36 protein-coding genes, 1 tRNA gene and 1 CRISPR repeat array (1 of these 38 running past the window's edge) are annotated in these 57,671 nt (G+C 51.5%); of the genes, 17 read left to right on the forward strand and 20 right to left on the reverse strand.

The window, feature by feature from the left end:
- The first annotated feature begins 23 nt into the window (after positions 1-23).
- Positions 24-1,211: direct repeats of the CRISPR family, unit length 32 nt; unit sequence ATCGCACCCCTCGCGGGTGCGTGAATTGAAAC.
- 288 nt (positions 1,212-1,499) lie between these two features.
- Together Q0W37_RS01295 and rhuM are read left to right on the forward strand one after the other, a co-directional pair.
- Positions 1,500-2,120 (forward strand): DUF6088 family protein, encoded by a 621-nt coding sequence (locus Q0W37_RS01295; RefSeq protein ID WP_297698012.1) that lies wholly within the window; start codon positions 1,500-1,502, stop codon positions 2,118-2,120.
- Positions 2,107-3,084 carry a RhuM family protein gene (rhuM, locus tag Q0W37_RS01300; protein WP_297698014.1) on the forward strand — a complete coding sequence of 326 codons (978 nt, stop codon included), beginning with the start codon at positions 2,107-2,109 and terminating at the stop codon, positions 3,082-3,084. The genes Q0W37_RS01295 and rhuM overlap by 14 nt, the downstream gene beginning before the upstream one ends.
- Before the next feature lie 35 nt (positions 3,085-3,119).
- Here the strand turns inward: rhuM and Q0W37_RS01305 are convergent, their stop codons facing one another.
- The 5 genes from Q0W37_RS01305 to Q0W37_RS01325 form a co-directional block, all read right to left on the reverse strand.
- The gene (locus Q0W37_RS01305; protein ID WP_297698015.1) at positions 3,120-4,013 is read right to left on the reverse strand and encodes a flavodoxin; all 894 of its coding nucleotides are present in this window, start codon (positions 4,011-4,013) and stop codon (positions 3,120-3,122) included.
- A 154-nt stretch (positions 4,014-4,167) separates the two neighbouring features.
- Positions 4,168-5,094 carry a cysteine synthase A gene (cysK, locus tag Q0W37_RS01310; protein WP_297698017.1) on the reverse strand — a complete coding sequence of 309 codons (927 nt, stop codon included), beginning with the start codon at positions 5,092-5,094 and terminating at the stop codon, positions 4,168-4,170.
- A 469-nt stretch (positions 5,095-5,563) separates the two neighbouring features.
- Positions 5,564-7,762, reverse strand: a complete 2,199-nt coding sequence (locus Q0W37_RS01315) for an HD-GYP domain-containing protein (protein WP_297698019.1) — start codon at positions 7,760-7,762, stop codon at positions 5,564-5,566.
- Positions 7,763-7,782: 20 nt separating this feature from the next.
- The gene (locus tag Q0W37_RS01320) at positions 7,783-8,004 is read right to left on the reverse strand and encodes a DUF167 domain-containing protein (RefSeq protein WP_297698020.1); all 222 of its coding nucleotides are present in this window, start codon (positions 8,002-8,004) and stop codon (positions 7,783-7,785) included.
- 16 nt (positions 8,005-8,020) lie between these two features.
- Positions 8,021-8,533 (reverse strand): DivIVA domain-containing protein, encoded by a 513-nt coding sequence (locus tag Q0W37_RS01325; protein WP_297698022.1) that lies wholly within the window; start codon positions 8,531-8,533, stop codon positions 8,021-8,023.
- Between the two features lie 158 nt (positions 8,534-8,691).
- Between Q0W37_RS01325 and Q0W37_RS01330 the strand changes: the two genes are divergently transcribed.
- From Q0W37_RS01330 to Q0W37_RS01345, 4 genes are all read left to right on the forward strand, one after another.
- Positions 8,692-9,780 (forward strand): GGDEF domain-containing protein, encoded by a 1,089-nt coding sequence (locus Q0W37_RS01330; RefSeq protein WP_297698023.1) that lies wholly within the window; start codon positions 8,692-8,694, stop codon positions 9,778-9,780.
- Between the two features lie 79 nt (positions 9,781-9,859).
- Positions 9,860-10,861 carry a dihydroorotase gene (gene pyrC / locus Q0W37_RS01335; RefSeq protein ID WP_297698025.1) on the forward strand — a complete coding sequence of 334 codons (1,002 nt, stop codon included), beginning with the start codon at positions 9,860-9,862 and terminating at the stop codon, positions 10,859-10,861.
- A gap of 71 nt (positions 10,862-10,932) precedes the next feature.
- Complete coding sequence (locus tag Q0W37_RS01340) at positions 10,933-13,386, forward strand: SpoIIE family protein phosphatase (RefSeq protein ID WP_297698027.1); 2,454 nt, start codon at positions 10,933-10,935, stop codon at positions 13,384-13,386.
- Positions 13,387-13,417: 31 nt separating this feature from the next.
- Entirely contained in the window at positions 13,418-13,714 is a 297-nt protein-coding gene (locus Q0W37_RS01345) for an STAS domain-containing protein (RefSeq protein WP_297698029.1), read from the forward strand.
- A 64-nt stretch (positions 13,715-13,778) separates the two neighbouring features.
- Here Q0W37_RS01345 and Q0W37_RS01350 read toward each other — a convergent pair whose 3' ends face one another.
- The 4 genes from Q0W37_RS01350 to Q0W37_RS01365 form a co-directional block, all read right to left on the reverse strand.
- Positions 13,779-15,074 carry a TolC family protein gene (locus tag Q0W37_RS01350; protein ID WP_297698031.1) on the reverse strand — a complete coding sequence of 432 codons (1,296 nt, stop codon included), beginning with the start codon at positions 15,072-15,074 and terminating at the stop codon, positions 13,779-13,781.
- 77 nt (positions 15,075-15,151) lie between these two features.
- Positions 15,152-15,226: transfer RNA gene (locus Q0W37_RS01355), tRNA-Val, on the reverse strand.
- A gap of 55 nt (positions 15,227-15,281) precedes the next feature.
- Positions 15,282-15,746 carry a PTS sugar transporter subunit IIA gene (locus Q0W37_RS01360; RefSeq protein WP_297698033.1) on the reverse strand — a complete coding sequence of 155 codons (465 nt, stop codon included), beginning with the start codon at positions 15,744-15,746 and terminating at the stop codon, positions 15,282-15,284.
- A 99-nt stretch (positions 15,747-15,845) separates the two neighbouring features.
- On the reverse strand, positions 15,846-16,610 hold the full coding sequence (locus Q0W37_RS01365) for a type I 3-dehydroquinate dehydratase (protein WP_297698035.1): 765 nt from the start codon (positions 16,608-16,610) through the stop codon (positions 15,846-15,848).
- Positions 16,611-16,670: 60 nt separating this feature from the next.
- Between Q0W37_RS01365 and bioB the strand changes: the two genes are divergently transcribed.
- From bioB to Q0W37_RS01415, 10 genes are all read left to right on the forward strand, one after another.
- Positions 16,671-17,642, forward strand: coding sequence for a biotin synthase BioB (gene bioB / locus Q0W37_RS01370; RefSeq protein WP_297698037.1), 972 nt, complete (start codon positions 16,671-16,673; stop codon positions 17,640-17,642).
- 261 nt (positions 17,643-17,903) lie between these two features.
- Positions 17,904-18,485: an ATP-dependent Clp protease proteolytic subunit gene (locus tag Q0W37_RS01375; protein ID WP_297698038.1), complete on the forward strand. Its 582-nt coding sequence runs from the start codon at positions 17,904-17,906 to the stop codon at positions 18,483-18,485.
- A 40-nt stretch (positions 18,486-18,525) separates the two neighbouring features.
- Positions 18,526-19,449 (forward strand): signal recognition particle-docking protein FtsY, encoded by a 924-nt coding sequence (gene ftsY, locus Q0W37_RS01380; RefSeq protein ID WP_297698040.1) that lies wholly within the window; start codon positions 18,526-18,528, stop codon positions 19,447-19,449.
- Between the two features lie 96 nt (positions 19,450-19,545).
- Positions 19,546-19,956 (forward strand): hypothetical protein, encoded by a 411-nt coding sequence (locus Q0W37_RS01385; protein ID WP_297698042.1) that lies wholly within the window; start codon positions 19,546-19,548, stop codon positions 19,954-19,956.
- Positions 19,956-20,462 carry a DUF255 domain-containing protein gene (locus tag Q0W37_RS01390; RefSeq protein ID WP_297698045.1) on the forward strand — a complete coding sequence of 169 codons (507 nt, stop codon included), beginning with the start codon at positions 19,956-19,958 and terminating at the stop codon, positions 20,460-20,462. Before Q0W37_RS01385 ends, Q0W37_RS01390 begins: the two co-directional genes overlap by 1 nt.
- Positions 20,459-21,610: a glycosyltransferase family 2 protein gene (locus Q0W37_RS01395; RefSeq protein ID WP_297698047.1), complete on the forward strand. Its 1,152-nt coding sequence runs from the start codon at positions 20,459-20,461 to the stop codon at positions 21,608-21,610. Before Q0W37_RS01390 ends, Q0W37_RS01395 begins: the two co-directional genes overlap by 4 nt.
- Positions 21,611-21,741: 131 nt before the next feature.
- The gene (locus Q0W37_RS01400; protein ID WP_297698049.1) at positions 21,742-22,200 is read left to right on the forward strand and encodes a hypothetical protein; all 459 of its coding nucleotides are present in this window, start codon (positions 21,742-21,744) and stop codon (positions 22,198-22,200) included.
- Positions 22,201-22,324: 124 nt separating this feature from the next.
- Positions 22,325-23,050, forward strand: a complete 726-nt coding sequence (locus tag Q0W37_RS01405; protein ID WP_297698051.1) for a 1-acyl-sn-glycerol-3-phosphate acyltransferase — start codon at positions 22,325-22,327, stop codon at positions 23,048-23,050.
- 1 nt (position 23,051) lies between these two features.
- Positions 23,052-25,436: an RNB domain-containing ribonuclease gene (locus Q0W37_RS01410; RefSeq protein WP_297698053.1), complete on the forward strand. Its 2,385-nt coding sequence runs from the start codon at positions 23,052-23,054 to the stop codon at positions 25,434-25,436.
- 9 nt (positions 25,437-25,445) lie between these two features.
- Positions 25,446-26,375 (forward strand): hypothetical protein, encoded by a 930-nt coding sequence (locus Q0W37_RS01415; RefSeq protein ID WP_297698055.1) that lies wholly within the window; start codon positions 25,446-25,448, stop codon positions 26,373-26,375.
- Positions 26,376-26,381: 6 nt separating this feature from the next.
- Here the strand turns inward: Q0W37_RS01415 and Q0W37_RS01420 are convergent, their stop codons facing one another.
- Both Q0W37_RS01420 and Q0W37_RS01425 read right to left on the reverse strand, forming a co-directional pair.
- Complete coding sequence (locus tag Q0W37_RS01420) at positions 26,382-27,455, reverse strand: glycoside hydrolase family 3 N-terminal domain-containing protein (protein WP_297698057.1); 1,074 nt, start codon at positions 27,453-27,455, stop codon at positions 26,382-26,384.
- Between the two features lie 120 nt (positions 27,456-27,575).
- On the reverse strand, positions 27,576-49,247 hold the full coding sequence (locus Q0W37_RS01425) for a T9SS type A sorting domain-containing protein (protein WP_297698059.1): 21,672 nt from the start codon (positions 49,245-49,247) through the stop codon (positions 27,576-27,578).
- 206 nt (positions 49,248-49,453) lie between these two features.
- On the opposite strand from Q0W37_RS01425, the gene Q0W37_RS01430 reads away from it, so the two are divergent.
- Entirely contained in the window at positions 49,454-50,989 is a 1,536-nt protein-coding gene (locus tag Q0W37_RS01430; protein ID WP_297698061.1) for an LTA synthase family protein, read from the forward strand.
- A gap of 195 nt (positions 50,990-51,184) precedes the next feature.
- On the opposite strand, the gene Q0W37_RS01435 is transcribed toward Q0W37_RS01430, so the two are convergent.
- The 9 genes from Q0W37_RS01435 to Q0W37_RS01475 form a co-directional block, all read right to left on the reverse strand.
- Positions 51,185-53,071, reverse strand: a complete 1,887-nt coding sequence (locus Q0W37_RS01435; protein WP_297698063.1) for a YidC/Oxa1 family insertase periplasmic-domain containing protein — start codon at positions 53,069-53,071, stop codon at positions 51,185-51,187.
- Positions 53,068-53,334 (reverse strand): membrane protein insertion efficiency factor YidD, encoded by a 267-nt coding sequence (gene yidD / locus Q0W37_RS01440; RefSeq protein ID WP_297698065.1) that lies wholly within the window; start codon positions 53,332-53,334, stop codon positions 53,068-53,070. The genes Q0W37_RS01435 and yidD overlap by 4 nt, the downstream gene beginning before the upstream one ends.
- Positions 53,327-53,689 (reverse strand): ribonuclease P protein component, encoded by a 363-nt coding sequence (locus Q0W37_RS01445; RefSeq protein ID WP_297698067.1) that lies wholly within the window; start codon positions 53,687-53,689, stop codon positions 53,327-53,329. Before Q0W37_RS01445 ends, yidD begins: the two co-directional genes overlap by 8 nt.
- An 18-nt stretch (positions 53,690-53,707) precedes the next feature.
- A complete protein-coding gene (gene rpmH / locus Q0W37_RS01450; RefSeq protein WP_072979488.1) occupies positions 53,708-53,863 on the reverse strand; it encodes a 50S ribosomal protein L34 in 156 nt (51 codons plus the stop codon).
- 227 nt (positions 53,864-54,090) lie between these two features.
- On the reverse strand, positions 54,091-54,906 hold the full coding sequence (locus Q0W37_RS01455) for an ABC transporter ATP-binding protein (protein ID WP_297698069.1): 816 nt from the start codon (positions 54,904-54,906) through the stop codon (positions 54,091-54,093).
- A complete protein-coding gene (locus Q0W37_RS01460) occupies positions 54,906-55,784 on the reverse strand; it encodes an ABC transporter permease (RefSeq protein WP_297698071.1) in 879 nt (292 codons plus the stop codon). The genes Q0W37_RS01455 and Q0W37_RS01460 overlap by 1 nt, the downstream gene beginning before the upstream one ends.
- A complete protein-coding gene (yihA, locus tag Q0W37_RS01465; protein WP_297698073.1) occupies positions 55,765-56,412 on the reverse strand; it encodes a ribosome biogenesis GTP-binding protein YihA/YsxC in 648 nt (215 codons plus the stop codon). Before yihA ends, Q0W37_RS01460 begins: the two co-directional genes overlap by 20 nt.
- Complete coding sequence (gene recR / locus Q0W37_RS01470) at positions 56,409-57,005, reverse strand: recombination mediator RecR (protein WP_297698075.1); 597 nt, start codon at positions 57,003-57,005, stop codon at positions 56,409-56,411. Before recR ends, yihA begins: the two co-directional genes overlap by 4 nt.
- Positions 56,995-57,671: the 3' portion of an EAL domain-containing protein gene (locus Q0W37_RS01475; RefSeq protein WP_297698077.1), read on the reverse strand. 559 nt of this gene lie beyond the right edge of the window; only the last 677 of its 1,236 coding nucleotides appear in the window; its start codon lies off the right edge, out of view — the gene reads right to left on this strand; the stop codon is at positions 56,995-56,997. Before Q0W37_RS01475 ends, recR begins: the two co-directional genes overlap by 11 nt.

The following is a 57,671-nucleotide window of genomic DNA, read 5'->3' on the forward strand; positions in this document are numbered from 1 at the left end:
TTTTGCTCCTCTTTTCGCCAAAAATCGCACCCCTCGCGGGTGCGTGAATTGAAACAGTCATTTTTTTTGCTCCTCTTTTCGCCAAAAATCGCACCCCTCGCGGGTGCGTGAATTGAAACTCGGTGCCGTGAATCTTGCGGTACATGTAGCTATCGCACCCCTCGCGGGTGCGTGAATTGAAACTGATGTGGGGTCTTTCGTGATAGCCGAAACTCATCGCACCCCTCGCGGGTGCGTGAATTGAAACAACGCATACTAATAGATAAAAGGACACACAACATCGCACCCCTCGCGGGTGCGTGAATTGAAACTGTCGGTAAAAAGAAAATGAGCGAATTAAAGGGATCGCACCCCTCGCGGGTGCGTGAATTGAAACCGACCAGGGCTATGAACTCGCCGCAAACGAGGATCGCACCCCTCGCGGGTGCGTGAATTGAAACAAAAATGGGGCGAACCTTGACGGCCTTTACAAATCGCACCCCTCGCGGGTGCGTGAATTGAAACAAGATCGAGCTTGACGAAGGCCGAGACCTCTAATCGCACCCCTCGCGGGTGCGTGAATTGAAACTTGTATGTCCACAAATCACGTTTCTGGAGCAGATCGCACCCCTCGCGGGTGCGTGAATTGAAACACGTCGATAGCCTTGAGGAATGCTGCCTTGAGATCGCACCCCTCGCGGGTGCGTGAATTGAAACCAGTTGTAGGCACGGCGTGCGGCAGCACAGGAATCGCACCCCTCGCGGGTGCGTGAATTGAAACAGCATAAACGGAAATAACCTTTTCAAAATTGGGATCGCACCCCTCGCGGGTGCGTGAATTGAAACTCAACGATTGGCAAAGTGGTGACGAAGTGACCATCGCACCCCTCGCGGGTGCGTGAATTGAAACAGGCATAACGACAGACAGGATCATCATAAACATATCGCACCCCTCGCGGGTGCGTGAATTGAAACTCCCACATCGACGCGGAATCGGCGTGGTAAAGATCGCACCCCTCGCGGGTGCGTGAATTGAAACTCTTTGCTGCTGACAAAGATGACGAACAAACTAATCGCACCCCTCGCGGGTGCGTGAATTGAAACACCCGTGCAATGCTGATCTCGATGATAATCAAATCGCACCCCTCGCGGGTGCGTGAATTGAAACGGTGTTACGCCTGAAGGATACGTCCACCTGTTATCGCACCCCTCGCGGGTGCGTGAATTATTTTCATGCGCCACTAAAGAAAGATAATGATGGACGGCTTTGCCGTCCGTGGCTGCATTCGGTCATATTTGCATACTATCACTTCGCAAATTTTATCCTGGACCATTTCCAGAACTCGCAATGAAACGCGAGGCGAGAGCAGTAGAAGCATTTGCAGGCTCTTTTGCCAAGCCGACGCAATCATTCACTCTGCGCAATGACATACGAAAAGGGGATTCTGACACACAAACATCTCCCTATTGACAAACAAATTTTAATTATATATATTAAATTCCGTTAATACGGAGTCAACATGCTTTTAGAGTTCTTGAAATCAAAATTTGGACCGGGAAAGCCCATTTTTACGGAAGATGCCGAACTACTCGGACTTTCGGCAGGGAATCTACGTCAACAATTCAAGAAACTTGTTGATTCCGGTGAACTTTTCCGTTATGAACCTGGAGTCTATTTTCTGCCGGACCACAAACACGAATATTACCCGATTTCGTCAAATATGGTTGCTGAATACAAGTACATTACCAATGGCGATGAAATCTACGGCTATTATTCGGGCTACACCTTCGCAAATCAACTTGGATTGTGCCTGCAGGTGCCGTATAAAGCCGAAATTGTCACAAATAATACAACAGCCATCGCACGCGAAGTTAAAGTAGGAAACATTCCGTTTTACATACGCCGTGCCAAGGTCGCCGTCACCAAAGAAAACCGCAACGTTCTTCAACTCCTAGATTTGCTAAAGGATGTAGAAGAATACACCGACTACTGCTGTGAAGAGGAAGCTCCCGACATCATTCGCAGGCATATTCTGCGTAACAAAATTCTCCGCGCCGACGTAGATAAATACATCGAAAGCTTTCCCCTAAAAACATACAAGTCTATCTACGATTTGAAGCTTTACGATGTACTTGCATAAAAAAACAACAGAAATGACAAACCCAGACTTGCTCGAAAGCGACAACAAGGGCGAGATCGTGCTTTATCAACCGGAAGGAGAAGTTCGATTGGAAGTGCGTGTTGAAAACGACACCGTGTGGCTTTCGGCAAATCAAATGGCGCGCCTTTTCGACAGAGATGAAAAAACACTTAGAAAGCATATCAACAATGTATTTTTAGAGGAAGTTGAAAAAGAAAACAACACGCATTTTTTGCGTGTTGATGGAGTTAAACAACCTGTAGCTTTTTACAGCCTAGATGTTATCATTTCCGTTGGTTATCGAGTTAAATCTGCAAATGGCATAAAATTCCGTCGCTGGGCAAACCAAGTTCTAAAGGACTACATGCTCAAGGGTTACGTAGTGAACCAGCGAATAATTGAAACAGGGATGCAGATTGCTAATCAGTTTCAAGAACAGCGGCAATTAATCGAAAATCAGGGTGCAGAAATTGTAGAATTAAAAAAATCGACAGAAAAGCGACTTTCGACCATTGAAAAACACATTGATTTCTTCGTTAGGGCCGCCCAAACTCCCACAGGAGGCATCCTTGCGACGGGAACCCGTTTTGACGGACTTGTATTGATCGCTGATTTAGTGAAATCTGCAAAGCGCTCAGTGGTGTTTATTGATCCGTTTGCGACTATCGAAATTTTGAAGTTTGCAGCAATTCGAGCAAAAGGAGTAAACGCAGTTATCTATTCCGCCCATATTACTCCTGAATTTAAAGCAGCCGTCACCTTGCATAATAAGCAATATCCAGGCTTAGATTTAAAAACGATGCGCACTATTCACGATCGATTCTTGCTTGTAGACGATACCGTTTACCACTTTGGGGCGTCATTCAAAGATATGGGCAATGAAATGACGGCGTTCAGCGTATTGAACTTTGTTACGCCCAAAGAAGTTATCGTCAAAATTCAGGAGAGTATGAAGGGAAGGTAAGCCAAGGCTTAACATTCTTTTCTGCAAGTAGCTTTCTACTTTTCCACAACAATCAGTTCCGCGGCACCTTGGCCCGGAAGCGGCTTGAAGATTTTCACGTTCGTCTGGGTGGCAGGGCCACCGAAGGCCTTCATTTCACACACGAACAGGTAATTCGTGCCAGCCACCACCTGCGTCGCGACACTCAGCGGCTTGAGTCCCAGGTAAGCGTAGTCCTTGGTCGCTTCGGCAAACACGGCGGAATCTTCTGCGGCAAGCGGGCGCTGTTCCGAGAACGCCCCCGTAAGAGCTTCTTCGGTCTTGCCGGTTGCAAGGTCCGCAAAGAATCCTTCGACTTCCTTCGTGGCAACCTCGGCGCCATTTTCAGCCGTAATTCGCTTGTTCGAAATTCCATAGGCGAGCGTCACGTTCGCGTTCGGTTCGAGCGTCTTGAGTTCTTCGGCAGACACCTTGCGGCCACCGCTGCCGTAGGTGCAGAACGGCACCACCACCTTTCCGCCCAGGTCGTTGGAATCGAGGAAGGTGTAGATCGGCGGGGCGAATGTTCCGAACATAATCGGGTAGCCCAGATAAACCGTATCGTACTTGGCAAGTTCCGGTTTCGCATTTTCAAGGGCAGGCCACTGCTTGCTTTCGCGCTGAGCCATTACCGCGGCAATCGTACTGTCGTAGGTAGAAGGGTAAGCCGTCACCAGCTTGAGTTCCACGGCATCGGCGTTCTTCGCCTTCGCAAAAATTTCCGCGAGTTTCTTGGTCGCACCGTTCTGCGAATAGTACACCACCACCGACTTGGGTGCCGGAGCAGCCACTTCGGCGGTTTCGGTTTTAGGTGCGGGCTTAGATTCCTGCTCGTTGCAAGCCGTAAGCATTGCAGACAAGCCAAACGCCGACACTGCGGCCAAAGTCAATTTGAAATTGCGAAACATCATCACCTCCATTCTGATAAGTTTATTCCTAATTTAGCAACAACGCCACCTCTTCGCAAGTACGCTCCTACAAACATTTCCCCTACAAAAAACACCTACCGAGCCCTTCGGCTCAGTAGGTTTCATGAGGCGAAAAATATTTGCCGTTCAGCGAAAATTATTCCGCAAAGAGGGCGGTCGAAAGATAACGGTCGCCGGTATCCGGGAGGAGTGCGACAATCGTCTTGCCCTTGTTTTCCGGACGCTTGGCGAGTTCCTTGGCGGCCCAGAGAGCAGCACCAGAAGAAATACCCACGAGCACGCCTTCCTTCTTGCCGATTTCGCGGCCAGCTTCGAAAGCGGCTTCGTTTTCGACAGCGATGACTTCGTCGTAAACCTTGGTGTTCAGGGTTTCAGGAACGAAGCCTGCGCCGATGCCCTGGATCTTGTGGGCGCCCGCAGTACCCTTGGTAAGCACCGGAGAGCTAGCCGGTTCAACAGCGATAACCTTCACGTTCGGATTCTTGGACTTGAGGTATTCACCCACGCCTGTCACCGTACCACCGGTACCGACACCGGCCACAAAAATATCAACTTTACCATCGGTGTCTTCCCAGATTTCAGGACCGGTGGTGGCCTTGTGGGCTGCCGGGTTTGCCGGGTTCACGAACTGACCCGGAATAAAGCTGTTCGGGATTTCCTTGGCGAGTTCATCGGCCTTTTCGATAGCGCCCTTCATGCCCTTGGCGCCTTCGGTCAGCACAAGTTCTGCGCCGTAAGCCTTCATAATCTGGCGGCGTTCCACGCTCATGGTTTCGGGCATCACGATGATGATGCGGTAGCCACGTGCTGCAGCGACAGATGCAAGACCGATACCGGTGTTGCCCGAAGTCGGTTCGATAATCACGGCACCCTTCTTGAGCTTACCGCTCTTTTCTGCTTCGTCAATCATCGCCTTTGCAATACGGTCCTTCACGGAACCGGCGGGGTTGAAGTATTCGAGCTTTCCAAGAATCTTGGCTCCGAGGCCTTCTTCGATATGGGTGAGTTCGAGAAGCGGGGTGTGACCGATAAGCTGGTCGGCAGAGGAATAAATCTTTGACATTTTGAAGTCCTTTTTGTTTTATGGAAAATTAGCTAAATCGTGCGTCAGATAACTTTCCCGTTTTTGTTTGACTCCAAATTAGAAGTTTATCCATACAAAAACAATAGGAAATACAGAAAACCACCCTAATTTTGCTTACATTTTACTTACTAATAGTTTTAAACTATAACTAGATGACGCAGAAAAGCTATAGAAAAGAAAGAAGGCCCTTCGACAAGCTCAGGGACCTTGGTGAAATCCGCTCTGGATCCCGTCGCTGCGCTCCAGGATGACTTTAGTAGTTGCGTCATCCTCGACCAAAGGGAGGTCGGACAGCACTTGGCAAGTGGACGCCTTTGGCGTCCGCAATTTCGGCTCAACCATGCCAGAATGTAAACATTCTGTCGCGGCGTTCGCCTTATATGCTTTTGTTGCCTTAGTGCGCATGGTCCTCGAAGGGGAGAATCCAGGGTGACTTTCTTAATTCACATCACGACTTCTGGGCGTTCGAATCGAGATGGATGCTCGCCTCGGAGCCCGACTGGTCGAGTCTGGTACGTTCGCTGTAAAGCTTTTCGGAAATATGCGTGAACGTCTCGACGATATCCGGGTCGAAATGCTTGCCCGCGCCTTCGGTAATGATCGCCATCGCCTTCTCGTAGGTAAACGGTTTCTTGTACACACGCTCGGCCACCAACGCATCGAACACGTCGGCCACGGCCATGATACGCGCCGAAAGCGGAATTTCTTCGCCCTTGATTCCCGTCGGGTAACCGGAACCGTCCCACTTTTCGTGGTGGTAGTGCGCCATATCAATCGATTCGTTCAGGTAGTTCGCATCGATCGTATTGCCAGCATCTTCCACCATCTTCGTAAGGATCTTCCACCCTTCGGTCGTATGGCTCTTCATAATGGAAAATTCTTCGTCGGTAAGCTTGCCCGGCTTGTTCAGAATCAAGTCGGAAACAGCGATCTTACCAATATCGTGGAGAGGTGCCGCACGCTTTAACTTGTGAACAAATTCATCGGTGAGCACGTCGGCGAACTTGCCTTCTTTCTTGAGCTGTTCGGCAAGCGCTTCCACATAGGCCGCCGTTTTCTTAATGTGATTACCGGTGCTCTTGTCGCGAGCTTCAACGACTTCAGCGAATTCCATAATAATCACTTCCTGCATCTTGCTGATTCGTTCCGCCTGCGCCTGCACTCGAGCAATAAAGTTGTACGTATCAGAGGCCATGGACGAAAGTGAATCGTAAAGGTTTCCGATTTCGTCGAACGAGCGTATCCCAAGGCCCACCACGCGGTCCGCAGCATTACGAATCTTGTCCAGGTTCACCTTTTCGGTATCCATGGTACTTGCAATCATCGTCGTCCCGGAGAACTTCATCGCAGCAAGCGCCATACGGTTCACCGGAATCACGATTCCGCGATTCACCAGTTCAATGACAATACTCATGATGATAATCGAAAGGCCAAAGAAGAGCGAGAGCATCTTGATAAAGAACATCGCTTCGTCCGACTTGATTTCATCCATCGAGATATCGGCCGCCGCATAGGCCACCGTCTTTCCGCTTGCATTCTTCAGCGGCGTATAGACGGTCAGCAACCAGCCAAACTTGTCATCCGAAACTATCGGTTCGATTTCGCCACCGGTAAGCAATGTCGGAAGGTACGGTTCGAACGACGGATCAAACGCTACCACGCTCCCCGGTTCGCTCCCGGGTTCGCCATCGGTATCCAAGTCAAACACCACATGGCAACCGTCCCGTTCAATCTTGTACACATAGAGGTATTTCGTCTGCGGGAAACTCGACCGGATTCCGTACAGCGCTTCTTCGATATCCTTGTACCCTTCGGCACTGTCCCCCACCGTCAGGAACTCATCGATACGGTCCGCATCGACCACGTGCGCCGCCGAATTGGTCACGCCCTTCGCAATAGCGACAAACCTCTTGATGGAGTTGTCACGATACAGGAAAAAGCCGATCGAACTTGCCAGGGCACCCAGCAGCACCTCAGCCACGATCACCATCACCACGACCTTGCGGAGCAGCGAATGTTTCACGTTCTTGTTCGCATCCCTATTGCTAGAATCGCGCAGGAACACCTGATTCAGATGGTTCTTGAGCCGCCTAGAAACAAAGCGGAAAATGAACATAGCAAGCACCACGACAGCGCCCTTGTCGAGCATGTCGATAATGATGTCCGCCAACAGCTGAGACGTAAACTTGCTATAGCCAAACACGTCGTTGAACGCGTGTGCGAACGGGGCCGTAATGCCCTGCCCAAAATTAAGCCCGTACAGGAAATAGGTAAACAGCGAACCGACTCCGCCACCAATCAGGGCGAACGTGAAAATGACGACAAACAGACGCGGAATATTCGTGAAGAAACGCTGATGATAAAAGAAGGTCGCCGCCACGGCAATCATAATGCTAATGACGCCGTAATACATTGTCTCGGGTTCAGAGATGCCGTTGATCGCATTGGAGCAGAATCCGACTATGACCGCCGGAAGGTTTCCGCCGAGCATTGCCGTAATGATCGTACCCGTACAGTCCAGGTAAAGCGGGATACCGAACATGATAGCAAGGCGCGAAGGAATAAGGTTCAACGCCAGACCTACCAGAATGAGAAGCACCGACGAAACCAGCGTCGGATGATTCCTTAGATCAATAAACTTCGTCATAGCACACCCACTTCACGGACTTACTTTACAATTTCCACGACCTTTTTATTGTTGGTGGCCCCCGTCACCACTGATACATCTCTCTTGTGCACTCCAAAATGCTTGGCCAGCAATTCACAGATGGCCTCGTTCGCCGCCCCGTCCACAGGGGGAGCCTTGACTTCCACCTTGTAGCTGCCGTCCGGCAGCTCCACCACGCTTTCGCGCTTGCTCCTCGCATGGACCTTGATATTTACTTTCATAGGGCATTCACCCGATTTAGGCCAGCACGTTCCCCACGGCCGGTTGTGCCGGTTGACGGAGGTCTTCGCGCATACGCTGGTCGTTTTCCATTGCCGAAAGAAGGTCTTCCTGCCCCTTGATAAGAGCACGGCAGCGGATGAAGTAGTTCGTACGGAGCTGCTTCAGCTGTTCGATTTCCATGCGGAGTTCTTCGGCTTCTTTCTTAGTCGTTTCCACCTCGCGGACCGCACGGGCCTTCGCTTCGGCAATAATAATTTCGGCTTCCTTTTCGGCTGTCGCCTTGACCTCGTCAACCGTCCGCTGCATGGTCACCACGGCGTCCTGGATTGTCTTTTCGATCTGGCGGTAGTAATTTACGCGCTCTTCGGCAACCTTAAGCCTTTCGGTCAGGTCGGTCTTGTCCCTGGACATCTGCTCGAAGGCACCAGCGGCCGTTTCTAAGAAGGCCTTGACCTCTTCGGGGTCGATTCCACCAAAATTTTTCTTGTGAAAAGTCTGATTGCGGATATCCAAAGGTGTAAGTTCCATACTAGACCTGCGAAAAAAATGAATTTGAGCGGTTCTTCCTACGAAAAATATAACAACTTCAAATCTTTGCGCACCTCAACACCAAAAAATAAGAATTAAAAAGTGCTAAAAGACATTTACATAATGTCACATTCTACTATATTTCATTTTACAATCGTATGTATAGGGCAGCAAAGTCATTTTGGAAAAAACAAGATACGCTGGAACGCAAGATGTTCTGGTCTTTCTTGCTCGTGGTTACCGTAACCGCGGCTTCTTCTGCAGCCTTTACCGTATTCGAAGGTCTCGGGATCGAAGCATCCCTCTGCAGTATCGGAACGGCTCTCATCTGCGCCATCGTCGCCATTATCGCCGTAAAGACATCGCTCTACAACCAGTGCTACCTAGTGATGTGCTGTATTTTGAGCTGTTTCTTGACCCCGATACTCTTCCTGTTCTGCGGCGGCATCACATGCGGTATGACCCTTTACTGCCTGGCATCCATCATCTTGATATCGTTTGCCTCGCGCGGAAGGCTCAAGACTCTCGCCTTCATCATTTCCATGATCGTCCAGATCGCAACGATCGCGGCTACATGGATTTACCCCGACATGGTGATTGTCACTCTGGACAGGGATGCCTCGTACATCGACTTTCTGTCGTCGCACATCATGGTGGGTCTTGCCATTTTCTCTATCGGTTCGCTTTCTGTCAGGGCCTATTCCCAGGAACGCGAAAAGACGGCGAAGCTCCTTGCCAAGCTGGATTTTCTCTCGATGCACGATTCGTTGACGGAGCTGTACAACCGGCGTTACCTGCTGAACTACCTTGAAAATTTCGTGTGGATGCGTAGAGGCGCCTTCTACCTTGCCATGCTCGACATCGACAATTTTAAACAAATTAACCTCAACTACGGACACGATTTCGGTGACGAAGTCATTTGCACCGTGGGCAAGGCGCTGCAGAAGTACGAAGACGAAATCGCAGGCGAATGCACCGCACGCTATGGCTGCGAAAAGTTCATTTACGTCATCAGCGCGGGTTCCGAAGTAGAGGCTTTCGCCAAGGTCGAGAACTTCCGCAAGACTGTCCGGCAGATTACCTTCGAAAAGCACCCGCAGGTATCCCTTACCATTAGCGGCGGGTTCGTTTCCTGCAACAGCCGTTTCTTTAACGACGTAAAGCAGATGCTTGCAAAAGTAGACGAGCTTCTCACTCACGCAAAGCAACAAGGGAAAAACCAAATCCGCAACATGGCGGATAACTAGTAGACAGTTCGTAGAGTTCAGTAGGCCCTTCGACAAGCTCAGGGACCTTAGAGTCTGTTCTAAATACTATATTTCAGCCATGTTCCTACCTTTACCAGACGACTTTCATGCGCACTTGCGCCAGGGCGACTTGATGCCCGGCTACGTGCGCGACCTCGTGCAACAATTCGGCCGTGCTATCATCATGCCGAACACCATTCCAGCCATGACTTCGGCCAAGGCAATCGCCGAATACAAGGCGCAAATCCTTGACGCGGCAAAGAGCGTACGTTCGGACTTCGTTCCGCTCATGACGTTCAAGCTGAACCCGAACTACACGGAGCAGGACCTCAAGGACATGATGGCCGTAGGAGTCGTCGCGGGCAAGTACTACCCCGCAGGCGTCACCACCAACAGCGCCGACGGCATCAGCGACTTCGAGGCGGTTTTTCCCGTAGTCGCGATGATGGAAAAGCTAGGGCTTACGCTGTGCGTTCACGGCGAAGAACCGGGGCAGTTCTGCCTGGACCGCGAACCGGCATTCATCAAGCGAGTCGAAACGCTCGCCGAAAAGTTTCCGAAACTGAAAATCGTATTCGAGCACCTGAGTTCCGCAAAATCGGTCGAGGCTGTCAAGCGACTCCCGGCGAACGTAGCGGCGACCATCACGGTGCATCACCTGATGATGACGCTCGATGACATCGTCGGGGACGCCCTCAGGCCGCACCATTTCTGCAAGCCGCTCCCGAAGCGGCCTGAAGACCGTGCCGCCATCCGCGAAGCCGCCTTCAGCGGCTCCCCCAAGTTCTTTCTCGGCACGGACTCCGCTCCGCACCAGCTGAGTAAAAAGGAATGTCCGTGCGGAGCGGCGGGCGTCTACAGCGCACCGGTGGCCCTACCGCTTCTGCTTCAGGAATTCGAACGCGCGGGCCATCTCGACAAACTCAGCGACTTTATCGCAGGCTTCGGCGCCGACTTCTACGGACTTCCGCGCACCACGCAGCAGATCGAGGTCGTCAAGGAACCGTGGACCGTTCCAAGCATCGTCAACGGAGTCGTTCCGCTCGCCGCAGGCCAGACACTCGACTGGAAAATCAAGTAAAAACATTTCCCGTCGCCGTTCGTCTCTATATTTTTACATATATTTACTCATAAACAGTAAGAAGGTGTTTTATGGGTTTCAATTTTAGGGGACTCGCATTCAAGCAGTCCATGATGATTCTAGTGGCGTTCACCGTCGTGTTCGGCCTTATTTTCGGCATCATGAGCTACCAGACCCAAAATATGCTCAACAAGATGACGATCGAAAACGGTGAAGAATCCAGCCGCGCGAACGTGAACTACATCGACAAGCTCTTCAATGCAGGCAAGCTCGTCGGTGACGATGTCGCAGCCACCCTCGGCAAGCGCAAGATGACAAAAGCGGAACTGGACGAATTCCTGTTTCAGTCTCTCACGAACGCCCGCAACCTCGTTCCCCAAATCGTGGCAGTCGTACTCGCCTACGAACCCGGCATGGGCCCAGAAACACCCAAGGGCGAATTCATGCGACTCGCCCGCTTTACCGACAACGAAATCAAGCTGATTACTGGCGCCAACTATCAGGACAAGGAATGGTACTATTCTACCAGGGACGGCAAGACCAGTCGCTGGCAGGAACCTTTCATTGGCGAATTCGTTCCCGAACCGATAGCCGTCTACACAGTCCCCATTTTCCGCACAAACGAAAAGGGCGAAGAAGTCCTTGCAGGTGTCCTTGCCGTAGACATGTCCATCGACTTCCTTAAAGAAACCATTACCGAAATTCCCATTTCAAACTCGGGATACGCCATCATCACCTCGGCTAAGAATGTGGCCGTCGCCTACCCCAAGAGCATCGCCCAGGGAAAGCGCAACCGAGAAATCACCGTCAAGGAAATTCGCGGAAAAAGTACCATCGACTTTGATAGACAGAACCGCGACAGCAGCGGACTTTTCCTAGGCACCATCGCCGGTGGCGAAGAATCTGCCGTTTATTATACCACCATCAAGGCCAACAACTGGACCTTCATGGTCGCGTGGCCCATCCAGAAATATCTGGAAGACCAGAGAGGCATGCGCAAGCTTTTCCTGGTGCTCGCGTTCGCCGGCTACGGTGGTATGCTCGTCATCATCTTGCTGATTTCTTTCCGAGTCGCAAAGCCACTCAAGGAGCTTGCCAAGGCAGCACGTAAACTGGGACTCGGAAACTTCAACGTTACCATTCCGCAAATCACCGGACACGACGAGGTTTCCGAATTTGCAGCCGCCTTCTCGAATATGCTGACCGAACTCAAGGACCATATCGAGAAACAGAAGGACATGAAGCGCATCGAGCGCGAACTCGATCTCGCCCGCAACATTCAACATTCCATGCTCCCCAGCAGCGAACACGAAGAAAATTCCGACGACGACCGTCACGAACTTTCACCGTTCCTGCTTCCGGCCAAGGAAGTCGGTGGTGACTTCTACGACTTCTTCAAGATCGACAACGACCATCTTTGCGTCGTGATCGGCGATGTGTCCGGAAAGGGCGTCGCCGCGGCACTTTTCATGATGGTAGCCCGAATCATTCTGCGCACCACGACCAAGAACCTGAAGTCCATTGTCGATGCGTTCAACAAGACGAACTTCGCCCTTGCAAAGCGCAACAAACTGAGCATGTTCGTCACCATCTGGGCGGGCATCATCGACTTGCGCACAGGACACATCGAATTCGCCTCGGCAGGCCATAACCCGCCCGCCGTTCGCCACAAGGACGGCACCGTCGAATTCATACCGAGCAAGTCGGGCATTGTCATGGCCGCCATGGAAGATACCATCTACAAGTTGCAGACCTTCGACCTCAAGACAGGCGACACCCTGTTCCTTTACACCGACGGCGTCACCGAAGCGACCAACCGCAACAACGTCCTGTTCGGCGACAACAGACTTCTCGAAATTCTTAGACAGGGCGGCGAAAAGACCCCTGCCGAAACATGCACCCTTGTCAAAAAAGAAATCGACAACTTTGTACAGGACGTTCCGCAATTCGACGACATCACTATGCTCACCGTCAAGTTCAACGGAAGCGATGAACCCGTCTGGGAGCGTTACGAAAAGACGATCGATGTCAGCGGCAATAACAAGGGTGAGCTGAAGACTTTTGTACAAGACATTCTTACACCAATGGATGGAGCAAAGAAAATGCAAATGCAAGACGCCTGGGACCGCTACGAAAAAATCGTAGACGTCATCCCGGAAAACCAGGATATTCTAACCGCATTCGTCGAGGGAATCCTTGCCCCCATGGAAGGTTCCATGAAGTCGCAGATGCAAATCAACATCGCCATCGATGAAATCTACAGCAACATCGTCAAGTTCTCGGGAGCGACCAAGGTAACCCTGATTGTAGAAATCCGCAAAGCAACGCTTACCGCAAGGCTCACCTTTATCGACGACGGCAAGCCCTACGACCCGATCATGCAGGCAGACCCCGACGTGACGCTCCCCGCCGAAGACCGCGAAATCGGAGGACTCGGAATCTTTATCGTGAAGAAAACGATGGATAGCGTCTGCTACCGTCGAAATGGCGACAAAAACGAACTCGCAATCACCAAGACCCTTTAAAATTTTTAAATTTAGGATAGAGGAAAAAAATATGCAGATTAACAAAATCACAGAAAACGACAAGTTGACGGTTGCCCTCGAAGGCCGCCTGGATACCCTGACTGCCCCGCAACTTGACGCCGAGATTCAAGGCAAGCTCGACGGAGTCAAGTCGCTCGTGTTCGACTTCAAGAAGCTCGAATACATTTCTTCTGCAGGCCTCCGCATTTTGCTCATGGCCCAGAAGGTGATGAACAAGCAGGGCACCATGGTCGTGAAGAACGCCAGCTCCGAGATCAAGGAAATCTTCGAAGTCACCGGATTCTGCGACATCCTGACGGTCGAATAATCTTCACCTATAAAAAAGCTTGGCCCGGCCTTACGACCGGGCTTTTTTCATATACTGTCGAAACTTAGTCTAGCTTTCCCTGATAAAGTTCCAGGAGCTTTCGCGAAAGGAGGCTGGTGTACTTTGCATTAGTTAGCGTGATACGCGCCTTTTCCAGATTGTTTTTCTGAGTCAGAAAATCCGTATAGGTGAGCGCGCCGGCATTCCTTTGTTCCTCGGCGACGGCAAGTGCCTCGCTTTCGGCCTCCACCTGAAGAAGCGCAGCCTTCCACTGCATATCGGCACTGACGGCGTTCAGATAAAGTTTCTCGACACTGTTTTCCAAGGTCTTCAAGTCTTCCCTAAGGCTCACCTGCGACTCGGTCTCGCTGACCTGCGCCTGCAGCACCTTGTTTTCCGTGGCACCGCCGTCAATAATCGGAATGTTGATTCCAAGCGAAATGGAATTCTGCCAGCCGTACTTGAGCTGATCCTTGTAGCCACCCGATTCCCACGCCTGCAACCCGGTGCTGGAATTGGCACCGAGCGTCACGGTAATGGAACTCCCCTTACCCGCCACCTGCGTATTCTTCTGGGCGGCACGCACCGAAATGCTGTCGGACTTGAGTCCGGGATGCGCCTTCTGCACGTCGGACTTAAGTTGTTCGTAAGACGGGAGTGCCTCGAGCGAGTCAGGGCTTTCGATACTCGATTCAGGAGCCGAGATCTGGAAATCGGCATCGCCATCCAGTTCCAGTAGCTGACGAAGGGTCGTCTTCGCCGTACTCACCGAAAGCTGCGCAGAAAGCTGCGACGTCTGCTTCTGCAGCACGTTGGACTGCGACTGCGTAAGGTCCTTCTTGGTAATGCTCCCCGCTTCGAAAAGCTTGCCGTAGTGTTCGAACTCCGCCTGCGCAAGTTCGACCGAGGCATCGGCGGTACGCAGGTTCTCGTTTGCCGCGAGGAGACTCATATAGGCGTTCAGAACACTTTCCTGAACAGAGCGTTCCGTCTGCTGGGTCGCATAGGCGGTCGCTTCTTTCGTAAGCGTCTTGGATTCCACGTTCAGGCTTGTCGCCCCACCATCCCACAGCGTATAGGAACCGGAGATTCCGAGGTTTAGGCGGTAATGGTCTTCGTTATCGACAAAAGGATGGTCAAAGAGCGTATTCTGGATGCTTGCACTCACGGTAGGGCCGCCGCTCGACTTCGCCTGCTTCACGGAAATTTCGGCAGACTGTTCACGGAGCTTCGCGGATTCCAGCTTGAGGCTTGCCTTCTTGGCTTGCTTAAGGCAATCTTCGAGGGTCCAGGAGTCCGCAGCGTAGGCCGCTACGGAACAGGCGAGGAGTCCAAGGAAAATAGCTTGCGTGTTATTCATGCTCTTTAGATGTTTACTTTCGTTTTACGGTTGCAACAAGATAAAAAAAAGACCTCCGGGGTAGGAAGTCTTTTTCGTGGACGGTACTGGATTTGAACCAGTGACCTCTGCCGTGTGAAAGCAGCGCTCTAAACCAACTGAGCTAACCGTCCGAGGTGCAGGCAAATATAGAAAAGAATTTTTCCGTTGTCAAGGGATTTTTAGAAATTACAAATACTTGTCCTCGGCGGCACGGAGAATCGTCAGGAACTCGGCCGGATCCTTGGAGGCGATCAGGTCCCTACGGACACCGCCGTCTGCCAAAAGCCTGCTGACCGACGAAAGCGCCTTAAGGTGCGGCCCTACCGTATTGCCGGGGCTTACAATCAGGATAATCAGGTATACCGGTTCGCCGTCGAACGAGGCAAAATCAAGTCCGCCCTCGATGGTAGCGGCGGCCATGCACATACGGTCCACGCAGTCAATCTTTGCGTGGGGAACAGCGAGTCCACAACCGATACCGGTGGAACGGCTCTGTTCGCGGGTCCATACGGCATCGAAGATTTCGCTACGGTGTTCCAATTTGTAGGCACTGCAGAGCGTATCCACGAGTTCGTTCAGGACTTCTTCCTTGGACGTGCTCTTGGAATTGATCAGAATGCAATTGTCGACAAACCTTTCGGAAAGACGCATGATTACTTCCTTTTGTAAATAACTATATAGATATTTAGCAAAATATTTGCCTTTCGGGCAAAAAATGACCATTTATAACGAAAAAAACATCAAAAATCGCTAAAAGCGGTTCAAAAACGCCAAAATTTCCATCTGGGAATGCAAATTTTCACCCTGTTCGAGAACCCGACGCATCACGGAGACGTCGATCTGCCCAGGAGCCTCGGAATGTCCGATTGCCCCGTAGGTGAGGTTCGCCCCCTCGTTCAACGACCAAAGGCGGCTTACCCTGCCGGTTTCGCCCATACCGAACGCGGCAAACATCTGGAACTTTTTCGAGAACTTCTTTGCGAACTTGTACAGGCGGTCGCAGTCTTCGTTGGAATTGCTCATGGCGGCAATCTTTAGCCCCTGGCCCCCCACGCGCTTGACATCTGCGGCGAAAGTTTCAAGTTCCATGTCACTGGGAATGCGAACAAAGTTGTGTTCCGAGATCAAGAGGCTCACTCCCCTGGGGCGCGCCAAGTCACTCAGCTGCTTGAAATCACACAGGCAGTCCCTTTCCAGGTCGAGCCATTCAGGCACCTGCTTTGCCGAAAGAATCTGCTGCCACAGGTCCAGGCGTTCCACGACGCGGGCATCGGCGAACTTGCCACCGTCGCGCTTTAGGCGGATGGTACCAATCTGCAACTTGTCCTTGACAACATTCCTCACCCTTTCCGAGAGGGCGGGCCACTCCGATTCGTCAAAGAAGTCGTAGCGGATTTCAAGGGCATCACAACAGTCCAGGTCAAGACGCACCGGATGAAAGAGGTCCTTTTCAGCGGCTTCGAGGACATCTGGCCCCACAAGCCCCACGAGGTATTTGCGAGAATCGGAAAGCATGGAATAAATATAGAATTTTCTACATTTGGGCCCGTCAGTTCAAGTATCAAGGAGTATCGAATGTCCTTTATCCAGGAACTTAAGCAAAAAGTGCTCGGCGGGTACGAAATCAACCGCGAAGAAGCCGTTAGACTTTTAAGTGAAAACCTCGACGAACTCTGCGCCGCCGCAAACGAAATCCGCGAAAAATTCCACGGAAACAACTTTGACTTCTGTTCCATCGTGAACGCCCGCAGCGGTCGCTGCTCCGAAAACTGCAAGTACTGCGCCCAGAGCAGCTACTACCACACCGGCGCCCCCGAATACAAACTCCTTAGCGCCGACGAAATCGTCGAAGACGCCAAGAAAAAGGAAGCCGCAGGCATTCCCCGCTACTCCATCGTCACGTCAGGTCGCACACTTTCAAACCGCGATGTCGAACAAATTAGCGACGCAATTCGCCGCCTCAAAAAAGAGACGAAACTTTCCGTGTGCCTTTCGGCAGGGCTTTTGAACAGGGAACAGTTCGACAAGCTGAAAGAAGCGGGACTCACCCGTTTCCACAACAACCTGGAAACCTACCGCAGGCATTTTCCGGACGTGTGCACCACGCACACCTACGACGACAAGATTGGCGCATTGCAGAACGCCCTCGCCGCAGGCCTTGAAATTTGCAGCGGCGGCATCATGGGACTCGGCGAAACCATGGAAGACCGAATCGACATGTGCCTGGACCTCCGCAAACTCGGCGTCAAGTCTACCCCGGTGAACGTGCTGAACGCCATTCCCGGAACTCCGTACGAAAGCCTCCCGAAGCTTACCAATGACGAATTCTGTCGCATCGTGGCGATTTATAGATTCATCAACCCGAAGGCATTTATCCGCCTCGCGGGTGGCCGCGGTGTCTTGGGCGACGACGGCAAGCGAGCCTTCCAGAGCGGCGCAAACGCAGCCATCACCGACGACATGCTCACGACCGCCGGCGTCAACAGTTGCAAGGACTTTGAGCTGGTGAAAGGCCTCGGATTCAAACCGCACGGATTCATTGAATAATTAAAAATGAAAAATTAAGAATGTCATCCTGAGCGTGGTTTGCTTCGACAAAGCTCAGCACAGGCTTAAGCTCACGCTTCGCAAGCTCGCTAACCTTATCAAGGTCCCTGAGCCTGCCGAAGGGCCTAAGTGAACGAAGTCGAAGGATCTCTAGTTGAAGTGGGTAGGGGGTTTTCGGCAAAAACTCCTTTGACAATCGGTATAGAAAAGACGATAATATATTGAATTTTCTAAATTGTACCCGAACAAAAAGGATTATCTATGGCCGATTGCAACGAAAAGAACGAAAAAGCCCCTTCCGAAATCATGAAGAAGGCTGAAGAATACCTTGCCTCCAAGCGCAAAATCTTCTTGTGGGGCGGTGTCGACGACGAAAGCGCCGAACGCATTGTTAAAGAACTTCTGTACCTGGATTCGCTCTCCCACGAAGACATCTATTTCTTCATCAACAGCCCGGGTGGCGTGATTTCCAGCGGCCTTGCCATTTACGACTGCATGAACGCAATCCAGAGCGACGTGGTTACGGTTTGCTGCGGTCAGGCAGCCTCGATGGGCGCCGTACTCTTGACCTCGGGTGCAAAGGGCAAGCGTTACGCCTGGCCGAACGCCCGCATCATGATTCACCAGCCGCTCATTCACGGTGAAATCGTCGCCCCCGCAAGCGATATCCAGATCCAAGCCGAAGAAATGCTCCGTATCCGTAACATCACGGGTAAGATTCTTGCCGAAACGTCTGGACACTCCATGGAAGAAATCGACCGCGACACCGAACGCGACAATTTCATGAGTGCCGAAGAAGCCAAGGCCTACGGTCTGGTCGACAAGGTCGAAAGCATCGTTTAGTTGGCCGCAAAAATAGACGGCCGCCAAATAGGATTACATCATGGGATTTTTTTCTGCCATCAAGAATGGCCTTGCCAAGACCCGCGACGCCCTGATGGGCGAACTCAAGGGAATTGTCGGTGCAGGCAAAATTACGGACGAGACTCTCGAAGATCTCGAAGAACACCTGATCAAGGCGGACGTAGGTGTAGAAGCCGCGTTCCTCTTGACCGATGCCCTTCGTGAACAGGCTCTCGGAAAGTCGCTTACCACCGAGCAGGTTCTCGACATTATGCGTAACGAAGCGGAACGCCTCTTGAAGGATCCGCCGCCGTTTACACTCAAAGGGAAGCCGCACGTGGTGCTCGTTATCGGCGTGAACGGTGCCGGAAAGACGACCACCATCGGTAAACTCGCCGCCCGCCTGAAAGACGAAGGCAAGAAGGTGATGATTGCCGCCTGTGACACGTTCCGTGCAGCAGCTATCGACCAGCTCGAAACCTGGGCCGAACGCAGCGGTGCCGAATTCGTGAAGCACCAGGAAGGTTCCGACCCTGCGGCAGTGGCATTCGACGCCTGCAATGCGGCGGTCGCCCGCGGCTGCGACGTGGTACTGATCGATACCGCCGGACGCCTGCACAATAAAGACTACCTGATGGAAGAACTCAAGAAGATTGTCCGCGTGATCAAGAAGGTAAGTCCGGAGATGCCGCACGATATGTGGCTAGTCATCGACGGCAACACCGGACAGAACACCATCAACCAGACGAAAATCTTCAACCAGAGCTTCCCGCTCACCGGCCTCGTAGTCACCAAGCTCGACGGCACGGCCCGTGGCGGCGCGGTACTTTCGATTGCAAGTTCGCTCCAGATTCCTATCCGCTGGATTGGCATGGGTGAACGCATCGACCAGTTGGTACCTTTCAGCAAGGCCGAATACGTGGAAGGCCTTTTCGAAAACGCCCTGGAAGAAAACGAGCAGTAATCAAGAGTTGTAGATATGTTGAGGGATAGGGATGTCGGAAAAATTTTTTCAGGCCCGCGTGTCATGCCGGACGCCTGTGCTGAGCGAAGTCGAAGCATGATCCGACATCTCCTTGTAGCCGCTTTGTTTTTTAGCGCGCTTTTCGGCATAGGCGGCTGTAGTGGCGAAGTCACTGTCGACCAGAAATTCGTGAACCTTTTCGTAGAACTCCGCATCGTCGAAAACACCTACGGCAAGGATTCCCCGACGGCGCGTCTACTGAGGCATGAAACCTTGAAAGCGGCCGGCTACACGAGCGAAGAATTTCTCGCCAAGACCGATGAAATTCTGAATGACGAACGCCAGTGGGTACCGTTTCAAAAGGCCGTGAACGCGCGCATCGATTCGCTTTTGCAGCAACCCGCCCCCTCACCGGAAAAAGAGGAAGAAAGAAAAGGAAAGGCGCCCACTCCGCCCATCAAAAAGAAACCGCCCCTGATGCCCGCGCATAAAGGGGGTGTTCCCTGATGAAGCGTACCTCATGGTTTTCCGCCCTTCTGCTTTTTATTCTACTTGGCATGGCTCCGACCGTTTTCGCGGCACCCGCCAAGAAGAACGCTGCTCCAGAAAAAAAATCCCTGGTGCACTGGATGGACTACACCCAGGCGCTTGAAAAGGCGAAGTCCGGTCCGAAGCTTATTTTTGTAGACTTGTATGCGGACTGGTGCGTCCCTTGCCGAATCATGGATGCAAACGTCTACAGCGACCCCACCGTCGCGGCCATCCTGAACACCCGCTTTTACGCGGTAAAGCTCGATGCCGATTCGCAGGATTCCATCATGTGCGACGGGCAAAAGAATACGGTGCAACGTTGCTATTTCGATGTGTGGGACCTGCATGCGCTTCCTGCGTTCGTGCTTGTCGCCCCCAAGGGCATGAGCATTCTTACCGTAACCGATTCCATGTCGCCGCAAGAGCTACAATACATGCTGTACCAGTTCCTTGAAAAGGAAAAGGAGTGGATGTCTCGATGAACGAACAATTCTTGTTCTATGTCCAGGTTGTTTTTTGGGCATTGCTTTTTCTGCTAGTACACTGCTACCTGCTTTTCCCGATGACGCTCCCGTTCGTGAGCGAAATTTTCAAGCGTCGCAAGTCCCCCGAAAAAGGCGACGTCGAACTCCCGACGGTCTCGATTCTGATTTCGGCCTATAACGAAGAAGCCGTTATCGAACGCAAGATTCAGAACATCCTGGAGCTGGACTACCCGAAAGAAAAACTCGAAGTGCTCATTGGCGATGACGGCTCGGCCGACAAGACCGCAGAAATCATCGCCCGATATGCCGACCAGGGAATTACGCTCGTCAAGGCTCCGAAAAATGCAGGAAAGGCGGCCATGCTCAACCGTCTGAACACGATTGCCAAAAACGACATTCTGCTTTTCTGCGACGCGAACACGATGTTTTTCCCGAACGTGGTCCGCAAGCTGGTGATTCCGTTCCAGGACAAGAAAATCGGCTGCGCCTGCGGGCACCTGATTCTTTCAGACAAAAGCGGCTCTACGCTTGGCCGCGGCGAAAGTTCCTACTGGGACCTGGAATCCGAAATCAAGAAATTCGAAGGTGTGCTCGACATGCTGATTGGCGGCAACGGTGCCCTCTACGCCATCCGCCGCGAACTGTACACGGAACTGCCGGTAAAGAAGAGCGTGATGGACGACTTCTTCGTAACGACCAAGGTGCTCGAAAAGGGCTACTACTGCACGTTTGTTACAAGCGCAATCGGTACCGAACAGACCTCCAAGGAATCGAGCGGAGAATTCCGCCGCAAGGTGCGTATCGGACGCGCGAACTTCAACTTTCTGTTCTCCTACCTGCCGTTGCTGAACCCGCTGCACCCCATGCTCGCGTACCTGTTCTTCTCGCACAAGATACTTCGCTGGTTCTCGCCGCATATTATGATATTACTCTTTGTCGCAAACGCGCTACTCCTTACGAGCGGACTCTTCTACCAGATTTTCTTTGGCGCCATGACCGTCGCCTTGCTGGTGGCAGCACTCAAGATTGTGCCGAGCGGATACTATTTCCTTTCGATGAACTACGCGATGCTCAAGGGATTTTTCATGGCGTTTAAGCCCGAAAAGAGTGGCGGCTGGGCACGCGAAGCTCGCAGCGACGAGTAGGAATTAAGAATTAAAAATGAAGAATAAAAATGTCATCCTGAGCGGAGTTCACAAAGGTCCCTGAGCGTGCCGAAGGGCCGAAGTGAATGAAGTCGATGGATCTCTAGTAAAATTGGAGCTATATTGTAGGTATGAAAAAATTTCTGACATCCATTCTGTTCGCCCTAGCGTTTGCCGCAGTACCGGCAAGTGCGTTCACCATGGACGTGCAGGGCGGCATCGTCAATCACGTAAGCGAACTCAAGAATTTCAACTTGAACGTGTACGGTCACCTATGGTATCCTATCGACCAGATGCTCTTTTTCGGCATCGGTTCGGGCTACCAGGAACTCGACAACGAAAGCCAGGTTCCCGTTTCAGGGAGCGTCTGGATTCGCCTGCCAATCGGAAGCCGCACCCTCCCGGTCTTTACGGGCGACTGGGGATACCTTATCGGTTCTAGGCACCAGATGTTCTGGCGCGCCGGCGGTGGCTTCGATATCAAGAACGGTGACTACTCCTCGATTATGCTCATGGGCGGCTACCAGTTCCTCGACAAAGAAGGAAAAGGATTCGCCTACGTGCAGGCGGGAATCCTGCTCGAAATCTAGCCGATTTCATTTCTCACTTTTTCAATATGCTCTGATGTCAATGAGCATATTTTTTTTATGTTTTCTGTTCCATTTCCCTCAAAAAATATACATTATAGATGTATACAACCATTTATAGGATCTTATGGCTTTCATTCGCGCAATTTTCTACTACTTGAGCATCGCCGTGTGCATTTTTATCATCGGTCTCCCCTACATGTTCTATAGGGGCGTCCTGTGTCACCGTTGGTCCGACAGCACTCGCATCTGCATTCCGTTCTTCAACACATTATTCAAGTTGGTCGGCATCAAGGTCAAAATCGAAGGCAAGGAAAACATTCCCGACCACAAGAAATTTGTCATTGTCGCAAATCACCAGAGCTTTTTGGACATCAACGTCATCTGGCCTTCCATCACGATCACCTCGTTCATCGCGAAGGCGGAACTCTGGAACATTCCCGTGTTCGGCTGGATTCTCAACAAAATCGGCTGCATTCCTGTTCACAGGAATCCGCGCAAGAACCTGGGCATGGGCACGACCGTGAAAAAGCGCCTTGAAAACAACATCACCATTTCGGTGTTCCCCGAAGGGCACCGCAGCGCCGACGGACACATGCTCCCGTTCCAGAACGGCATTTTCCGCATGGCAAAAGAAAACGGATTCCCGCTCTTGCCGGTAACGATTGTCGATAGCGGCAAGCGACTCGCCAAGACCAAGTGGGCGCAGACTCCGGGCGTGGTAAAGATTGTCGTCCACCCGTTGCAGACACCCGAAAGTTTCAGCGACAAGTCCGCCACACAATTGCGAGACGAAGTCCGCAACATGATTGAATCCGCACTGCCCTACAGGCAAGCAGAAAAGGAGGCTTAAGATGGCTCAGCATTTACCTAGCGAAGAACAGATTATTGCCATTTTGCGCGACGAACCGATGGTCGGTAGCCGCCTGCGCAGTGCCCTTGGCCTCCCTAAAAAGCAGAAGATGGCTTTCAAGCAGATGCTCGCCGACATGGTGGACCGCGGGCTATTGAAGCGTACCAGCCACAAGGAATACCAGCTGGGCGATGGCGAAACTGTCGAAGAAAAGCGCGAGAAACGCGTGAAGAAGATTGCGGAGCAGTACCCCGAAGACAACCGCCGTCCGGGTGCCCGTAGCCGTAGGCAAAACGACAAGCAGAACGAGACCCGCGTGAAGCGCGGTATTCTGCACCAGACGGGCGAAGAAGAATGGGAAGTGCACGAACTCGAAACCGGAAAGGTGTACGAGATGTGCCACCGCAGGCAGGCGCCGGGCAAGGAAGGCGAAACCATCAGCTTTACGCTGTACCCGCACCCGAAACTCAAGCATAGCTATTTGGCCAAGGTAGACCGCAGCGCCGAAGCGCTGAACATCAGCTGGGACGAAGTCAAGACGAAGTTCATGGAAGACGCGAACTTACCCAAAGACTTCAGCCCCGCCATCAAGAAGTATGTGGACAGCGTCAAGGAACCGTGCGGCAAGGATTTCAAGGGCCGCGTAGATTACAGGCAACTCACGATTCTCTGTATCGACCCCGATGGCGCCATGGACCATGACGACGCCATTAGCGTGGAACGCACCCCCAAGGGTGGCTACAGGCTGGGCGTGCATATCGCCGACGTGAGCTACTACGTGCCGGAAGGTTCCGAGCTCGACGAAGAAGCTTTGGAACGCAGCTACACGCAGTACCTGCCATGGACCGCCGTGCCGATGCTCCCGGAAAAACTTTCGAGCAACGTGTGCAGCTTGCACCAGGGTGTGGACCGCTGCGCATTCACCTGCATGATGGAACTCGATAAGCACGCGAACGTGCTCAGCTGGGATTTCCACCGCAGTATCGTGAAGATCACCAAGTCCATTACCTACGAGCAAGCGATGGAAATGATGAAAAACGGCGACGACGACATCAAGGCGCTCGCCGAGGTGACGGCGCTTTTGAAGCAGAACCGCACCAAGGACGGCCTGCTGGAATTCCAGAGCACCGAATTCGGCTGCAAGTTCAATGAGAAGGGCGAACCGGAAAAGATTTACCCGCGCGTAACCGACGAATCGAATTCGTGGGTGGAAGAATGCATGCTCATTGCAAACAACTGCTGCGCGAAGGAACTCAAGAAGCGAAAGCTCCAGGGCATTTACCGTATCCATGAAGCGCCGGATACCAAGGACATCATGGAACTGTACTACATGTACCCGGACCTGTTCAAGGATTCTCCGGTGATGTTGCGCGACCTGGGCAAGCCCCGCAGCGGCGACACGAACCTGAACCCGACGGCATTCAAGCTGTACGAACACTTGGTGAAGCGTGCCGCGGGCGACGAGACTTTGACCAACCGCATTCTGCGCAGCATGCAGAAGGCACATTACGACAGCAACAGCTTTGGCCACTTCGCCTTGAACTGGCAGGACTACGCACACTTCACCAGCCCGATTCGCCGTTACGCCGACTTGTGGTGTCACCGTGAACTTGCGCGCAAGGGTGCCGAAATTAACGCCGAGCGCAAGAACAGCGTGATTGAAGTCTGCGACTTGATTTCGGCAAATGAAGTCAAGAACCAGAAGACCGAACGCATCGCCATCAAGGTGTGCAGCTGCTGGATTTTGAAGAGTCACATTGGCGATGACTTCGAAGCTACGGTTTCGGGCATCGAGGAATGGGGCATCTACGTTTCTATCGCCGACCCGATTGCCGAAGGCCTGGTGCGTTTCCGCGATATCGCCGGTGACGACTTCTACGTATTCAACCCGGATCAGGGACTCGCCTTCGGCAAGAAGAGCGGGCGTACGTTCCGCCGCGGCGACAAGGTGCTGGTGCGCCTTTTGAGGGTGGACCCTCTGCGCGGTCAGGCGGACTTCAGCATTATCGAAAAACTCAGCAGCGAACCGAAGAAGCGCCGCCGTCAGGGAGAAGATGACCACCGCAACCGCGACGTTCGTGAACGCGCTGACCGCGCCGCCGCAGCGGAAGCCCTCGGTTACGTGAGCCAACCCGACGACTTTGACGATAATTTCGATGACGGCGTTCCGGAATTCGTTTCGGCTCACAGCCACATGAACCGTGGTGGTCGCGGAAAATCTCGCGGCGGCAGGTTTGATTCTGACGCCCCGAGCTTCGAGCGCCGCAGTTCTCGCAGAGGCGGACGCAACGACCGCAGCGACGACCGCGAAGGATTCCACGTGGCAAGCAAGCCGCGTAAGGGCGGCTCCCGCAAGGGCGCTGGCCGCAGCCAACGGAGAAGGTAAACGTACTAAATGTCCAACAGCAAACTCATCCTGTACGCATCTTACCAGACCGGGGAAAATCTTCCCGGGTATGTGCAGTTTGCGCTGAAGCACCTTGCCGAAACCGACTTTACCGTTGTGCTCCTTACAAACAAGCGTCCGCTTTCGGCAGAGACGATGTCGTTTCTGGAAGACAACGGAATCAAGCTCTACCTCACCGAAAATCACGGGTTCGATTTCGGAATGTGGCGCAGGTTCCTCAAGGATCTCGCGAACGGTCGCAACAACACCGCCGACCTGAACGGCATCACCCGCCTGCTGCTCGTCAACGATTCTATCGTCTACTTTCAGAATAACTTTGAAAAATTTATTCGCCATGCCGAAGCGAACAGTGCCGATGCCGTCTCGCTCACGCGAAACGACGAGATTCGCCCGCATCTGCAATCGTTTTTCCTGTACTTAAAGCAAGAGGCCCTGGGCGCCTTCTACCTGCATCTTTTGGAAACTCCAGAACAGGAAACCTTCTACGATGTGGTACACCGGCTAGAAATCGGAATGGCAAACGTTTTCGACGAGGCCGAAGTGCGAATGGCCTCCCTTTACAGCACAAGCCAGCGCACCATCTTCGCCTACCCGGAAATGATTGCGCAGGGTTGCGGCTTTATCAAGCGCAAGCTTTTGCAGCATCGGTTCGATTTCAAGGAAAAGGTACACTTTATCCGCCACGGCGCTTACGACGCACTGAATGCCGATTACCATCAAATTGTTGTTGATGCAGGCCTCGCCCCCGACTTCAAGGAGGAATGGCTTCCCAAGCCCATCGGAGGCGCTACATTCCAAGTTGCCGACAAGCTGTGGCAAAAATCATTCGATAAAATCGGATGGCCCCTGCTCCGCACCGCCATCAAGACAAAGTACAAGTTGCTCGGCAAGGAACTCGAAGGCGACGAGTACAAGTAGCTACCGTTAGGGAATCAACCCCATCCGGTATTTCAGTTTCAACACACGGGCTACCGATCTTTCTAGTCTTTCCAGATTCGCCTTATCCTGTAAGGCAAGCTCCAACAAGTACTTTTTCATTGCTGGAGCCTTAGCCGAATTGGTAATCAAGAAAATATCGTTTCCGGCATCAAAGGCGGCTTTCAGAACCTTCTTGAATTCCGTATCAGGGTAAGACTTGCTTTTCGCAAGTTCAGGGCCGCTAATCCAGCTCAAGAGCGTCGTTCCCCACAGGTGATCCGTCATCACGACGAGATCCTCGTCGAATTCGTGCGCCATATCGACAATTTTCTTTTCGAATACCGCCGGAGCATCGGAAATCTCCCGATAACGGACACTGCTCATCATGATTGCATGAACCTTGTTCGACAAGTCCTTGAACATTTGGATATTCTCGGCAACTCGTTTCTTGGAAGACCTGCTAAACGCCACCTGAACATCGCTGTCCTGTTCGCTGTCATAGCCCGGGAAATGCTTCAGGACGCAAGCCACTCCGCCCTGTTTCATTCCCTCTATAAAGGCCTCCACCCTGAAAACATTGGACAATCCTCCCCAGGAGCGCTTGTAACGTTCCATGAAAGAGACCTTTCCGTCAAACGTCAAGACAGGGTCTATCGCAGGCGCCAAGTTCAAATTGAAACCGGTTTCCTTAAGGGTTACGGCGATATCCCTTGCAATTGGCACAATATGTTCGGGTGGCATGTTTCGCATTTCTTGTGGTCCCGGAGTCTCACGCCACGTTGAATCAAAGCGACCCACACGGCTCACGTTTCCGCCTTCCTGATCGATAGAGACCAGTAGCGGAACCTTTATCCTCGAAGAAATTTTGCCCAAGTTTCTCTTGAACAATTTCATATCGGCAAGATGCGGACCCATCGCAAGAATTCCGCCGAGATTGTTTTCGGCAATCATTTCCGGAGAAGACATGTAGACCATAATCGTCTGACCGATCTTTTCCTCTAGCGTCAGGGAATTCCATAGTGCAAACAATTTCGGGGGCAAGTAGTTCGGATTGTTGTCGAACGAAACAACCGTCCCCATAGGCTCCGTTTTAGGCAAAGTCTCAGACTCTACAGCGGGGGTTCCGCACGCGAACGAAAAAAAAGTACATACCCCCCAAAGGAGTATGTACTTCATATTTGTCAAAATGGCGGGCACCTTTTACTTCACCGCAATCTTAGTCGCCTGTTGCTGCGAGCCTGCACGGACGCGGATCATATAGAGGCCGGACTTCGGAAGGTCAAGCATCAAGGCGTTCGATCCATTGAGAGCCTGAGCCGAAACGGTCGAGACTACGTGACCCTTCATATCCATCAGGTCGACGCGGGTCTTTTCGCCAGCGAGGCCTTCGGACACGTTGAACGAGACTTGCAGACGGTTTCCAAGACGGGTGGTACGCAGGCCATCGATCTTCTTTGTCACCACGGTACGTGCCGTCGGTGCAACGCGCACCGTAGCGGTCTTGACGCTAGACTTCAGGTAAACCGTCAGCGGAACATTTTCCTGCATTTCGGTCGTATTGCCGTCCACCGTTACATACACGCGGTAACCGAATGCCTTGACACCTTCGATACCGGCAAGTTTCAGGTAACCCACGCGGTCGCTCGAAGCGGACAGGGCAACCGTCCATTCCATTTCATCCGAAGATTCCTTGATGGACTTCGCCAAAGTCTTCTTGTTGTCAAGAATAGCGAAGTTCACATGGTCGCCCATGCTAGAAGGCGGCTCTTCGGCACTAAACGGATTGTTGCCCGCACCCAGGATGTTCCAGGCGTCCTGTCTGCCGTTCTTATCGGAAAGTACGGCCTGGAGTGTCCAGCGATCCTTAGTAGAAGCCTTCGCCAAGATGCGCTTTTCGAAGGCAACCGTATCGCCGGCTTCAGGAGCTTCGGATTCCAGAGCCGGTTCTTCGGCATTGAACACAGGAGCAGAAGAAACCATCCAGGTCATCTTCTTAGACACCTTTGCCCATACGGCTTCGTAAGGTTTCAGGTAGTGGACTTCCTCGTAGTCGGACGTCTGTGCGTTATAGCGCCAGAAGGTGACTTCCGACTGTTCGTCGAAGGCCTTGTCCGCATCCGGACGGTTCGAGAACAGGCTTACGTCCCAACCATAGGGGTTCGCCACCAGGTTCCAGCCGGTACTTACGCTATCGAGTTCCCACACGATATCTTCGCGTTCCTCTTCGAGGTCGGTGCGCAGCACCAAGGGACGAGCCTTCAGAGAGCTGTACCAGGCGCCACGTTCCTTGACGATTTCATCGCCCCTGTAGTAGCGCTTGTACTGCCAGAAGTCACCCGTACCCTGTTCGTCCCACCAGTAGAACACCTGGTCGTTATCCCACTTGAGGGCCGACGTATCGACCGCCGCAAGCGAAATCATCTGCCAGCTGTCCTTTGCAACCGAGGCAATCTGCGACTTGATCGAGAAGAATCCGTCGTATTCGTCAGATTCCTTTTCATCGCCAATCGTCACGACCACCCTGTAATCGCCAGGTTTCGTCACATGCAACACCACGTCATCGGCGTATCCCATCGCGACAGAATCGCCAAGCAGGGAGTCGAGAATCACCACATTGGTTGTCGTATCAATCAACTGCACCCTAGCAGAGGCCTTGCGGGTCACTTCGAATTCGCTTGCCTTGAAGCTCATCTGGACCGCATTGCCACTCTGGGCAAACGACTTTTCGACAAGGGTAATCGGAGTCTTGTTGCTCTTGCCAAAGAAGGGCACCAGAACCACATCTTCCATATTGCCCGGCAACTGAGAGCCTTCCGTCAGCTTCGCCACGATCTTTTCGCCACGGAACATCAGGAGAGAATCAAGCATGAAGCTCGAATCCGGAGCGGTACGCAGCGTCCAGTCGAAGCTTACGATGTCTTCCGGCAGGAGCATCGTGCCCCTGTTGTTGAAGTTATGGACAACTTCCTTGCCATCCCTGTTCTCGACGAACATCACCTTATCCTTATCATGTTCGACAGAGATGCGGGTGAAGTAGCCAGCGCAATCTTCCACATTCTGGCTCCAGCGAGCGTAAAGCGGAACCTTCGTCGTTTCATCCAGATTCGGATAGGCGGTATAGATTTCGTTTGCAAGGTTGTCGTTCATGGTCGTGTAGAGCGACTTGCTCTTGGAAGAGACGCTCCAGCCGGCAAGGCAACGGTTTGCGCTATAGACGACAGCCGGAAGAACAGCATGTTCGCTTGCGGTCACATCGTCTTCTGCAACCCAGTCATCACCATAGAACAATTTTTCCTTAGACGTTTCCTTCGAATCGACATTGAACACCAGGTGGAATCCGATGTACTTGGCGATAACGCTGAACGTAACCTTCTTCGGCATTTCGTTAAGCATTCCGACAAAGTCATTCTCGGTCGTATCGGCGCCCGTAGAGGTCTTCCAAATCAAGGGCTTTTCACCCATCAGGAGCCAAGCCGGATCCGATTCGAAGTGAGCGATGACCATCAGTTCGTCGTCCGTGACGGACGGAACCTTCATGCCCTTTTCGCCGACCACATAGGTGAACGTCGAATCACCCACCTTCTGGACAATCGAGAGCGTACCCTGTTTCAGGCTCTTCGACACGATCTGCTTCGTTTCGACCGTAGCGGATTCCCACACGGCATAGAGCACCGGAGTACGAACCTGAGTGAAGTCCATACCGTAGCGTTCCTGAATGTTGGACCAATCCAGGTTGCCACCAAGAGATTCTTCCATCAAGCCCGTTTCAAGCAGTTTTTCATACGCCTTTTCGTAAGCTTCTTCAAAGGCGTCGTCGAACGTGGTAAAGGCCTGTTCGGGATTCGCCTTCTTGTTGAAGCTCCAACCGGCGAGCTTGGCGTCGGCACGGTAGATTCCCGTGGGAAGTTCCTGTCCATAGGCGCTTGCCGTCCACTTGAATTCGCGGAAGTCGCGACCGAAGAACACGTTCTTGCCCTTCGCATTCACGTCGAGAGCGAATTCGATAGCGTCGATCACGTTCATGGCGCGGAGTCTTACGTCGGACTTGAAGTTGAATTCGTCACCCGAGGCAAGGTAGCCCACCGGATTTTCACTATCCAGAGGCAGAACGCTAATGGCGTGGTACCTGGCCTTTTCAGAGCTCTGCTTGAATTCGACCGTAAAGAGGAGGTCACTTTCGGCAGGAACCTCAAGCGTACGGCTTCCGTCAATCACATACTCGTTGGAGCCGAATCCGGCGGCGCCGTTTGCGAGCACGAACGAACCTTCGGAAGCCCTGTTCGCCATCGACACCGTGTAAGTCGGCCTATTGTTCACCGTCTTCCACACGGCATAGAGCGTATCCGGCGTATCGAAGGATTCGCGGGATTCGACATGCTTCTTGAACGCGGCGATAAAGGCTTCGTCTACAGAGGCATACACGCCTTCTTCAGCTACACCCGGGAGCGGTCTCAGCGACCAGCCCGCAAGCTTAGCATCGGTGCGGTACACGTTTACAGGAAGAGCCTCGCCGAATTCAACATCGGCAATGTTCCAGTCGCGTACAAAGTCCTTGCCGTAGAACACCGCAGCATCACCTGCGTTCATGGCAAACACAACACCTACGCTCTTGACCGTCACATCGGCATGCAAGACAGTATTTACGTCAAAGCGGTATTCCGTGTTGTCCAGCAGGTAGCCGTAGCTGTCGCCCGATTCATCGAGCAGGCTTGCCGCATACAGGTTGTATCCGCGACCAATGCTGTAAGATACCTTGAGCATCAGGTCAGAGGCCTTGGGCACGTTGATGGTTACCCCAGGTTCAACCACATAGCTATTGTAAGCGTCGCTCACCGTAAACACGGCTTCTTCAGTGGCATTATCAGACGAAAGTGTCACGTAAGCCGGAGCGCAGGTTTCATCTGCTTCAGGAGTCGTCCATACGGCGTAGAGTTTCTTCGGCTTTACGTCGAGAGCCTTGTAAGCCACGATAAAGTCCGTATCGAGCTTAGTGAACACATTCTCTTCAGAGGCGGTCGACTCGAAGGCGTAACCGACCAGGCACTTATCCGTCTGGTAAATCGAGGTCGGGAATTCACGAGCAAGTTCTTCGTCGCCAAGGTCATACGTTTTCTTAGCAAACCAGTTCGTGCCGTAGAACACGGTATCGGCCGATTCTGCGTTCACATCGAAGGCGAACTTGTAGACATCGGCAGCCATATTCACGCTCACGACAGTAGATGCCGTAAATTCATACACACCACCATTCGCAACGGAATCCTTCAGCACCACACCCATGGCATCGGTCCAGCTGAGTTTCAGCGGTTTGCCGCTTGCAACGGTGTACTGGTAGTCAGCCACGAAGCTCATGCTGAATTCGAGGTTTTCAACAGCGGGGATTTCAAGACCCGTCGAACCGATTTCATACGAGCCACCGAAACCAGATACCGACTGCGAGAGCGTAAGGACACCCACATTCGTACCAGCCGAGGTAACCGTGTAGGTTCCGGTTTCGTCGTCTGCGGTCCACACGGCATACAAGGTGTCGAGCGTTTCGGATTCTTCGCGGCTTGCCGCAAACTCCTTATACGCACTCACGAAGTCGTTGTCGTAGGCGGTGTAAGCAACGGTTGCATCCCTGGTGAATGCAAAGCCCGCAAGCTTCTTACCCGTGCGGTAGATCTTCGTCGGGAAAGCATCACCGTAGCTAGCCACGGTCCAGTTCAGTCCTTCGAAATCGTTCGAGAAGAACACGTTTGCACCATTTGCATTCAAGTCGTAGGCAAATTCGACGACAGAGAAGTCCGTTTCAGCCTTCAGTCTCACGCTTTCGCCAAAGCCGTACTTAGCACCGTCTTCGAGCTGTTCGAGCATAATGTCGTCAACACCGTTCGAGGCAAGCACCTCGATAGCGTTATTGTAGCTATAGGCTCCGTTCGCTTCGAAGTGAACCGCAAACTTGAGGTCTTCGCCCGCAGGAACCGTGAAGGAGCCATCCAGTTCATACACAGCCTTGATATCGCCCACGGCGTTCGTCAAGACGAACTTGCCTTCTTCGGCAGTGTTTTCGACGGTCACCGTGTAATTTTCACGATCACCCGAACATTCATCCCACACGGCGTAAAGCGTCATGGGCGAGCTGAATTCACCTTCCTTGAAGGCCTTCATAAAGTCATCATCCAATTCGCGGTAAGCCGTCGTAGCGTTTTCAGCGTCAAAGGCAAAGCCCGCGAGGCACTTGTCGGTGCGGTACAGCGACATCGGGAACTGACGGGTTTCGGCAGAGGCCATGTCGTAGGTATTTTCGGCGACCCAATTTTCACCGTAGAACACCGTAGCGTCACCCGAGTTCGTATTGAAGGCAAACTCGTAGACATCGCCAGAGACATTCGCCTTGACAAACACATCGCCTGTCATGCTGAAGGTGCCGCCGTTTGTGATCGTACCCACAATGGACTGCTCGTCATCGGAATCCAGAAGAATGAGCGGCTTCGTCACCGAGGCAAGCGTATGTTCCAGATTTACAACGAAATAGGCGTTGAATTCAAGATCGCTTTCGGCAGGAACCTTGAGTCCGTCTTCACCGATTGCATACCCGAGAGAATCTCCGAGCACCCACTGGGCAACCGTCAGGTCGCCGGCATCAAGACTCTTCGATGCAATCGTGTAAGTGGCGCGTTCAGGTTCGGTCTTCCACACAGCGTAAAGCTTTGTCGGAGCCGTTTCCTGATCGGCGTAGGCCGCCATGAAGTCCTTATCGAACTTCGTGAACACACCTTCTTCGGAATCGTCATCGAGTGCCGCAAAGGCCCAGCCCGCAAGCACGGCGCCAGTGCGGTAGATCCCTGCAGTCGGGAGCGCGGCATCGTCTCTGTAGCCGGCATCAGATTTCCAGGTTCCCGTATAATCCTTGCCGTAGAACACGTCATTTGCGTTCACGTCGAGAGCGAATTCCACAGACTTCGGCGTTACAGCGGCATAGAGTTCGGCATTGCGCGTAAAGGTAGCGACATCGCCATTACCAATCGTTTCGGTCGTCTTGCCCATTGTGATGGTAATATCCTTATCGCTGTAATCTTCGTAGGCGCTACCGGCAGTAAATGCAACACTGAATTCGAGATCCACATCGGGCACCTTCAGAGAGCTGAGAGCGTTCACCGCAAAGGTGTTACCCGCATTCGTCAGGGTGTACACGCCTTCGATATCGGCGTTACCCGAAGCAATCGTCACGTAATCCTGTTCGCAATCATACCACACGGCATAGAGCTTCATCGGCTTCGTTTCCAGAGCCTTGTAGGCTTCGGCAAAGTATTCCGAAGAAGCAATGGAGTTTCTAGCCTCGTCAGGATCCGTTTCCGTCGGCGAAATGGCATAGCCAGCAAGGCACTTGTCATCCGAGCGGTAAATCGAATGCGGGAAGCTGAAGTCTTCGTCTTCGTTGGACAGGTCGTAAGTCTTGGAGTCAAACCACCCTGTTCCGTAGAACACCGTAGCGTTGCCCGCGTTCACGTCGAAGGCGAATTCATAGATTTCGGCAGAAGCATCCACTGCGATGACAATCTTACCGGCAGTCACAAGTTCGTCCGTAACCGTGAAGGTTCCGCCGTTTTCAACAGAGGCAACCACATTGCCAAGGCCATCCATGAACTTGATGGGCTGTTCGTCGGCAATGGCGTAGCCATCCTTGAGTTCGAAATTCACCGCAAATTCGAGGTTTTCTACGGCAGGAATTTCAAGACCGGATTCATCGACAGTGTAAATCTCGTCTTGTCCGGCGACAGACAATTCAAGAGTCAGCTCACCCGCATCGAGGTTCGTAGCGGTCACCAGGTAGGTTTCCGGAGCAACCGCATCCGACCACACCGCGTAAAGTTTCTGACTATGACGGTTGATGTTTTCACCATTTTCGGCGTAGAACGCCGCATAAGCTTCTACGAAATCATCGTCATAAGCGGTAAAGCCTTCGGTTGCCGTTGCAGTAAGTGCCCAGCCCACCAGTTTCATGTCGGTGCGGTAAATCTTTGCAGGCAAGGCCGCATCGCGTTCTGCGGCAGTCCATTCGAAGTCGTTCGGGAAGAACAGCTTCACGCCGCTAGCAACGTTCAGGTCGTAGTCGAATTCAGGATAGGTCAGCAGGGCCTTCATCTTCGTATTCTGCGTAAAGGTGTAGGCACCGTGGTCGTAGTTCAGGTCAGAACCATCTGCAGCAGAGAAGAGCTTTTCGCCTTCATAGCCAAAGGCTTCGTTCACGCGGAATTCCCAGGTGAACTTCACGTCTTCGGCAGCCGGAATCGAGAGCGGATGATCCTTATCCAGCGTGTATTCGACAGAGTTGTCGCCCGCAGCGTTTGTTAAGGTGAACGAACCTTCCACCACCGGGTTCATGACAGACACGACATAAACTTCGGGTTCCGTTTCGCATTCACCCCACACGGCGTAGACCGTTACAGGAGATTCGTAATTTCCGTTCCTGAACGCCGCCAAGAAATCGGTATTGATTTCCCTATAAGTGACCGTCGGGTTTTCAGCTTCGAAAGCGAAACCATCCAGGCACTTGTCGGTGCGGTACAGCGAAGTCGGGAAAGCAATCTCGGATGCGGACATGTCGTAGCGGATACTAGTTATCCAGGCCTCGCCATAGAACACGGCTGCATCACCGGCGTTAGCGTCAAAGACCACTTCGTATTCACCCGAGGAGGTGTTCGCCTTAATCGTGGTGTTATCCTGGATTTCGAACACACCGCCATTTGCAATGGACTTCGAAGGCGTTTCAGAACCATCCAGGTAGAGATCGAGCGGCTTTGTAAGCGCAGCGAGCGAATAGCCCTCATTCGCCACAAAGTAGGCCTTGAATTCAAGTCCACTTTCGGCAGGAACCGTGAGGCCATTTTCGGAAACCGCATAGCCGATGGAATCTTCGCCGACAATCTGAGAAACCACAAGGCTACCTTCGTCGAGGCTTCCCGAGGCAATCGTGTAAGTGGCGCGTTCAGTTTCTGTCTTCCACACGGCATACAGCGTTGCCAGAGCCGTTTCCTGTTCGGCGTAAGCGGCTGCGTAGGCCGCCATGAAGTCCTTGTCGAACTTCGTGAACATGCCTTCTTCGGAATTGTCGGCGAGTGCCGTAAAGGCCCAACCGGCAAGGACTGCGTCGGTACGGTAGAGTCCTTCGGTCGGAAGCGGAGCTTCGCCATCGAAGTCGACATTCTTGGAACTCCAGGAGCCCGTATAATCCTTACCGTAGAAGACGTTTGCACTACCCGCATTTGCATCGAGGGCAATTACCACGGTCTTCGGCGTTACAGAAGCGCTCAACTGAGCATCAACCGTAAACAGGTAATGATCGTCATTGCCAAAATAGGCCGTTTTGCTACCCATCTTGACACCGATGATTCCGGAATCATAATCCTTATAGAGGTCACCCGAAACGAATGCCACCCTGAAGCTCAGATCTTCGGCAACAGGTACCGTCACAGGGGCATCCGCAGAAACCACGTAGTCGTTTTTCGCATCCGTTAAGGTGAAATTACCTTCGGCAGCCGTATTGGCCGAGGCAACCGTCACACTCGTCTGGTCGCAATCTTCAGTCGTCCACACGGCGTAGAGGTTCTTTGTCGGAGAACTCAGGCTCTTGTAGGCGTTCACGAAGTCCTGTCCGACTTCCGTGAAGACTGCGTCCGGATTTTTCTTCTTGAACGCAAAGCCCGCAAGGCACTTACCGTTCTGGTAAATGGAGGTCGGGAACGCACGGGATTCTTCGACACCCATGTCGTAAGTCTTCTTTGCAAACCATTCACTTCCGTAGAACACCGTATCGGTAGAGGCGGCATTCACGTTGAACACCAGTTCGTACTTGTCGGCATCCAGGGCCACAGCCACGTAGCTCTTGCCCTTGAATTCGAACTGGCCGCCATTGGCGATAGATTCTTCTTCCGTATTGCCCAGGTCATCGACAATCCATGTAATGGTAATCGGCGTACCGGTGGCAACCGTATGTTCAAAGTCGCTCGTAAAGAGGACGGAGTATTCGAGGTTTCCGTTCACCGGAATTTCAATGCCTCCGACCGGATCAACCTCATAGGTCTGCGTAACGCCAGCCACCGACTGCGAGAGCGTAAGGACACCCGCATTGAGCGTACTCAAGACAACATTGTACGTTTCGATCGGCTGTTCAGATTCAGCCCACACCGCATACAGCGTGTCCATTTCTTCCGGAGTTTCGCGACCGGCGCTGAATTCTTCGTACGCGGCAACGAATTCATTGTCGTAGGCAGTGTAGCCAACCGTTGCATCCCTGGTGAATGCCCAGCCCGCAAACACCTTGTCGGTACGGGTCATCTTTGCAGGGAACGCATCACCGTAGGCAGTCACATTCCAGTCAAGACCTTCGAAATCGCTTGCCAGGAACACGTTTGCATTGCCCGCGTTCAGGTCGTAAGCGAATTCGACAACACCGAACGTCGTCAGGGCTTCAAGCGTTGCGCTCTGCGTAAAGCGGTAGGCGTCGCCCTCTTCGATTTCGTCAAGCGTCACAGGAACATCACCGCTCAGGTCAACGACATTGATATTTCCCGTATAGGCGAACGCATTGTTTGCGTTAAACGATACGTAGAACTTCAGGTCAGATGCAGCCGGAACCGTGAGAGAATGTTCCCTGTCCAGCTTATATTCCTTCGAAATTCCGTCCACTTCGTTCAACAAGGTGAACGCACCTTCGTCCAGAGTATTCTTCACATTCACGGTGTAAACTTCAGGAGTCGTTTCGCATTCACTCCATACGGCGTAAAGCGTCGCCGGAGAAGGAATGCCACTTTCCTTGAAGGTCATGAGGAACTCATCCGAAATTTCGTTGTAAGTCACCGTCGGGTTTTCAGCTTCGAAAGCGAAACCGTTCAAGCACTTATCGGTGCGGTAGGCCGAGGTCGGGAAAGCCTTCGTTTCATCGGTCGAAAGCATCGATTCATTCCAGCTCGAACCGTAGAACACCGTTTCTTCGCCTGCATTCACGTTAAACACGAATTCGTAGCAGTCCGCGGCGGTGTTCGCTTCGATAGCAATATCGCCCGTTACCGTAAACACGCCACCGTTTGCAATCTTCGCAGAAGCCGTTTCTTCGCCATCCACATAAAGATTAATCGGCGTACTGATAGATGCAAGCGAATGATCCGCATCCGCCTTGAAATAGGCCTTGAATTCAAGGTCCGCATTCAAAGGCACCTCTACACCATTGGCACCGACAGAGTAGCCGATAGAATCTTCGCCGACAAACTGGGCAACAACGAAGTCGCCTTCATCGAGGCTCTTCGAGGTAATCGTCGCCGTTTCGATTTCCGTTTCAGGTTCAATCCATACGGCATAAAGCGTTGTCGGAGCAGTTTCCCCTTCGGCAGAAGCTTCGGCGTAGGCCGCCATGAAGTCATTGTCGAACTTCGTAAAGCCGACCGTTGCCGTTTCGGTAAAGGCCCAGCCTGCAAATTCCGCATCGGTACGGTAAATGCTTGACGGGAAGGCATCGTCATATTCAGCGGTCGTAGAAGTCCAGTTGCTCTGGTAGCTCGCACCGTAGAACACATTTGCATCACCTGCATTCGTGTTCAGGGCAAATTCAACAGCCTTCGATTCTACATCGGCCTTCAGGATGGCTTCGTAGGTCGGGTCAGAGAACTTAAAGGCTTCGCCGTTCACGAACTTCGTGGTCGTCTTGCCGATAACCACCGCAATATCCTTATCGCCATAGTCGCCAAAGGCGCTTTGAGCGGTAAAGGTCACGTTGAAATCGAGATCCTCTGCAACCGGAACCGTGATGGCGGTTTCTTCGGATACCGTAAAGGTGTTGTCGGCATTCGTCAAGGTGAACACGCCCTGGTCACCAGAATTGCCCGACTTCACCGTCACATTGACCGGGCTGCAGGTTTCGTCCGTTTCAGGCGTTGTCCAAATAGCGTAAAGCTTCTTGGGCTTAGAGGCACGGCTCTTGTAGTCGGCCACGAAAGCGGCGTCAATGCCCGTGTAGGTCGTGGTTCCCGTCGACTTGAAGGCATAACCTGCAAGGCACTTTCCGGTCTGGTAGATCGAAGTCGGGAAGAGGTTCGCCTCGTCAGCCATGCTGAACGTCTTTTGGCCAACCCAGTTCGAACCGTAGAACACGGTATCGTCGGTTGCGGTATTTACGACAAAAGTAAACGTGTAAGAATCCACCGTGGTCGCTACGTCTACATAAATCGTAGCACCAGGAGCACCAAATGTTTCATCAAAGGTAATCGTACCTTCGTTTGCGTAGGTGCCAAGTACATTGCCCTGCACCGACAACAGGCTAATGGGTTCTTCGCCATCGAATGTGTGCGCCGTATCGATCGCGAAGTTCGCCGTCAACTGGAGGCCTTCAACGGCCGGAACCAGGAGAGAGCCGCCTTCGATCGTCGAGACCACCGTCGAATCGCCAATCGTCTGGCTAAACGTAAGCGTACCCGCCTTGCTTTCCTGCATCGCATTAGAAACCTGAAGCGTATAGACACCGACCTGGCCTGCGCGAGACCATACCGCATGGAGCGTATCGGGAGCAGCACCTTCATGAGCGGCCTGGTAAGCCATGTAGGCGGCGGCAAAGCTGTCGTCGTAGCGCAACTTGGCAGCATCGTCCTTTTCGCCATCGAACTTCCAACCCACGAGGTTGTAACCCGCACGGTAGAGGTTCTTCGGCAGAACAGCGTCATAAGCCACATTTTCGGAGCTCCAGTTCCAGCTGAAGTCAGGACCGTAGAACACGCCCTCGGCATTGGCGTCAAGAGCAAAGTTCGCCTGCAACAGGAGCGGAGCCTTGATTTCCATATTCGAGGTAACGGTAAAGGGCACAGCCAAGGTTGCCCATTCCGCTTCGGCATCGGCGCGGGAGCTGTAATCTCTTTCCGTATCGAGAATCAGGCTAGAGCCTTCATTCGGTTCAAAACTGACTTCGCTGAAGGTTACATCATCGTTCGTCGAAGAGATGGCAATGCCCGCGGCACCCACGGTATATTCACGCACGATTTCCGTTTCACCCTTCGCAAATTTCTGCTTCAGCGTGAGGACACCCTGATCGGCATCGCTTGCGGTCACAGTGTAGACGTCGTCGCAATCTTCCCAGTACGGGTAGAGCGTCACGGGGTTTTCAAGTCCAAGTTCAGCATACTTGAGCATGAACTCATCGCTCAGTTCCGTATAGGCACCGTCCGTGTTGTCACCGGCGGCAAAGGTGTAACCTGTCAGGCACTTCCCGTTACGGTAGAGAGCCGTCGGGAACTTCTTGTTTTCACTCGTGGCACTGTAGCCGATCTCGACTGTCCAGTTGCCGTTTGCATCTTCGGCAAAGGAAGCTTCGGTAATGAAGTCCGCCCAGGAATCGCCCAGGAACGGCTTGTCTTCGCCTTCGCCCACGTTTTCGGTGAACACCAGTACGTAATCATCGGAGCTCAGGCTGCTGATTTCGAGAACCGCCGTACCTTCGGAGTTTGCCGAATCGCTAAAGTGATACTTGCTTGCATTCGCAAACGTATGGATTCCGTGTTCCAGGTCTTCGGCATTATAGATGACAGAAATCTGAGCACCCGTCGCAAGGGTATGCCCTGCCGCAGGCACGAACGAGACCGTGTCATATTCCACCGTGTAGTCATTCGGGAGCGTAAGCGGATGGTCACCATCGAGCGTGTACGCATACACCACGTCATCCACTTTCTGGACCATTCGGAACGACCCCTGAGAGGCCGGGACTTCGGTCGTGAGCGTATAGTTCGAAGGTTCGCAACTTTCATCCCACATGGCATACAGCGGATAGTAGTCGCGGTTTTCCTCTTCGCCAGCGTCAGTGATGAACATTCCATTTTTCGGAACAATATCGTTCAACACATGAATTGCATCATCTAAGCCGCTATAAGGCCCATTACCCATACTAGCGACAAGATCCCAGCCTTCAAAGCAGGCTTCCGTACGGCGCAGACGAGAAGGGAAGTACTTGTCGTTACTGGAAACGGTCAAAGTCATTTTCTTGGTCCAGTCCGTACCATAGAACACCGAAGCATCCCCGGCATTGACATCGAGCACAAACAGGTAATCCTTCTCTGTGACATTCGTCGAGAATGTGTAAATAGGCGACGGAATATCGACAGAAGTCAGGTGCCATACGCCACCATTTTCGTCATCGGGTTCAACCTCCACAGTTTCAGAGGCAGGGTCGGAGCCTTCTGCCAACGGAAGCTCATACTGGTATTTGAGACTAAACTTAGCATCCTCTGCATAGCGGTAGCCCGTTTTCGGAGTACTCTTGACAGGATCAACGTAAACATCGAAAGCCTCGCCTTCAAGTGCCAAGCCGTAATCATTCGAAACTTCATGGAACAAGGTGTCGCCACCAAACAGCTGGTACAACACGAGTTTAACCTTCTTCGTTTCATTTTCTACGGTCCAGAACTTGCGATTTTCGGGGCAATTATCTCCCCAGATGGCATACAGTTTCGTGGGGTTGTCCGGGTTCGTGCTGAACTCGGTAAAGTTACCCGCATTAAAGGTCGTGTAAGCACTATTATCTGCAGTATAATTTGCAGCAGCCGTCGTAGACCAGCCCTGGAAGCAGGTACCCACCTGGAACGGTTTCCAGAAGGCAACCGTATCGGTGTTGCTTGTAAGTTCAAGCGATTCCGCAGTCGTCGCTTCCGGTGGCAGATAAGTGTTCGCAGAATCGTCAGCCGAAGTAAGCGACAAATCGTAAGACACATAAATCGGGGCAAGCTTCGAGAACTTGACATTCCATGCCAAGGGCCTCATCAGGTTCACGAAAGAGCTGTCTTCTACAACGATGGTTTCATGGTTACCATCTACATTCTTTTCGTAGGTAATGGCATTCTTACTGTCGAAGGTGTAACCTTCGCCAGGTTCAGCCACGACGCGCACTTTAAAGCCCACCGTTGTCCACGAACCATTGGAAGCATAACGGTGAATTGCAGGAACCTGCATGTAATTTTCATCTTCGCTATTCTCAAAGGAGTGCTTGATTACCGCCTGTTCCGGGTCACCCTCAGCTACAGGGGTCACATCCAGCACCTGTTCAAAGTGGATAGAACCTTTACCTTCGACCGTCAAGGTCTGCTTCAAAGACGAGAAGGAGTCGCAAACCGCCTGGCTTTCGTCCGGAATAAGAATGTTCTTGAGTTCGACATCTTCGGCACTGGCCATTGTCTTCATGTAGACCAATTCATTGACAATACCCTTATTTTCATGATCTTCAGAGTCTTCGACCTTCCAATCCACACGGCAGCCTCTCCATTTATCCAACGACTCATCGAACTTAGACATATAGAGCAGAGGCACCTTGGAGTTAATGGTTTCAGCAGTCGTATTCAACAACGTGTCAAACCAGTCGATCACATAAGAATCTTCCGCAGTTATGTACTGGTTCGCAACGAACGCTTTCGTATTTTCCGGAATGGTATAGCGGACATTGTAATGCAACGGACGATACCTGACAGCCATATCACAGGTATAGCGGAACATTTTAGACGGCTGCAATTTCAAAGTCTGTTTTTCGGGATTATAGCCCCAACCATCCTCTTCTTCAAGTCCATCTGGCAACAAATTAGATCCATCCAATTCCATTTCATAGCCAGGATCCGGTTCAAAAGACACATCAAAGGTCAAGGTGTCATCGACAACGTCATCCGGGAATAACAATGCATGGGCCTCCATACCATCGGCGCTTGTAAGCCAGGATTTCTGTTTGAACGTCAAACCGTTCCAAGTTTGCGACAACACGACACTTCCATGGAATTCGTCACTATAGCCTTCATCCGACCACAAATTGATATACATATAGTATGCGTTAACAGCATATTCAACATCCGCAACAGGTAACGGATAAACAGTCATCGCAGTTGCAGCGGGATCTTCCTCAAGGAGATTTCCGAGAAGTTCCGAGTCGAACTCGGGCCTCTGCGACGTATTTACAAACTTTGAACACCATTCATTATATTCTTCATAATCATCGAAATCGGACTCTTGCTTGACCGCATTGGCCCAGAAAGCATAATTGAAATTTTTGTACCAATTATCGTCTGCTCGCACATACAGATTCGGGAATTCTGTAGCAGTACCCACGTTCATGTGCAACTGTCCATTTTCGTCAAGCCTGTCATACCAGCTCTTGCCCAGTACCACGACGCTATCCTGAAGAGAACGGATATCAAAAGTCACGGTGTAGTCAACATAAGTTAAATCTACAGGAACAAGCTTAGCGCTCGTCCGCGCAGTATGAGTTATCATGTGAAGTTTCTTATTCGTTCCATCGTACACGGCAACATCTTCGCTCGTATTTTCCAACTTTATAGAACTGAGTTCATACCCAGGATTCGCCTTGTAATCGACATCTAGAGTTATACTCTTATAGTCTTCCACCCAGGGGAATTCGACGGCCCCATCAAAAGTATGCGACAAGGTGATCGGTTCACCATTAAGCGTAAACGTCTGCGAAAGCGTTACCGTCATCGGATGGTCATATTCGCCACAGCCCTCCATACCCTCGGGGCAGCCCGCCTGGATTGAATTGACACCACTATACCATACATCTCCATATTTTGGAATATCCCATACAGGATACAATTTAATGACATTGTCTTTTATCGTTATATCACCATTATCGGCGGCAGTCAGAGCGGCAACGAGCAAGTCACCAGAGAGGTGAGTAAAGAGTTCACCGCCACTACTCGTAGCGCAGCCGTTACCACCATCGACTACGCAATAAGCTTTATCTTTATTGAAGGTCCAACCGGCAATAACACGGGAAAATTTGTTATTAGGTTCCTCAAACGAGGCCGCATATAGCACCGGCAACCTTTGTTGCATACCGCCAAAGGTGTAAGATTCAAAGCTATTAAGGTCTTCATCGGCAATGTAAAGTGCATACTTATAAGCATGATCGGCATTAGGCACTTGAATTTTGTCCCAATTTTCGGTTTCAAATGCAACCGAGTAGGCGCTAGCGTCCATCAGGTCAACAAAGAAATTCACATTATTTCCGTTCGTCGTAAGAGTTCCGTTTTCATACGGAATCATCAGCGAACCTGCTTCTTGAACGCTCTTCCGATAATACGAATTACTCGTCGTCGTAAATCCGTCTTCAGAAATGGCATGGATTTCAAAGGTAAACGGAACAATTGACGTTTCGCCCGTCGCAGAGGTTACTGTAACCTTCGGGATTTCAATCGAGAAAATCTTAGCGTTTTCATCATTATTGTCTATAACAGGATGCATCGTATGCTTAATCGTATCGGCATGATCCGCAGCCACGAACTGCCAGAGTTCCATACCCGTCAGGTGCTCCGCATTAAGGCCTGCGCGACCCGTCACCGTAAAGGTTTCGGTCGGAACTTCTGTACACAGGTTCGCATCATCTTCCGGAGTGAAATAGGTCGACACAAGTTCCGTACGCTCAGAGAATGTCTCGGCAGCGGCATCGTTGAACTCCCTAAAGATCGAAGTCGTTCCATCGGTTTCCGTCTTTAACCAGCCGATACATCCATTCATCGCGTAGAATGCGGGCATCTGCTTGTCTGAACTTGCGACTGTATATGTCAGGGAATCTTTCCAGTTGCTCCCCACATAGCTATCCGCGACAAAGAATTCAACGGGGTCGTCACCCGATTTCGGAACGTTATCCCCTATCGGGCGGGCAAAGATTACCTTATAATTGACGTAATCGAAGTGGATTGCGAAAAGGAGTCCATCAAGCATCGCCGGGTTCACAACGAGAGTCGTGTCTTCGCCTTCAATGTTAAAGCCAAGCGTCACACCAGTCTCGCCAGTAGGATCAATGCCATGATTTACGTTAACATTTTCTTCATATTCGATCATAGAAATCGCATAACCCGCTTGCGGAATTGCAGAAACGGTAAACGACAACGTGTCATCCACAAGGGGCAATACCGTTGATATATACGTCAACTTATCATCTGCATCATAGGTCGAATCCATCTTGTGTACGATTGTAAGTGCATCACTCAGTTTTTGCTTCAGGACAAGTGCTCCGGTGACATGTTCAGGGTGGAGCGTCGTAGAATGCGCTCCTGTAGGAGTAACACCTTCATATTCAATTGATAGTGTTGAAGGTGAAAAACTACAAGAGTCCTGCGTATTCCAATAAGGATAAGCGGTAATATCGAATTCACCTTCGGCAAGATTTGCATTAGCCAAGAATGATCCATTTATCCTTTGGGCATATTCTCGTTCATGGTAATACCAATCACCCGCAAAAGGCATTTGCGCACCCTCTGTTGGCCACCAAATAGGCATCGTCGGGCATCTCATCGTATAAACCTTCGGGAAATAAGGACCTTCAACGGTATATTTTCCCGAAGTCTTCCAATTGCGCCCCACAAAGATAAACGAGTTGTCGGTTTCCGAACTAGGCAATGCAAAATTGAAGGTCACATTGTAATTAATCAGCTCGTAGTCGGGAGCAATAATCAAGGTATCCTTAATTTCATTTGTATTGCGACTTGCGGCGACCGACCTTGCGGTCCTTACATTCGAAAGGACAACCTTGTCATTTACGCCAAGATGGGGATAATTTTCTTTGTCTTCGCCACCAATCGTCCACGAAACCGTAGCACATTCACCCATCGTTTCCAAAAGGGCATCCACCTCACCGAAGTTCTTTTCCGTCACAACAAAGTTCTGCTTCGGGTGTGTAGTGCAATTGGTCTCATTATAGGCATCGTACTTATAGGTTGCCGTATAGGTGCCCAACGTCTTATAGCCCGTTTTTTTCTCATAGTCATAAGCCTGAATCTTTTCGGCAAAAAGAATATTTTCATCCATGCCTGCAGCACTGGAATAGTGAATGTAGGCTTCTCCACCATCGGCATCTTCGCCATACAATTTATAGAGATAAGACGAAGCCGACTGCGGGTGCATCACGATTTCAGGGAATTTATCTCCAAGCTCCCTCGACTTATACTTTATGATTACCCGGCTCACATCTTCATAACTTTCATCGGACATGATTTTTTGCGCAATATCTGCAAAAGACCAGATAGTACCATCGGACATGCCGCCATATTCATCCACGGAAAGCCACGCTCCCGGAGCGGCACCAGGTTTCTGGAGTTCGACCGTGTAGCTCAATCCCGTAGCCCACGGCTCCGTTTCTGGCCCCGTGAGACTCACTACATTCGGAATCAGCAGGAACTCGGTCGCATCATTTGTAAATTCATCCACCTTGGGAGACAGGAACAGAAGAGCCCTGTCTGTCACATCTTCAAAAGCATCACAGACATTAGAAACGCAATACTGGTAAACGACTTCGTATGTCGCAGGAAGCACAAGACGCCACTGCTTATTGGACGAAATCGGTTCGTCCAGCGAAACCGTGCGGCCCTGATTATCCACTAGCATCACGACATCAAAATTGTCGTCAACATCATCAATCAAGCTTTCAACGTTGCCCTTGAAATCATCACTTAAATTTCCCGTAGAATCGGTATAGCCCACCATTGCCGAAGCGTAGTTTTCCGAACCATCAGAGAAGTTCGCTACGTAAGTGTAGACACCGAGACTATTTTTCTGCATTTCGGTTAAATTCGCAGATTCCTGCACAGGAATCGTCACCATACGGTTCGGTCGCAGAGAACCTTCCACAAACACAGGCAGGCCTTTATTTCTGTAATCTGACCTGTACCACACACCGTAATCATCTACAGCAGCTTCAAATGCAGGCGAAACCGGGCTAGTATTCAACAAGGCCGCGAACTTATCCGACTTCATATCGGCTTCTCTTGCGACACCGTTCCTATTAAAGAGGCAAGACCCTTCATAACAAGAAAACGAGAAGAAATCCATATACGGCACGGTTTCACCGGATGTATAATACTGATAGAGATTCATGGCATTGGCCGTCATTCCCGTATAGGCATTACGCACGTTACCGAAAATGTAGCTAGAGCCACTCGTCCACACATCATTATCATAGGCAGTATTATTCACGGTTGCCACACCAAGCACAACCGCATCGGAACCGAAGTGATAGTTGTTAAATACATAGTCGTCGTCAAAGGCGTAACTTATTTTACCAATAATGTAGCCCGCCGTCGTTCCCGAAATCTCACCCACAGAGTAGGTGTTCTTAATGGTAACAGTCGTGCCGTTAGTAACCGCAGAACCCACAAGGCCACCCACCACAGCCGATGTTCCAGAGCCGGTTACATCACCATCGTAATATGATTTCTTAATTTCGAGAGCTCCGCCAGAATACCCTACAAAGCCACCGACATTTTCCGAGCCGGTGACATCCGAATTATTAACCTTGACGTTAGAAATCGTTATACCACCAGCAGCGTTACCGGCAATAACACCGACATTCTGCCCAGAAGCACCTTCTATGTGCACATTCAGCAAGGCAATATTTTCTATCGTAACCGCCTGGGTATTGGCATAGACTAGGCCCGTCTGACGCGCCTTGTTTTTCTGGCAAAGGCCATCGATGGCATAGCCGTTACCATCTACGCTTACATCGGTAAAGGGTTCAAACTGCATAGCGCACTTACCGTCCTTGTAGCCGCCAAAGCGCAAGGTATCGGCAAGTTTCACGGAGTAACCGGAGTAGTTTTGTTCCAAATAATCCACAAGGCCATACTGGCAGTTGTAATATTGATGAGTCATAGGATCCTTATCACAGACCAACCACTCATGCATCGTACCGCGGTACCAGTACTTAAAGTCAGTCTCCGATGTCGGATTCGCAGAAACGCCCTGCGAAATCACGCACACACGATTTTCGCATTCCATGTGGAAATACGTTCCATTATTCAAGGCGCCATCGCTATCAAACGTTGCGATTTTCGGATTTGCAAAACGCGGCGTCACCGTAACCTTGCCATACGGCATGGTAAAGGAGTATTTATTCTGATTTACGGCATCTCTACTCAAGCTTATCGAACGGCCCTTTTCATCGACGACATTGAGTTCTATAAGGGCATAATCTTCGTCAGGAATAGCCGTCAAAGAGACCGTTTCTCCATAGGTCGCCTCCGAGATACCTTCAATGGAACCACCAGAAACAGTCGCAACATCAACATCGTGCGGAACAGAAGCATCTACAAGAGTCACCGTAAAATCAACATTTCCATTGCCCCATTCATAGCCAACATTACTTATAGTCACCACATTACTTGTGCTATAGAGATCTTCGACATTTCTACTGCTAGTACCGACGCTCAAGAATCTAGCAGATTCTAGCTGTTCATTCCCATTATAGAGATCCAGATAAATAGAAGTCGCCGAGCCGTCAAACTTCATTATTTTTCCTTCGGGAGCGGTCAGCACGGTAACGCCATTAGCAGCCTTGGAACCATATCCATCAGCGCCGCCATCGTCATAAAGCTTGAACGATTCCACTCCTTCGGGGATTGTAATATTTTGCGGATCCACTGTCGTTGTCGGCAAATTATGGTATAGACCGGCACTAGCCTTAAAGACGCTGGTATATACAGGCGTAATCGTCACATCTGAGTACGGCATCGAAAAAGAAGCCTCCGTCATAAAAGAAGACTGCATATTCACCTTTACCTGACCATCTTCGGCAACAACGTCAACTCCTATGGGCAGATACCCTTCATCTGGATCCAGAACCAAGGAAATATTCGTAGAAATAGCTGCTTCCGTAATACCACCAACCACGGCCACACTGCCACCCGTAGTCCCATCCGAAACAGCAATTTCATGAGAAACGGATGTTTGAGCAACGGTGACATCCAAATCAAGGTCATTGTCCCCATTGTGGAAGTAAATAGTCATTTTATTGCCGGAACTGACATGAGTACCAATATCGCGTCCATCAGCGCTAGTATTCATATCAACTAATTTATCGGCTTCATTATCTTCGCCATCGTAAATGGTCAGGTAGCCAATCAAATTTTGCAGCTGAACAACCGAACCCTTAACCTGGAAAACACATCCTTCCGGTGCGGTTAATTTAAGGTATCCGCTACTGTTATAAGAGGAACCTCCGTCTCCAGTTGAATATCCGCCATCGTCATAAACCTTGAACGACTGTACTCCTGCAGGAATCGAAGCCGACAGGGTTCCTGTTGCAGGCACATTGATAGAAAGACCACCCGTCGCAGTCCAATTATCCTTGGATATATAAGAAGGAACGACTCTCACATTTGAAAGAGGCATTTTAAAAGTCGGCGTAACATCGGATGCATACCACCTATCCCCATTTACCTTCACAGGAACATCATTCGCACCCAAGACACTGATTCCGTCAAGCATATAATCCGTCGCAAGAGTCGGAGTCAAGGAAATTACCGTCCCATATGTTGCAGTCGTCTTAGAGGCAGTCAAAGATCCGCCCGTCTTTTGAGTAATGCTCACAGAATACGTCACAGAAGCATCAATCAATTCCACGGTCAAGTCAAATCCATCGGATACGGTAGTACCATCTGAATGAAAGTAAATCGTCACGGATTTGCCACTAGGAGCAACGGGACCAACATCCTTCGTTCCACTAACGGCGTCCACCAATATATCGCCCGATGTTGTAGTTCCATCATAGATGGTCAGCTTATCCCAGCCAGCCTCCGTTTTTATAGAACCCGTAATCTTGGGGACCCTATTATTTGGAACCGTTATCGTAAGAGCTCCGTTAAAGTTCGAAGTATACGAACCCGAGCTTCCACCATTATCATAAACATTGAACTTGGTCACGGTTGAAGACGTGAGATCCAAGATGTTGTCGGTGCCCGAAGGCATATTGATGTAATATCCGCTAGAGGCAGTACCACTCAGGGAAACTGCCGCAGACCAGGCAGCCGTTGTAGAAAACAGAATTGCAAGTGCAACAAAGAAAAACGCTTTTGTTTTCGTTTTCATATATGTTTACCAAAATAAGTTTACGTACAAAATCTAGAAAAGCAAAACCAGCCCATCTATGAAAAATAAAGAAAACAGTCCGCAAAACATCACATTATCGTAATTTACGCAAATTTTGCGTAATTTATAACAAATTCAATATTTTAGCCTGTTTTTTTACAAAAAAAAGCTAAATTACATCACCGAACCCCACTCCAGCATACCCCATGATCATTTTCCTAATTTCCGCATTCTGTACGCTTTCCTTGATGATTGAGATTTTCTGCATCAAGGAAATCCCCGTCCTCGCGAAAACCTTTCCGCTTTCCAATACGGAGGCAGTAACATTCACACTGGCTCAAAATATTGCCGGAGCGCGCGATTTTGCGATTTCCCTCGCCCTTGACGCCCTTAAAGAAGCATCCATCATCTTCTTGCTTACAATTCTTACCGTAGCAATCCTCTTACTTGCAACACGGCTCTTGCGTAAATACGGAGTCCTAAAGCAGGGCAAACACCCCAATTATCTGGAAATTGCCATTTTTCTGAACGTCATTTGCCTCGCCATACTTGCAAGAGGCATTTACACGGACATTCCCATTGCCCAATACTACAAAATCTGGAAAGATTCAGGCATCATTCCTGAACATTCCGAATTCTACACCACAGAATACATCGACCCGGATTCCGTCAAAATCAGATTCAGGGAAAAGAGGAACCTGATCCTTATTTTTCTGGAATCCATAGAATACAATTTTCAAGACTCCCTTAATGGGGGGAATCTCCCGCAAAACCTGATTCCTGAAATTACGGAATACCTAAAGGCCGAGCAAAGCGTTATTCCTGGGGGAACACAAATCGTCGGTACAGGCTGGACGATGGCCGACGCTGTCGCAAAGACCTGCGGCATTCCGCTGATGTTCCCGCCACGATTCAAGAGAAATTCCGTACCACAAGTAAACTTTCTCCCCGGCGCCACTTGCCTTACCGACCTTTTGGAGCGAAACGGATACAACACGGTCGTTTCCAAGGGCGCCCCCCTGAACTTTTCCGGGATGGACCTGTTCTTAAGGCAACATTCTGTAAATAACGGCTATGGGATGCGCGAATACAAGAAAATCAAACCGATCGACCAAGATGTGCTAAGCGAATGGGGAATCACGGATTCGGCCCATTATGAGCTCGTCAAGGAACACATCGGCCAACTTTCCGCAAGCAAAAGGCCCTGGGCCGTATGGCTGTTCACCGTCAACACGCACACACCCTACGGACTTTTCGACCCCGCCTGCAACATTCCCAGGAACGTCTCGAACGCAGAAAAAATACAAGAAAACATCCGATGCACCTCCCGCCAGGTTCAGGATTTTATTGAATGGGCCAAAACGCAGGAATGGTTCGAATACACGACGATTGCCGTCATGGGAGACCACGCAACCATGTCGCCTAAGGATTCCGTCGGTTTCAAGGACACAACCCTCACCCATTACTGGCTCGATTTTTTCATCAATCCCGCAAAGAAATTCCCCTCCTCCAAAAGGGAATTTTCCTCGCTTGACATGTTCCCGACCATTCTAGAAGCTATCGGCGCCGATATCCCGGAACATTCATTAGGGCTTGGCAGATCGCTCTATTCCAGAGAGCCAACCCTTCTGGAAAAATACGGCCTAGACTCCCTGAACAAGGCTCTTGGGAAACGAAGCGTCGAATACGACTATTTCCTTTATTTCGACAAGAAAGGAAATCCCCCGCCAAGAAAGAAATGACACGCAACGAATAGCGCAACAAAAAGGGAGATCCCCGCCGGAGTTTATCCCGGACTCCGTTCCGGGACGGGGATGACGAGGATAGGGGCGCAGGGAAGGTCCGCTGCAAGGAAAACGGTGGGGAAAGCAAAAACCGGTCCTGGGAACCGGCTTTTCAATGTTTTGCTAGAGATCCTTCGACTCAGGGGCCTTAAATTACTTCACAATTTCGGCGTCGACGACTTTCTTGCCGTTCACGGTTTTCGGGCCATTGTTGCCCTTGTCGCGACGAATGATCTTGTACTGCACAATGCTCCAGATGTTCGACACAATCCAGTAGAGGACAAGGCCAGAGGGCATCACCGCACTGAATACAAAGAACATCGCGGGCATCATCCAGGTCATCATCTTCTGCTGAGCCGGATCCATCGCGCCGTTGCCGACCATGGTGACCTTGGTCTGGAAATACGTGGTCACGAGCATAATCCAGGGAAGGAGTGCAAAGCCGTCGGGCATAATAAAGGGGATGCTGAACCCATGGAAAATTACGTCACTGCGGCTGAGGTCGGTTATCCAGAGGAAAGCCGGCATTCCGCGAAGTTCCACCGCACGGCCAAGCACATAGAAAAGTCCAATGAAGATCGGCATCTGGATAATCATCGGGAGGCAGCCACCAGTGCAGCTTGCGAGCGGGTTCACGCCGTTCTTGGAATAGAGTTCCATGACAGCGGCCTGCTTCTTTGCAGGATCGCTACGGTACTTCACGTTGATTTCGTCGAGCTGCGGCTTGAGCTTGCTCATGGCGGAGGTAGACTTAAGCTGCTTGATGGTGAAAGGCGTCGTAAAGCCGCGAACAATGAAAGTCACGAGGATAATGGCGACACCGTAGTTCGGAATAATCGAATAGAAGAACTTGAGGAGCTTGAGGAGCCACTTGCAGATCCACACGAACCAGACGCTGGAACCGGGGAACCACTTGGAACCGGTCACGATAATCTTTTCGTAGCCCTGGCCGAGCGATTCGACTTCGTCCCACTGGAGCGGAAGCACCATGAAGTTGTAGGCCACGGAATCGCCACGAACGTCGTCTGCAATAGAAATGCTGTAGGTACCCGGATCTGGGTTGTCTTCTTCGCCGACCTTGATATGCTTCGCCTTCACCTTGGCAGGCACCGGCTTGTCGAACTGCACCGACATGGCCACGTACTTGCGGCGAAGTCCCACCCAGTAGTACTTGGCTTCGTCAAACGTCATGGCGTCGGAGAACGTTTCGCGTTCGGTAATTTCGCTGTTCTTGTAAATGACTTCGCTAAAGAAATAGCCGGCGACACCGATTGTCTTTCCCTTCGGAATGGATTCGGTTTCGCGCATGCCACCCTTCCAGGAAAGTTCGTAGTTATCGACACGGAAACCCTTGAACTTGTTCACCTGACGTACGGCGGCACCGTCCTTGGTAAAGGCGTAGCTACGCACCAGCTGGTTGCCGTTAGCATCGGTAAAGACAAACTGCACCGACGTGTCGGAATCGACGTTGATCCATTCCGGGGCATCGACATCGAACAGGACTTCGGAAAGGTCTGCGCCGCCCACCTTAAGGTCGAGTGCGCCGAGAGTCGTATCCTGGATGAGTTCGGGGAACTGCTTTGCAGTATCCGGCAGGGCCTTCACGATAACGCTCTGTACCTTGCCGCCCTTGTTGCTAAGGGTCATGATGAACTTGTCGGTTTCGACCGTGACCGTGCGCTGGGCAATCGGCTTCGGGGCGGCGTCAGCGGTAGATTGCTTCGCTTCGTTCGCAATGACGTTAGAGGAACTGTCGCTGGCAGCGGTCACTTCGGCAGGCTCAGCGACCTTGTCGGTTGCCGGAGCTGCGGCTCCAAGGACCGGGGCAGCCTTGAGTTCGGCTGTAGAACCCGGAAGCACGAGTCCGTTTGCAGACGGAGCCTCGGCGGAATCGGCAACCTGGGCAGCGGCTTCCTTTGCGGCGGCCTTCTGCGCAAGCTTCGCACGCTCGGCGGCTTCGTTATTCGCGGAGTTCATAAAGAACCACCAAATCATGATGGCGCCGATAAGAACGGATCCGATGATAGTATTCTTGTTCATCTTTTTTCCTTTCTGGGCGGGACCGGGTCATAACCGCCCTTGCAAAACGGGTTGCACCTTAAAATTCTGAAAGCCGCAAGATAGAAACCTTTGAACACTCCGTGTACCTGGATTGCCTCAATCGCATACTGCGAACACGTCGGCTGAAACCTACACACCCCATGGAAAAAGTAGGGATGAATCAACTGGTACAGCCGGATGGGAACAATCAGCACGGCCTTTAACGCGCCGTGGAGCCTTCCCCAGAAATTTCGGCTATCCATTGGCCCCTTCGGAAAGTTCGAGCCCCTCGGTCCATTCCATTTTCTTGAAAACCTTGAGCGCAGATTCGCGCATGCGCGCCGAGGACATGACCTCGGAATTGTCGCTCACGATAATCATCGCCCACACGGGCTTTGTGATATGGGGAACCCTTTCAAAAAAGAGGGGCCGCAGCAATCTACGGCACTTGTTGCGGTAAACGGCATTGCCATTTTTCTTTTTAGCCAAAAAACAGAAACGACAAAAACCGTCCGGGCTTTCAATCCAACGCATCGTGAAAGACGGCGTGCGAATGAACTTCCCATGGACGGCTACTTGCCGATAAGCTGGCTGGTTAGGCAGCCTATAGGAGCGCAACGAGGCTATGAGCCAATCCTACTTTTTGTAGATGGTGTCGCTCACGGTAAGGCGCTTGCGACCCTTGGCGCGACGACGGCTCAGAACAGCACGACCCCAACGGTCTTCCATGCGGGCACGGAAACCATGCTTGTTGGCGCGCTTACGATTATGAGGCTGGAATGTTCTTTTCATTTTAGTAACCTTTAGTAAAAGTCAAATTTTTTGAGTCTCAAAATTAGAAAAATTCCTAGATAAATCAAGGGGTCAGGAGCGTCTGTAAGTAAGTTTTACGGACATTTTTTACCTTTCCCCCGCGGGTCTATCAACATATCAACAATCTATTAACAGCAGACCGTTTTTACGAGGCGCAAGATCCCCGCCTGCGCGGGGATGACAGGGGGGGGGGAACGCGCGTAGGGCTAGCCGCTGGTGCGGAGATCGCGGAAAAGTTCCCTGGAGATTTCGCTGTTGGAATTCACCCAGTAGTCAAAGGAATGCGGTTCGCTCAGGCTTTTACGGTGAACGAAGCAGATATTGCAGTCAAGTTCATCGGAAATCAACAGGTCATGCGTCACGATGATAATCGTCGTCTTGAACAGCATACGCATGTTGTCGATCAGCGGCAACAGGTTTCGGCGGTTGTAGTTGTCGAGCCCCGCCGTAGGTTCGTCCATCAGCAAAAGCTTCGGGTCCATGGCCCAGCTGCGGGCAATCGCCACACGTTTCTGCATGCCCATGCTCAGCATGTGCGGGAACAGGTCCGCCTCGTCGCGCACACGCATCAGGTCCATCGCCATATTGATTTTTTCTTCGATTTCGGCGGGAGATCCCATTTTGTGGTAACGAAGCGGGAGCGCAATGTTGTCACGCACCCTGAGGTTAGAAATCAGGGCCCCGTTCTGGAAAACCATCCCTACCTGGCGTTTAGCGACTTCGAGCGCCGTAAGCCTTTCGGGCGGAATATATTCGCCAAAGTAGTAGAGGTTGCCACGCGTCGGGCGAATCAGCCCCGCAATAATTCGCAAAAGGGCACTCTTGCCCTGGCCCGAACCACCACCGATGCACAGGGTCTCGCCGCGTTTTACGACCAAATTAACATCCGAGAACAATTCCTTTTGCGGGTCGGTTTCTTCACCCTGGAAAAAGCCAAGCGTCCTAGGCTTAGAAAACATGGTCCCTGCGATATCGCGATACGCAAGGTGAATATCTTCCATTCTTAAAGCTTCGTCCAGCATTAGATAATCGTCTTGAGGTTGCTCATATAATTCGGCAAGAAATACAGCAAACAAATCACGTCCGCAATCACAACATACAGGAAAGACTTAATGACCGAACGCGAAACCGCCTTGGGAACCTGGCGCATGTCGCGCGGAATATTCAGGGCCTGGTAACAGGCGTTCGTCGTAATGATGGCACCGAATATGATCGGTTTCAGGATCACAAAAACAAAGTCCGACCACCAGACGGCGCCCAGGATTTCGGAACTCAGATACGACCACGTGAGCTGCACGTTAAGGTCAATGCCGCTCAAGATAATGAGAATCTTGGTGATAAAGTACCCCACCACAATCGCGCTCGTACTAAAGAAGATGTTCATGATGACCGTGGCGACGCATCCACCAATAAGCCCCGGCATCACCAAGAAACGGATCGGGTCCACCCCCATTGTCGCCAAGGCGTCCACCTCGGAATTGATGACCATACTGCCGATGTAGGTCGTGAGCGAAGATCCGCTTCGGCCCGCAATCAAAAACGCCGTGAGGATAGGCCCCATTTCGCGAATGATAATCACCACGATCAGGCTTCCCACCACATCCGAAAAGCCGACACGCCCCATCATGGAAACAACTTCAAAAATCACAATCGTTCCAAAGAGGGTCGCTACAATAAAAAGAATCGGGAAAATTTCGACACCCGTAAAGAAGGTCTGCAAAATGATGTTTCGGGAGTCGGTCTTGAAGCTTCGGCTATGCGAAAAGATACTTGTAAACGCCTTGAAGAAAAGGGCGCAGAGCTGGCCCCAAGGACGGCGCAACAGGAAAAGCCCCAGCGAGTGGAACACTCTCGCGGGAGGCGTCAGACGTTGCCAGTTCTTATATGCCTTCCTTATCATTTTCCTGCCCGGACAACTCCAAAGCTTCCAAGATACTTTGCCACAAGTGTTCCAGTCCGAATTTCTTGAGCGAGCTCACGCATAGCGGATTTTCGTCCAAGCCGAACTTTTCGCGGATAGAGCGGAGTCCCTTCGAGAGTTCCGACTGGTTAGCCTTGTCGCGCTTGCTTGCAACAATCAGCACGGGGCAGCCCGACGCACGGATGTTCTCGACCGTCTCGAAATCGATAGCATGTCCGCCGTGGCGCACATCCACCAAATAAACGAGCCCTTTCAGGTCCTTGCACTTTTCCACGTAGTCGCGGATAAAGTCCGACATCTGGTCGCGCTTGCTGTTGCTGACCTTTGCAAAGCCTACACCAGGTAAATCTACTAGAAAAAATCGGTTGTTGACTTTGAAAAAATTCAATTCACGCGTTTTTCCGGGGGTTCTGCCCACTTTTACCAGGTCCTTGCGGCCCATGAGGGCGTTCATGAGCGAAGATTTGCCCACATTCGAGCGACCAAGAAAGGCTATTTGCGGCAGACGTTCCTCGGGCAGGTGCTTAATGCTTGTAGCACCCTTCACAAATTCAGCGGAGACGATCTTGTATCCGCCCACCACGACAGGAGCATGATGAACCGTCATAAACTAACCCTCCCTTCAAAGGCTCGGAGCATGGTAACTTCGTCAACAAATTCAAGGTCGCTGCCCATCGGGATTCCGCGGGCAAGACGTGTACGCTTGACGTTTACTCCTGCAAGCATGTGGTCAAGCATCAGGGCGGTGCTGTCGGCCTCGGGACTAGAGCCTAGCGCTAAAATCAGTTCCTCGATTCCCTCGTCCTTAATGCGCCGGACAAGCTCCGGCAGGTGCAGGTGTTCGGGGCCGATCCCGTCGAGCGGAGAAACAACTCCCCCCAGAACAAAGTAAGTTCCCTTGTAAATTCCGGAGCGTTCAAAAGGAAGTATGTCGGAGCTTTTTTCGACAACGCAAATGGATTTCGAACCTTCGCGGGACTTGCACACGGGGCAGAGGTCTTCATCGGTAAAGGCGTAGCAACGCGGACAGGGATGCACCCGCTTTTTTGCATTCAGCAGGTTTTCCGAGAAACGCTCCACATCCTGCTCGGTACGGGTGAGGATATGGTAGGCAAGCCTTCGTGCAGTCTTATGCCCGATTCCAGGGAGCGACGAGAATTCCCCGATTAACGCATCCAGGCTTTGAGGCTCAATGTTCATTGTCAAAACTGTACGATTCGTTGATACCGAGTTTCAGCTGCGAAAAATTCAGGTTCAGTTCACCGAGGCCTGCGCGGATCGATTCACTGTCGTCGAGTTCCACGGCATCGGCAAGACGCAAGAGCGTTCCCAGGCGACCGGTGCGGTTCAGCAGGGCTTCCCGCATTTCGTCGTCGGCGGGAGAATCGGGCAAAATGGTTTCGAGAGGCGCCCGTACCAGGGCGTCCATGCGGCTGATAAGCCCCACCATGAAAGCCTTCGCGCAGAACGCATCGTCGTTTTCGTCGATGCTGCGAGCAAGACTTTCCATGAACTTCGCACGGTGGCTCGCATTCTGGAACAAGGGCGACACCTGCGGGGTCATGCCAAGTTCCGGACGGGCATAAAGCATCAGCATCAGCCATTCCTGAATGCGACGCATGCCCACCCATACGATGGCATCCTTCACCGTATCGATACGGCTATGCCTCGCCTGCGAATCGGAATTTACGAACCGGAGCAGATTTTCGGAAATATCGCCATGTTTCGAAAGTCCGTCGCACAGGACCTCGAGGCTCGGACGGGACTTGATCAAAAGCAGGAGCTGCAAAATCGTAGCGGACGTGGCATCGATTTTCTTGCCGGTCACGAGTTCGGGTTTTGCAAAGAAGAATCCCTGGAAATAGT

The organism is uncultured Fibrobacter sp. (genome assembly GCF_947166265.1).
GTDB lineage: Bacteria > Fibrobacterota > Fibrobacteria > Fibrobacterales > Fibrobacteraceae > Fibrobacter.

Excerpts from the sequence above, each read along its gene's own strand:
- Q0W37_RS01365 (WP_297698035.1), bottom strand. The coding sequence starts at position 16,610 with ATGCTTTCCGATTCTCGCAAATACCTCGTGGGGCTTGTGGGGCCAGAT.
- Q0W37_RS01305 (WP_297698015.1), bottom strand. The coding sequence starts at position 4,013 with ATGATGTTTCGCAATTTCAAATTGACTTTGGCCGCAGTGTCGGCGTTT.
- yihA (WP_297698073.1), bottom strand. The coding sequence starts at position 56,412 with ATGACGGTTCATCATGCTCCTGTCGTGGTGGGCGGATACAAGATCGTC.
- recR (WP_297698075.1), bottom strand. The coding sequence starts at position 57,005 with ATGAACATTGAGCCTCAAAGCCTGGATGCGTTAATCGGGGAATTCTCG.
- Q0W37_RS01390 (WP_297698045.1), top strand. The coding sequence starts at position 19,956 with ATGAAGCGTACCTCATGGTTTTCCGCCCTTCTGCTTTTTATTCTACTT.
- yidD (WP_297698065.1), bottom strand. The coding sequence starts at position 53,334 with ATGGATAGCCGAAATTTCTGGGGAAGGCTCCACGGCGCGTTAAAGGCC.
- Q0W37_RS01430 (WP_297698061.1), top strand. The coding sequence starts at position 49,454 with ATGATCATTTTCCTAATTTCCGCATTCTGTACGCTTTCCTTGATGATT.
- Q0W37_RS01325 (WP_297698022.1), bottom strand. The coding sequence starts at position 8,533 with ATGGAACTTACACCTTTGGATATCCGCAATCAGACTTTTCACAAGAAA.
- Q0W37_RS01425 (WP_297698059.1), bottom strand. The coding sequence starts at position 49,247 with ATGAAAACGAAAACAAAAGCGTTTTTCTTTGTTGCACTTGCAATTCTG.
- Q0W37_RS01350 (WP_297698031.1), bottom strand. The coding sequence starts at position 15,074 with ATGAATAACACGCAAGCTATTTTCCTTGGACTCCTCGCCTGTTCCGTA.
- Q0W37_RS01320 (WP_297698020.1), bottom strand. The coding sequence starts at position 8,004 with ATGAAAGTAAATATCAAGGTCCATGCGAGGAGCAAGCGCGAAAGCGTG.
- Q0W37_RS01295 (WP_297698012.1), top strand. The coding sequence starts at position 1,500 with ATGCTTTTAGAGTTCTTGAAATCAAAATTTGGACCGGGAAAGCCCATT.
- Q0W37_RS01460 (WP_297698071.1), bottom strand. The coding sequence starts at position 55,784 with ATGATAAGGAAGGCATATAAGAACTGGCAACGTCTGACGCCTCCCGCG.
- Q0W37_RS01345 (WP_297698029.1), top strand. The coding sequence starts at position 13,418 with ATGCAGATTAACAAAATCACAGAAAACGACAAGTTGACGGTTGCCCTC.
- cysK (WP_297698017.1), bottom strand. The coding sequence starts at position 5,094 with ATGTCAAAGATTTATTCCTCTGCCGACCAGCTTATCGGTCACACCCCG.
- Q0W37_RS01340 (WP_297698027.1), top strand. The coding sequence starts at position 10,933 with ATGGGTTTCAATTTTAGGGGACTCGCATTCAAGCAGTCCATGATGATT.
- Q0W37_RS01360 (WP_297698033.1), bottom strand. The coding sequence starts at position 15,746 with ATGCGTCTTTCCGAAAGGTTTGTCGACAATTGCATTCTGATCAATTCC.
- Q0W37_RS01435 (WP_297698063.1), bottom strand. The coding sequence starts at position 53,071 with ATGAACAAGAATACTATCATCGGATCCGTTCTTATCGGCGCCATCATG.
- ftsY (WP_297698040.1), top strand. The coding sequence starts at position 18,526 with ATGGGATTTTTTTCTGCCATCAAGAATGGCCTTGCCAAGACCCGCGAC.
- Q0W37_RS01375 (WP_297698038.1), top strand. The coding sequence starts at position 17,904 with ATGGCCGATTGCAACGAAAAGAACGAAAAAGCCCCTTCCGAAATCATG.
- rhuM (WP_297698014.1), top strand. The coding sequence starts at position 2,107 with ATGTACTTGCATAAAAAAACAACAGAAATGACAAACCCAGACTTGCTC.
- Q0W37_RS01455 (WP_297698069.1), bottom strand. The coding sequence starts at position 54,906 with ATGCTGGACGAAGCTTTAAGAATGGAAGATATTCACCTTGCGTATCGC.
- Q0W37_RS01330 (WP_297698023.1), top strand. The coding sequence starts at position 8,692 with ATGTATAGGGCAGCAAAGTCATTTTGGAAAAAACAAGATACGCTGGAA.
- bioB (WP_297698037.1), top strand. The coding sequence starts at position 16,671 with ATGTCCTTTATCCAGGAACTTAAGCAAAAAGTGCTCGGCGGGTACGAA.
- Q0W37_RS01395 (WP_297698047.1), top strand. The coding sequence starts at position 20,459 with ATGAACGAACAATTCTTGTTCTATGTCCAGGTTGTTTTTTGGGCATTG.
- Q0W37_RS01415 (WP_297698055.1), top strand. The coding sequence starts at position 25,446 with ATGTCCAACAGCAAACTCATCCTGTACGCATCTTACCAGACCGGGGAA.
- Q0W37_RS01410 (WP_297698053.1), top strand. The coding sequence starts at position 23,052 with ATGGCTCAGCATTTACCTAGCGAAGAACAGATTATTGCCATTTTGCGC.
- Q0W37_RS01400 (WP_297698049.1), top strand. The coding sequence starts at position 21,742 with ATGAAAAAATTTCTGACATCCATTCTGTTCGCCCTAGCGTTTGCCGCA.
- Q0W37_RS01385 (WP_297698042.1), top strand. The coding sequence starts at position 19,546 with ATGATCCGACATCTCCTTGTAGCCGCTTTGTTTTTTAGCGCGCTTTTC.
- Q0W37_RS01420 (WP_297698057.1), bottom strand. The coding sequence starts at position 27,455 with ATGGGGACGGTTGTTTCGTTCGACAACAATCCGAACTACTTGCCCCCG.
- Q0W37_RS01405 (WP_297698051.1), top strand. The coding sequence starts at position 22,325 with ATGGCTTTCATTCGCGCAATTTTCTACTACTTGAGCATCGCCGTGTGC.
- Q0W37_RS01315 (WP_297698019.1), bottom strand. The coding sequence starts at position 7,762 with ATGACGAAGTTTATTGATCTAAGGAATCATCCGACGCTGGTTTCGTCG.
- rpmH (WP_072979488.1), bottom strand. The coding sequence starts at position 53,863 with ATGAAAAGAACATTCCAGCCTCATAATCGTAAGCGCGCCAACAAGCAT.
- pyrC (WP_297698025.1), top strand. The coding sequence starts at position 9,860 with ATGTTCCTACCTTTACCAGACGACTTTCATGCGCACTTGCGCCAGGGC.